The sequence below is a fragment of the Pseudomonas sp. S3(2024) genome (assembly GCF_036861315.1).
GTDB classification, from domain to species: domain Bacteria; phylum Pseudomonadota; class Gammaproteobacteria; order Pseudomonadales; family Pseudomonadaceae; genus Aquipseudomonas; species Aquipseudomonas putida_A.
Map to the genome: position 1 here is coordinate 1 of NZ_JAZAQQ010000016.1, position 57,671 is coordinate 57,671.

48 protein-coding genes (1 of these 48 running past the window's edge) are annotated in these 57,671 nt (G+C 61.3%); 22 read left to right on the forward strand and 26 right to left on the reverse strand.

Features of this window, described 5'->3' with window-relative positions; genetic code table 11:
• Positions 1-286 precede the first annotated feature (286 nt).
• The 4 genes from VLA07_RS25645 (at position 287) to VLA07_RS25660 (ending at position 4,923) form a co-directional block, all read left to right on the forward strand.
• Positions 287-2,725, forward strand: a complete 2,439-nt coding sequence (locus tag VLA07_RS25645; RefSeq protein ID WP_333992339.1) for a TonB-dependent siderophore receptor — start codon at positions 287-289, stop codon at positions 2,723-2,725.
• Positions 2,726-2,799: 74 nt separating this feature from the next.
• Positions 2,800-3,924 (forward strand): PepSY-associated TM helix domain-containing protein, encoded by a 1,125-nt coding sequence (locus VLA07_RS25650; protein ID WP_333992341.1) that lies wholly within the window; start codon positions 2,800-2,802, stop codon positions 3,922-3,924.
• On the forward strand, positions 3,921-4,100 hold the full coding sequence (locus tag VLA07_RS25655) for a hypothetical protein (protein WP_096797575.1): 180 nt from the start codon (positions 3,921-3,923) through the stop codon (positions 4,098-4,100). Before VLA07_RS25650 ends, VLA07_RS25655 begins: the two co-directional genes overlap by 4 nt.
• A 193-nt stretch (positions 4,101-4,293) precedes the next feature.
• Positions 4,294-4,923 (forward strand): glutathione S-transferase, encoded by a 630-nt coding sequence (locus VLA07_RS25660; protein WP_333992343.1) that lies wholly within the window; start codon positions 4,294-4,296, stop codon positions 4,921-4,923.
• A 172-nt stretch (positions 4,924-5,095) separates the two neighbouring features.
• Here VLA07_RS25660 and creD read toward each other — a convergent pair whose 3' ends face one another.
• The 4 genes from creD to rloA2 form a co-directional block, all read right to left on the reverse strand.
• Positions 5,096-6,466, reverse strand: a complete 1,371-nt coding sequence (gene creD / locus VLA07_RS25665) for a cell envelope integrity protein CreD (RefSeq protein WP_097089078.1) — start codon at positions 6,464-6,466, stop codon at positions 5,096-5,098.
• Positions 6,467-6,640: 174 nt separating this feature from the next.
• Positions 6,641-8,059: a two-component system sensor histidine kinase CreC gene (gene creC / locus VLA07_RS25670; RefSeq protein WP_333992346.1), complete on the reverse strand. Its 1,419-nt coding sequence runs from the start codon at positions 8,057-8,059 to the stop codon at positions 6,641-6,643.
• Positions 8,059-8,739, reverse strand: coding sequence for a two-component system response regulator CreB (creB, locus tag VLA07_RS25675; protein WP_027610670.1), 681 nt, complete (start codon positions 8,737-8,739; stop codon positions 8,059-8,061). The genes creC and creB overlap by 1 nt, the downstream gene beginning before the upstream one ends.
• Positions 8,740-8,807: 68 nt before the next feature.
• Entirely contained in the window at positions 8,808-9,311 is a 504-nt protein-coding gene (gene rloA2 / locus VLA07_RS25680; RefSeq protein ID WP_007962587.1) for a retropepsin-like aspartic peptidase RloA2, read from the reverse strand.
• Between the two features lie 309 nt (positions 9,312-9,620).
• Between rloA2 and VLA07_RS25685 the strand changes: the two genes are divergently transcribed.
• Entirely contained in the window at positions 9,621-10,508 is an 888-nt protein-coding gene (locus VLA07_RS25685) for an acyltransferase (protein ID WP_333992350.1), read from the forward strand.
• 1 nt (position 10,509) lies between these two features.
• Here VLA07_RS25685 and VLA07_RS25690 read toward each other — a convergent pair whose 3' ends face one another.
• A complete protein-coding gene (locus tag VLA07_RS25690) occupies positions 10,510-11,067 on the reverse strand; it encodes a DUF2780 domain-containing protein (RefSeq protein ID WP_103368849.1) in 558 nt (185 codons plus the stop codon).
• A gap of 148 nt (positions 11,068-11,215) precedes the next feature.
• On the opposite strand from VLA07_RS25690, the gene VLA07_RS25695 reads away from it, so the two are divergent.
• Together VLA07_RS25695 and VLA07_RS25700 are read left to right on the forward strand one after the other, a co-directional pair.
• Positions 11,216-11,851 (forward strand): RNA polymerase sigma factor, encoded by a 636-nt coding sequence (locus tag VLA07_RS25695; RefSeq protein ID WP_115988745.1) that lies wholly within the window; start codon positions 11,216-11,218, stop codon positions 11,849-11,851.
• The gene (locus VLA07_RS25700) at positions 11,848-12,522 is read left to right on the forward strand and encodes an anti-sigma factor (RefSeq protein ID WP_333992353.1); all 675 of its coding nucleotides are present in this window, start codon (positions 11,848-11,850) and stop codon (positions 12,520-12,522) included. The genes VLA07_RS25695 and VLA07_RS25700 overlap by 4 nt, the downstream gene beginning before the upstream one ends.
• 216 nt (positions 12,523-12,738) lie before the next feature.
• Here the strand turns inward: VLA07_RS25700 and fdhA are convergent, their stop codons facing one another.
• The 8 genes from fdhA to VLA07_RS25740 all read right to left on the reverse strand — a co-directional run bounded on the left by fdhA (position 12,739) and on the right by VLA07_RS25740 (position 22,882).
• Positions 12,739-13,938 (reverse strand): formaldehyde dehydrogenase, glutathione-independent, encoded by a 1,200-nt coding sequence (fdhA, locus tag VLA07_RS25705; RefSeq protein ID WP_027610665.1) that lies wholly within the window; start codon positions 13,936-13,938, stop codon positions 12,739-12,741.
• 203 nt (positions 13,939-14,141) lie between these two features.
• Positions 14,142-14,999, reverse strand: a complete 858-nt coding sequence (gene purU, locus VLA07_RS25710; protein ID WP_027610664.1) for a formyltetrahydrofolate deformylase — start codon at positions 14,997-14,999, stop codon at positions 14,142-14,144.
• Between the two features lie 216 nt (positions 15,000-15,215).
• The gene (locus VLA07_RS25715; RefSeq protein WP_333992355.1) at positions 15,216-15,848 is read right to left on the reverse strand and encodes a sarcosine oxidase subunit gamma; all 633 of its coding nucleotides are present in this window, start codon (positions 15,846-15,848) and stop codon (positions 15,216-15,218) included.
• A gap of 155 nt (positions 15,849-16,003) precedes the next feature.
• Entirely contained in the window at positions 16,004-19,021 is a 3,018-nt protein-coding gene (locus tag VLA07_RS25720) for a sarcosine oxidase subunit alpha (protein WP_027610663.1), read from the reverse strand.
• Positions 19,018-19,347: a sarcosine oxidase subunit delta gene (locus tag VLA07_RS25725; protein WP_003228964.1), complete on the reverse strand. Its 330-nt coding sequence runs from the start codon at positions 19,345-19,347 to the stop codon at positions 19,018-19,020. The genes VLA07_RS25720 and VLA07_RS25725 overlap by 4 nt, the downstream gene beginning before the upstream one ends.
• Before the next feature lie 14 nt (positions 19,348-19,361).
• Positions 19,362-20,612, reverse strand: coding sequence for a sarcosine oxidase subunit beta (locus VLA07_RS25730; protein WP_003206307.1), 1,251 nt, complete (start codon positions 20,610-20,612; stop codon positions 19,362-19,364).
• Between the two features lie 20 nt (positions 20,613-20,632).
• Entirely contained in the window at positions 20,633-21,886 is a 1,254-nt protein-coding gene (gene glyA, locus VLA07_RS25735) for a serine hydroxymethyltransferase (protein ID WP_027610662.1), read from the reverse strand.
• 285 nt (positions 21,887-22,171) lie between these two features.
• On the reverse strand, positions 22,172-22,882 hold the full coding sequence (locus VLA07_RS25740) for a TraX family protein (RefSeq protein WP_333992359.1): 711 nt from the start codon (positions 22,880-22,882) through the stop codon (positions 22,172-22,174).
• Between the two features lie 126 nt (positions 22,883-23,008).
• Between VLA07_RS25740 and VLA07_RS25745 the strand changes: the two genes are divergently transcribed.
• Positions 23,009-24,049 (forward strand): threonine aldolase family protein, encoded by a 1,041-nt coding sequence (locus VLA07_RS25745; RefSeq protein WP_016772826.1) that lies wholly within the window; start codon positions 23,009-23,011, stop codon positions 24,047-24,049.
• Between the two features lie 161 nt (positions 24,050-24,210).
• Positions 24,211-25,035: an SDR family oxidoreductase gene (locus tag VLA07_RS25750; RefSeq protein ID WP_333992363.1), complete on the forward strand. Its 825-nt coding sequence runs from the start codon at positions 24,211-24,213 to the stop codon at positions 25,033-25,035.
• A gap of 121 nt (positions 25,036-25,156) precedes the next feature.
• Here VLA07_RS25750 and gbcB read toward each other — a convergent pair whose 3' ends face one another.
• The gene (gene gbcB / locus VLA07_RS25760) at positions 25,157-26,257 is read right to left on the reverse strand and encodes a glycine-betaine demethylase subunit GbcB (protein ID WP_123532446.1); all 1,101 of its coding nucleotides are present in this window, start codon (positions 26,255-26,257) and stop codon (positions 25,157-25,159) included.
• Between the two features lie 281 nt (positions 26,258-26,538).
• Here gbcB and gbcA point away from each other — a divergent pair, with 281 nt between their 5' ends.
• Positions 26,539-27,834, forward strand: a complete 1,296-nt coding sequence (gene gbcA / locus VLA07_RS25765) for a glycine-betaine demethylase subunit GbcA (RefSeq protein ID WP_333992365.1) — start codon at positions 26,539-26,541, stop codon at positions 27,832-27,834.
• A 102-nt stretch (positions 27,835-27,936) separates the two neighbouring features.
• On the opposite strand, the gene VLA07_RS25770 is transcribed toward gbcA, so the two are convergent.
• From VLA07_RS25770 to VLA07_RS25810, 9 genes are all read right to left on the reverse strand, one after another.
• Positions 27,937-29,181: a metallophosphoesterase family protein gene (locus VLA07_RS25770; RefSeq protein WP_333992367.1), complete on the reverse strand. Its 1,245-nt coding sequence runs from the start codon at positions 29,179-29,181 to the stop codon at positions 27,937-27,939.
• 25 nt (positions 29,182-29,206) lie between these two features.
• Positions 29,207-31,075, reverse strand: coding sequence for a hypothetical protein (locus VLA07_RS25775; protein ID WP_333992368.1), 1,869 nt, complete (start codon positions 31,073-31,075; stop codon positions 29,207-29,209).
• Between the two features lie 198 nt (positions 31,076-31,273).
• Positions 31,274-34,726 carry a GMC oxidoreductase gene (locus VLA07_RS25780; protein ID WP_333992369.1) on the reverse strand — a complete coding sequence of 1,151 codons (3,453 nt, stop codon included), beginning with the start codon at positions 34,724-34,726 and terminating at the stop codon, positions 31,274-31,276.
• Between the two features lie 1,071 nt (positions 34,727-35,797).
• Positions 35,798-36,568: an electron transfer flavoprotein subunit beta gene (gene etfB, locus VLA07_RS25785; protein WP_134787509.1), complete on the reverse strand. Its 771-nt coding sequence runs from the start codon at positions 36,566-36,568 to the stop codon at positions 35,798-35,800.
• Positions 36,569-36,578: 10 nt separating this feature from the next.
• Positions 36,579-37,799: an electron transfer flavoprotein subunit alpha gene (gene etfA, locus VLA07_RS25790; RefSeq protein ID WP_333992372.1), complete on the reverse strand. Its 1,221-nt coding sequence runs from the start codon at positions 37,797-37,799 to the stop codon at positions 36,579-36,581.
• The gene (gene dgcB / locus VLA07_RS25795; RefSeq protein ID WP_096795709.1) at positions 37,799-39,748 is read right to left on the reverse strand and encodes a dimethylglycine demethylation protein DgcB; all 1,950 of its coding nucleotides are present in this window, start codon (positions 39,746-39,748) and stop codon (positions 37,799-37,801) included. Before dgcB ends, etfA begins: the two co-directional genes overlap by 1 nt.
• 154 nt (positions 39,749-39,902) lie before the next feature.
• Positions 39,903-41,963 carry a dimethylglycine demethylation protein DgcA gene (gene dgcA / locus VLA07_RS25800; RefSeq protein WP_047596497.1) on the reverse strand — a complete coding sequence of 687 codons (2,061 nt, stop codon included), beginning with the start codon at positions 41,961-41,963 and terminating at the stop codon, positions 39,903-39,905.
• Between the two features lie 15 nt (positions 41,964-41,978).
• Positions 41,979-42,509, reverse strand: coding sequence for a DUF5943 domain-containing protein (locus tag VLA07_RS25805; protein ID WP_003228980.1), 531 nt, complete (start codon positions 42,507-42,509; stop codon positions 41,979-41,981).
• 214 nt (positions 42,510-42,723) lie between these two features.
• Positions 42,724-43,701, reverse strand: coding sequence for a dipeptidase (locus tag VLA07_RS25810; protein WP_007962626.1), 978 nt, complete (start codon positions 43,699-43,701; stop codon positions 42,724-42,726).
• Between the two features lie 234 nt (positions 43,702-43,935).
• Between VLA07_RS25810 and VLA07_RS25815 the strand changes: the two genes are divergently transcribed.
• From VLA07_RS25815 to VLA07_RS25825, 3 genes are all read left to right on the forward strand, one after another.
• Complete coding sequence (locus tag VLA07_RS25815) at positions 43,936-44,337, forward strand: lysozyme inhibitor LprI family protein (protein WP_097089169.1); 402 nt, start codon at positions 43,936-43,938, stop codon at positions 44,335-44,337.
• Between the two features lie 103 nt (positions 44,338-44,440).
• Positions 44,441-44,764 carry a helix-turn-helix domain-containing protein gene (locus VLA07_RS25820; RefSeq protein WP_047596501.1) on the forward strand — a complete coding sequence of 108 codons (324 nt, stop codon included), beginning with the start codon at positions 44,441-44,443 and terminating at the stop codon, positions 44,762-44,764.
• A 28-nt stretch (positions 44,765-44,792) separates the two neighbouring features.
• Positions 44,793-45,209: a DUF3010 family protein gene (locus VLA07_RS25825; protein WP_064589572.1), complete on the forward strand. Its 417-nt coding sequence runs from the start codon at positions 44,793-44,795 to the stop codon at positions 45,207-45,209.
• A 139-nt stretch (positions 45,210-45,348) separates the two neighbouring features.
• Here VLA07_RS25825 and VLA07_RS25830 read toward each other — a convergent pair whose 3' ends face one another.
• Positions 45,349-46,293: a GlxA family transcriptional regulator gene (locus tag VLA07_RS25830; protein ID WP_123454170.1), complete on the reverse strand. Its 945-nt coding sequence runs from the start codon at positions 46,291-46,293 to the stop codon at positions 45,349-45,351.
• A gap of 192 nt (positions 46,294-46,485) precedes the next feature.
• Here VLA07_RS25830 and VLA07_RS25835 point away from each other — a divergent pair, with 192 nt between their 5' ends.
• The 6 genes from VLA07_RS25835 to VLA07_RS25860 all read left to right on the forward strand — a co-directional run bounded on the left by VLA07_RS25835 (position 46,486) and on the right by VLA07_RS25860 (position 51,924).
• Positions 46,486-47,430 (forward strand): choline ABC transporter substrate-binding protein, encoded by a 945-nt coding sequence (locus VLA07_RS25835; protein WP_247267328.1) that lies wholly within the window; start codon positions 46,486-46,488, stop codon positions 47,428-47,430.
• Positions 47,431-47,506: 76 nt separating this feature from the next.
• A complete protein-coding gene (locus tag VLA07_RS25840; protein ID WP_086793588.1) occupies positions 47,507-48,394 on the forward strand; it encodes a 3-keto-5-aminohexanoate cleavage protein in 888 nt (295 codons plus the stop codon).
• A 140-nt stretch (positions 48,395-48,534) separates the two neighbouring features.
• Positions 48,535-49,500, forward strand: coding sequence for an L-carnitine dehydrogenase (locus tag VLA07_RS25845; RefSeq protein ID WP_027610644.1), 966 nt, complete (start codon positions 48,535-48,537; stop codon positions 49,498-49,500).
• A 127-nt stretch (positions 49,501-49,627) separates the two neighbouring features.
• The gene (locus VLA07_RS25850) at positions 49,628-50,104 is read left to right on the forward strand and encodes a thioesterase family protein (protein WP_103368835.1); all 477 of its coding nucleotides are present in this window, start codon (positions 49,628-49,630) and stop codon (positions 50,102-50,104) included.
• A gap of 23 nt (positions 50,105-50,127) precedes the next feature.
• Positions 50,128-51,291 (forward strand): gamma-butyrobetaine dioxygenase, encoded by a 1,164-nt coding sequence (locus VLA07_RS25855; RefSeq protein ID WP_285373000.1) that lies wholly within the window; start codon positions 50,128-50,130, stop codon positions 51,289-51,291.
• Between the two features lie 369 nt (positions 51,292-51,660).
• Positions 51,661-51,924, forward strand: coding sequence for a hypothetical protein (locus tag VLA07_RS25860; protein ID WP_007962640.1), 264 nt, complete (start codon positions 51,661-51,663; stop codon positions 51,922-51,924).
• 87 nt (positions 51,925-52,011) lie between these two features.
• Here VLA07_RS25860 and VLA07_RS25865 read toward each other — a convergent pair whose 3' ends face one another.
• Both VLA07_RS25865 and VLA07_RS25870 read right to left on the reverse strand, forming a co-directional pair.
• Positions 52,012-53,115: a GlxA family transcriptional regulator gene (locus VLA07_RS25865; RefSeq protein ID WP_007949927.1), complete on the reverse strand. Its 1,104-nt coding sequence runs from the start codon at positions 53,113-53,115 to the stop codon at positions 52,012-52,014.
• A 515-nt stretch (positions 53,116-53,630) separates the two neighbouring features.
• Positions 53,631-55,007, reverse strand: coding sequence for an L-serine ammonia-lyase (locus VLA07_RS25870; protein ID WP_333992384.1), 1,377 nt, complete (start codon positions 55,005-55,007; stop codon positions 53,631-53,633).
• A 436-nt stretch (positions 55,008-55,443) separates the two neighbouring features.
• Here VLA07_RS25870 and VLA07_RS25875 point away from each other — a divergent pair, with 436 nt between their 5' ends.
• The 3 genes from VLA07_RS25875 to choV form a co-directional block, all read left to right on the forward strand.
• Entirely contained in the window at positions 55,444-56,391 is a 948-nt protein-coding gene (locus VLA07_RS25875; protein WP_027610641.1) for a choline ABC transporter substrate-binding protein, read from the forward strand.
• A 66-nt stretch (positions 56,392-56,457) separates the two neighbouring features.
• Complete coding sequence (gene choW, locus VLA07_RS25880) at positions 56,458-57,303, forward strand: choline ABC transporter permease subunit (protein WP_007962645.1); 846 nt, start codon at positions 56,458-56,460, stop codon at positions 57,301-57,303.
• On the forward strand, positions 57,300-57,671 hold the start of the coding sequence (gene choV / locus VLA07_RS25885; protein ID WP_007962646.1) for a choline ABC transporter ATP-binding protein. Its footprint extends 807 nt past the window's final position; only the first 372 of its 1,179 coding nucleotides appear in the window; its start codon is at positions 57,300-57,302; its stop codon lies off the right edge, out of view. Before choW ends, choV begins: the two co-directional genes overlap by 4 nt.

A 57,671-nucleotide genomic window follows, 5' to 3' on the forward strand; every position in this document is an offset into this window, starting at 1 on the left:
TTCCTCTGACGTGACAACCCGATATCCCATGATGCTTCCTTAAATCGCCGCTCCTACATCATGGTCTAAAAAAATTCGACCACAACAGGCTCACTCCTACAGTAGGAATGCGTTCCCCCTGTAGGAGTGAGCCTGCTCGCGATAGGGCCATCCGCCACACTCGAAAATCCCGAAGCGGCCGCCCCCTTCCAAGTTAATCGACATTATTTTCATCCAGCCCTATCACTTTTCAATTCTCGTCCGGCACTCAGGCAATTGAGAAATATTTCCATTCAGGAGCCTTCGCATGTCCCGTTCGCTAGACACCTTGTTGCGCCCCAGTCTGTTGGCCATCGCCATTGCCCTCAGCGCGCCGCTGCTCAGCAGCCCGTTGCTCGCTGCTGAACAGGCCTCCAGCGTGCGTGCCTACAACCTGCCAGCGGCGCCGCTGTCGACCACGCTGAACCAGATCGCCAGCCAGGGCGGCCTCGCGTTGTCGCTGAATCCGTCGCTGGCCGCCGGCAAGACCTCTGCGCCGGTCAGCGGTCAGTACGACGCCGCCGGTGCTCTGCGCGCGGCGCTGCAAGGCACCGGTCTGCAACTGGAACAAAGCAGTACCGGCACCTACACCCTGGTTGCCGTGCCGGAAGGGACATTGGCGCTGCCGGAAACCGCAGTGATCGGCGTGGAAAATCTGGAAACCGCCTGGGGCCCGGTCGAAGGCTACACCGCCACCCGCACCGCCGCCGGCACCAAGACCGACACCGCGCTGGTCGAAGCACCGCGCTCGATCTCCGTCGCCACGCGTCAGCAAATGGACGATCGCAGCGTGCACAGTCTCGATGACGCCGTGCGCTATATGCCGGGCATCACCGCCAGCAGCTACGGCAGCGACACCCGTATCGACTGGCTGCGGGTGCGCGGTTTCGAGCCGACTCAGTTCCTCGACGGCCTGCCGCTGCCCAAGGGCGTATACGCCAACCCAAAGCCTGAAACCTGGAACCTCGACCGCCTCGCGCTGCTGCGCGGCCCGGCCTCTTCCGTCTACGGCCAGACGCCGCCGGGCGGTCTGCTGGACATGGTCAGCCGGCGCCCGAGCGCGGAAGCCAGCAGCGAAATCCAGTTGCAGTACGGCAGCGACAACCATCGTCAGATCAACTTCGCCAGCACCGGCAAGATCGACGACGCCGGGCAGTTTCTCTACGGCATCAGCGGTGTAGTGCGCGACAGCGACACGCAGATCGATCACATCGAGAACAAGCGCTACAACATCGCGCCGAGCCTGACCTGGAACATCGATGACGACACCAAATTCACCCTGCTGACCCAATTCACCCGCGACGATACCGGTGTCACCAGCCAGTTCTACCCGATTCAGGGCACCAAGATCGACATGCCGTTCGGCAAGATTTCCCATCACAAGAACCTCGGTGATCCGGACTACGACTTCTACGACCGCACCTACTACGCGCTCGGTTATGCCTTCGAGCATCGCCTCAACGATGTGTGGCAGTTCAAGCAGAACCTGCGCTACACCAAGTCGGATCTGTCGTTCCAGACCGTGACCGTCAACAGCTACAACCCATCGTTCGCCGGCTTCACCGTGGATGATCAGGGCAATGTCGGTCGCGGCACCACCAACGTCGATGAAGACATCAGCCAGTTCGCCGTGGACAACAACTTCCAGGCCGACTTCGCCACTGGCGACATCCGCCATACGCTGTTGCTCGGTCTGGATCACCAGCGCAGCAACACCAACTACACGTCGATCTTCGGCACCGCGCCGGACATTAACGTCAACAACCCGATCTACGGTCAGCCGATCACCCGTCCAGCACGTTCTTCGGCGTTCTATGACTATGACCAGAAGACCTACCAGACCGGCCTGTACGTACAGGACCAGATGGCCCTCGACCAGTGGCGCCTGACCCTCGGCGGGCGTGAAGACTGGGTGCACACCGGCACGCAGTTCATCAACAAGGGCGACGCCACCAACACCCAGCGCGACAAGGCGTTCAGTGGCAACGCGGCGCTCAGCTACGTGTTCGACTCGGGCTTCGTGCCGTACCTGTCGTACGCCGAATCCTTCCAGCCAACCAGCGGCGCCGATGCCACCTCCACCGGTTCGCTCAAGCCGACCGAAGGCAAGCAATGGGAACTGGGCATCAAGTACCAGCCGCCGGGCAGCAAGACTCTGCTGAGCGCTGCGGTGTATGACCTGACCCAGAAGAACGTCGCGGTCAACAGCATCGTCAACAACGTGACCATCACCAGCCAGACCGGTGAAGTGAAGGTCAAAGGCCTGGAGCTGGAAGCGGTTTCCGACGTCACCGATAACCTGAAAGTCATCGCCGCCTACACCCTGGCCAAGTCCGAAGTGCAGAAAGGCGTGGACAAGGGCAATCGCCTGCAACTGATGCCTAACCAGCAAGCTTCGCTGTGGACCGACTACACCTGGCACAGCGGCGTACTCGACGGTTTCGGCATCGGCGGTGGCGTGCGTTACACCGGCAACACTTACGGCGACAAGGCCAACACCTGGCTGGGCAAAGCGGACGCCTACACCGTGTTCGACGCCTCGGTGCATTACGACCTCGGCCGCCTGGACAACAGCCTCAAAGGTGCGTCGCTGGCAGTTAACGCCACCAACCTGTTCGACAGGGACTACATCTCCACCTGCGACGGCTACTACTGCTACTACGGTGACCAGCGCAGCGTCATCGCCAGCGCCACTTACAAGTGGTAAGCGCGTGAGCTGAACCAGGTTCTGTCACCAGGCCGTCCCCCGTGGACGGCTTCGGTGTTTTTGAAGGTCATGAAATGAAAAGTAAAACAATTCGCCGCTGGTCGTTCATCCACACCTGGACCAGCCTGATCTGCACCGTGTTTCTGCTGCTGTTGGCATTGACCGGTCTGCCGCTGATCTTTCATCACGAAATCGAGCACCTGCTCGGCGATGCCCCGCAAGTGCGCGAAATGCCCGCCGACACGCCGCGCCTGAACCTGGCGCAACTGGTCGAGGCCGCAGAAAAACATCGCCCAGGTGAAGTGGTGCAGTACTTCGGTTTCGAAGACGACGAACCGAACGCCGTGCTGACGATCATGGCGAAAACCGCCGGCACCGAACCGAACTCGTCGCACACCTTCATGCTCGATGCGCGCACCGGTGAAGCGTTGGAAACCCCGTCGGCCAATGGCGGGCTGATGCTGTTCATCTTGCGCCTGCACGTCGACATGTTTGCCGGACTGCCGGGCAAGTTGCTGCTGGCGTTCATGGGTCTGCTGTTCGTGGTCGCGATCATCTCGGGTACGGTGCTCTACCTGCCGTTCATGCGCCGCTTGCAGTTCGGCACCGTGCGTCAGGACAAGTCCACCCGCCTGCGCTGGCTCGACCTGCACAACCTGATCGGCGTCGTCACCCTGACCTGGGCCTTGGTGGTCGGCGTCACCGGAGTGATCAGCGCCTGCGCCGACCTGCTCATCGCCGCGTGGCGCAATGACACGCTGACCGCCATGGTCGCACCCTATCGCGATGCCCCGCCGCTCACTCAACTAGCCCCGGCCACCCGCCTGCTCGACATCGCCCGCGAGGTGGCGCCGGGCATGAACCCGGATTTCATCGCTTTCCCCGGCACGCGGTTTTCCAGCGAGCATCATTATTCAGTCTTCATGAAGGGCGGCACGCACCTGACCTCGCACCTGCTGACGCCGGTGCTGATCGACGCCAGCACCCTGCAAGTCACCGCTGTGGCCGAGCGCCCGTGGTACATGGACGCCATGGGCATGTCGCAGCCGCTGCACTTCGGCGACTACGGCGGCATGCCGATGAAGATCCTCTGGGCGACCCTCGACTTGCTGACCATCATTGTCCTCGGCAGCGGCGTGTACCTGTGGGTGGTACGGCGTAAAGCGGCGAAACCACTGCCAGCGGAGGCTGTTGCATGAAGCCGCGTCAGACCAATTTCTGGAAGGTCTTCAGCACCCCGCTGGTGATTGCGCTGCTGAGTGCGGCGGGATTGTTTTCGGCGCTGTTGGGGGACGGGATCTGGGATGCGTTGAGCTGGGTCGGGTTGGGTGTTCCGGCATTTCTGGCGATCAAGGGATTGCTGCGACGCGGGTGATTTCCGTGTCGCCTGACAAGGCCTCTTCGCGAGCAAGCCCGCTCCCACGGGGGATTTGTGAACGAAACAGATCCAATGTGGGAGCGGGCTTGCTCGCGAAGGCGGCCTGATGAACACCAGCAAATCCCTCGCCAGCCGCTCTGTATCTGACTAGGCTAATCTCCTGCTCTTCGATGACCACCGAGGTTTGCCAATGTCCGCCCCCAGCATGACCCTGTTCCACAACACGCTTTCCCCGTTCGTGCGCAAAGTGATGGTGCTGTTGCACGAGACCGGTCAGCAGGATCGCGTCGCCCTGCAAGACTGCGTCCTCACGCCGGTCAGCCCGGACACCGCACTCAACGCCGACAACCCGCTGGGCAAGATCCCGGCGTTGCGTCTGGCGGACGGTAGCGTGATCCATGACAGCCGCGTGATCCTCGAATACCTCGACCAGCAACACGTCGGCAATCCGCTGATCCCCCGCGAAGGAGCGGCCCGTTGGCGGCGCCTGACCCTGGCCTCGCTGGCCGACGGGATCATGGATGCCTCGGTGATGGTGCGTTACGAACTGGTGTTGCGTGCCCCGGAAAAGCACTGGGACGAATGGCTCGACGCCCAGCGCGAGAAAATCCGGCGCGCCCTGGCCTATCTGGAAAGTGACGCCATCGCCGAGCTGACCAGCCACTTCGATGTGGCCGCAATCAGCGTCGCCTGTGCACTGGGTTACATCGATCTGCGCCATCCGGATCTGGACTGGCGCAGCGCCAATCCGCAACTGGCCAACTGGTATTTCGAGGTGAGCCAGCGACCGTCCATGGTCGCCACCATGCCCAAGTCTTAAGGCTGCGGCGCCTGAACCGGCCCCTTCGCGAGCAGGCTCACTCCTACAGTTGACCGCATTCCCCTGTAGGAGTGAGCCTGCTCGCGATGGCACCACCTGGGTTCCGGCGGCAGTGCTGCAACAATCAGCGTCAGCAAAACCTCGACCTGCCGCTGGTCCTCTCGCAACCCGCTCATTGCATCGCCCCCACATCAAACGCCAGCGGCTTGGCCGGTTTCTGCCCAATCCCGTACCAGTCGAGTTTGCGCGTCAGCACCATGAACACCCCGAGCAGGCCGAACAACAGCAGCGAACCCATCAGCAACGCGTAATCCTCGGCGCTCAGCAGGCCATACAGCAAGCCATACAACGCCGCCAATCCCGCAGAAAAACTCAGGCCGTGGCGCACGCTGTGCAGCACGTGGCAAACATAGAACCCGATCAACAGCACACAGCCACTGGCCGACAGCAGATACGCCAGGGCAAAGCCGATGTGCTCCGACAACGACAACAGCAACAGGTAGAAGAACGCCAGCGCCACCCCGACCAACGCGTATTGCACCGGGTGCACCGCCAGACTCTTGAGCACCTCGAACAGGAAGAAACCGGCGAACGTCAGGACGATGAACAACAGCGCATATTTGATCGCCCGATCACTCTTCAGGTACTGATCCACCGGATCGATGAAGCTCACTCCAAAGCTGCGCCCGTTGAACGCCTCGCAGTCATTGCCCATCACGCAACGGCTCATGGCTTCTTGCAGGTTGGTGGAGAAAAACGTGGTCTGCCAATCGGCGCTGAAACCCTGGTCGCTGATCTCGCGTTTGCCCGGCAGGAAGTTGCCAACAAAACTGGGGTGCGGCCAGTTGGCGGCAAGGCTGACGTGACTGCTTTTGCCCACCGGCAACACCTGCAGCGAACCGGTGCCTTGCAGGCGCAGGTCGAAACCGAAAGTCAGTTCCGTGGCGTTGCGAGTGTCCAGCGCCGGCAACGTCACCCGCACGCCTTCGCCGAGCCAGCCGACCTGGGTGCCGGGTACGAAGTCCAGGCGTTGACCGTCGAGTTCCAGTTTCAGGGCGTTTTCAATACCGCGGATGTCACTGATGCCCACCGCCAGAAACGGCGCATCGAACTGGTAATCGGCAAAGTCTTCCTTGATCCCCAATTGCGCCGGCAACGAGAAATGCCCATTGATGCGATTGTCGGCATGGAACAGTCGCGCTTCGTAGATACCGCGATTGCGCAGCTCGGTCTGCACCTGGCCGTCGAGTTCGAAACGTTCCGGCAGAAAGTACAGACGACCGCGCTCTTCACTTGGCTCGTCGTAGCGCTGGTTGGTTTTGTCGTTGAGCTTCCAGTTGTGAATCACTTTGCGATACGGCACTACCATCACCGGCCCGCTCAGTTGCTGGCTGTAGCTGGAGCTGCGGGCGATGTCTTCGAGCACGCCGTCGCGCAGTTGCTGGCGATCATCGATGATGCCGTCAATCATCAGCAGCGGTATCAGCAACAGCAGGATCAGCAGGGCAATCGCCCCGAGCTTTATGGTCAGATTCTTGTTCATGGGACTCTCCCTGTTTGGATGGGCAGAGTCTGGTTGGGCTGTGTGGGGGGAATAAGGAGGGAATATGGAGATTGTGTGGAGACTGTTATGGCCCCATCGCGAGCAGGCTCACTCCTACAATTGATCGCGTTCCCCTGTAGGAGTGAGCCTGCTCGCGAAGGCAGCGACTCGGTTTCAGGACAAGCGCAATGTCACTTCCACACCGCTCTCGACGTTGCGGATATGCATCGACCCACCATGCAACTTCACCACTTCCTCAACAAAGTTCAGCCCCAGTCCAGTGCTCTTGCGCCCACTGTCCGGGCGCGGCAATGAGTAAAACCGTTCACTCAAGCGCGGCAAGGCGTAATCGGGAATCGCCGCTGCTTCGTTGAACAAGCGCAACTCGACCTGTTCCCCGACACGCTCGGCACTGAAACGCAGCAACCCGGCGATCGGGGTGAAATCCAGCGCATTCTCCAGCAAATTGCCCAGGGCCTGACGCAACAGAAACGGCTCGCCGATCAGCAGCATATCTGGTGCAATCGTCTGCTCGACCGTGAGCCGCCGCCCCTCGATCCGCGCCGCCTGCGCCTGCAACAATTCGTCAACCAGTCCTGCCAGCGGCACCGCCACCCGTTCCTCAAGCCCCTGACGCTGCTCGACTTGCGCCAGATTCAACAGCCGCTCGATCAACTGCTGCATCCGTGCGCTTTCGCTGTCGATGTTGCCGACAAAGCGCAGGCGCTGAATCGCTGGCATCTCGTCCTGCAGCAATTCCGCAGCACCGCGAATCGCCGCCAGCGGACTCTTCAATTCATGGGTCAGGGTGTGCACGTAGCGTTCGACGTAAGCCTTGCCTTCGAGCTGGGTGCGCATCTGCTCCACCGCTGTGGCCAGTTGCTTCAGTTCGCCGCCACGGTAATGCGGTACTTCCACTCGCCGGCCTTCGCTCACCGCTTGGGCGTAGCCGGTCAAACGGTGCAGCGCGCGGCTCAGCCACCAAGACAGCAAAGCGCCGAACAGCAGACCGAGGCCGATCAGCCCGGCACCGTAAAACAGCAAGCGCCGCTCGGTGCGATCGACATAAGGCTGCAATGAGCTGTTGGGTTTGGCCACGGTAACCACGCCGATGATCCGGCCGTTGTCGCGGATCGGCGCACCGACGTGCATCACCGAGGAGTTCGCATCATTCGGATCGCTGCGGCTCGAACGAGCGCCGTACTCACCACGCAAAGTCAGGTACACGTCGTTCCAGCGCGAGTAATCCTGACCGACCGCCACGCCGCTGGAATCCAGCACCACGATGCCTTTGGCGTCGGTGACGTAGATGCGGTGGTTGACCTGGTTTTTCGGCAAACCCCAAATCGTCGCCTGTGGTTGGCGCTCGCCGTAGGCCCGCAACAATTCGGGCCAGCGGTTCTCGCTGAGCGTGCCGGCCTTGAAATCATCACGGAGAATTTCCGCCATCAGGTTGGCGGTGTCGACCAGGGTTTCTTCGGTGGACTGGCGCACGCCGGGGCGGATTTCTTCCATCACCGTGTTGAGCACGAAGTAACCGGTCAGGCCGATAAACAGCACATACACCAGAAAAATCCGCAGCCCCAACGACATCAGCTGTGCCCCGGGCTGTAGCTGTAACCGAGGCCGCGATGGGTCTGGATCGGCTCGGCGTCGGCCCGCACCAGGCGCAGTTTGGCGCGCACGCTTTTGATGTGGCTGTCGATGCTGCGCTCGTAGCCGGCGTCGGCGGCCACCCCCAGCGCGTCGAGCAATTGCTCGCGGCTGAACACCCGCTGCGGTTGTTCGAGCAGGCATTGCAACAGGCGAAACTCATGACGGGTCAGGCTCAACGGCTGTCCCCGATAGACGATCTGCACACGCTCGGCATCGATGCGAAACAGCGTCGAGGACGCTTCAACCGCAGGACGCGGCGCCATGCGCTTGAGAATCGCCCGTACCCGCGCGGCGACTTCCCGTGGGCTGAACGGCTTGACCACGTAATCGTCGGCGCCGATCTCCAGCCCCACCACCCGGTCGATCTCGGCATCCCGGGCGCTGAGGAACAGCACCGGCACTTCACTGAAGCGCCGCAGCTGTTTGCAGGTTTCGAAACCGCTGATGTCCGGCAGGCCGATATCGAGAATGATCAAGTCAGCCGGGGTCTGCCGTTGAAACTCCAGCGCCGCCGCGCCGAGGCTCAGCCACGTGGTCGCGAACCCCTCGCCCTGCAGGGCAAAAATCAGCGTATCGGCAATCGCCGCTTCGTCTTCGACAATCAGGATATGAGGCATGGCGTCCGAGCCCATGGGTTAAGTGCGCGAACGGTGCCCCAAGCCTGACGTTACGTCAATGAGACCACTTAGCAGTCTGGCTTGTCGGCGGTGAAACGCCGCGCCGGGTTCACCGCTGCGCCAAACTCGCGCAAGGCCTTGGCACCGATCAGCAGCGGGTAGTTGAAGTTGCTGCGGTCGGTCAGGTTGACCTCAACGGTACGCTTGACGTTGCCCAGGCACAGTTCCAGATCAACCACCGGGCGCTTGGCGACTTCGGTGCTGTCGCCCTCGTCCTCTTCATCCGAGCGGCTCTTGATCTTGCTGATCCGCGCGACCTTGTGTTCGTAGACCTTGTTGCTGGCATCCTTGGTGCCGAGGCGGAAACGCACCCAGTTCTCGCCGTCGCGGGTGAAAGTCTCGATGTCCTTGGCCGACAGCGAGGCGGTCAGCGCGCCGGTGTCCATCTTGGCCTTGAGCACCTCACCACCGATTTCCGGCAGCGCGATGTATTCGTAACGCCCGTACAGGGTCGGCTCGGCGGCCATGACCGGCAGGGCGACGAGGGCAAACAGTGCAAGGAGGGATTTCACGTAGAGGGTTTCCTTGGAAAATGGGGGCGTCTGACGCGAGATTTTAGACAGCGGACGGGCAATTGGTTCGCTGGAGTCCGCCTTCGCGAGCAAGCCCGCTCCCACAGGGGATCCGGGATCTGTTGGAGATGGCATGCACACTGAAGATCCACTGTGGGAGCGGGCTTGCTCGCGAAGAGGCCAGCCCTGCCAACACGGTAATCAGCTCCAGCATAGCCAGCCAAAAGTGAAACATTCGTCACCATCGATTTGGCCTGTCACCCGAAGCCACTTATCATGGCGCGCCCATCCGCCTTCATAGAGTTGCTTATGCGCCGCCTGCTCACCGGCTGTTTCGTCACCCTGCTGCTGTTGCTCAACACCCTGATCCTGATCGGGCCGTTGCTGGTCTTTGCCCTGCTCAAGCTGATCGCGCCGGGGCGCTGGCGCGATTACGCCTCGTGGGCGGTGATGTGGATTGCCGAGACCTGGGCCGAAATCGACAAGCTGATCTTTCGCCTGTGCATCCCCACCCAATGGGATATTCGCGGCGGCGCAGACCTGCGTGGTGACACCTCGTACCTGGTGGTCAGCAACCACCAGTCGTGGGTCGACATTCCGGCGCTGATCCAGACCCTCAACCGGCGCACGCCGTTCTTCAAGTTCTTCCTCAAGAAAGAGCTGATCTGGGTACCGTTTCTGGGGCTGGCGTGGTGGGCGCTGGATTACCCGTTCATGAAGCGCTACAGCAAGGCGTTCCTGGCCAAACATCCGGAGTTGGCGGGCAAGGACCTGGAAATCACCAAACAGGCCTGCGAGCTGTTCAAACGCCAGCCGGTGACGGTGGTGAATTATCTGGAAGGCACCCGCTACACCGCGGCGAAAAGTGCGCAGCAGCAGTCACCGTTCAGACACCTGCTCAAACCCAAGGCCGGTGGCGTGGCGTTTGTGCTGGCGGCGATGGGGGAGCAGCTGGATGCATTGCTCGACGTGACCGTGGTTTATCCACAGGAGAACATTCCGGGGTTCTGGGACCTGATCAGCGGCAGCGTGCCGCGGGTGATTGTCGACATCCAGACCCGCGAACTCGACCCGGCACTGTCGCAGGGCGATTACGAGAACGATCCGCAGTTTCGCCAGCAGGTCCAGAACTGGGTCAACCAGCTCTGGACCGAGAAGGATCAGCGCATCAGCGAACTGCGCGGCGAGCGCGGCTGAATCAGCTACCGGTGCCGGCGCCCCAGATGCTGCCGAGACTCTGCAGAATCGGGCCGCCGACGCCTTGGTCACCCAGGTACTTGAGCAGCACCGGGGCAAATTGGCCGACCATGCCGCTGTCCATGCCCAAGGCCCCGAAGGCGTTGTTCAGGTCGTTGGTGTCCTTGACGTTGCCCAGCGCGTTTTCCAGCCCGGCCGACTTGCCCGACGAACCCAGCAAACCACTCAACGCCGCCAGGTTGCCGCTGCCGCCCGACAGTTTGTCGATGCCCGGCACTTCTTTGGCCAACTGCGAATAATCGGTGCTGCTCAACTGATTCTTGGCCAGGCCGAGCATGGCGCTGGTGCCACCGACGGCTTGCTGAGGCGTAACACCGAGACCGGTAACGGCTTGCAGCAAACCGGCGGTTTCCGAGGTCGGCGCGGCGGCGGTGGCAGCGTTGCCACCCTGCATGCTTGCAGCCGCTTTTGTCACATCGTCCAGACTGAAGCCGGCAAACACCGGGCTCGCTGCAAGGGTCATCAGTGAAGCCAAGGCAATACCGCGTAAAATCTTCATTCAGACATCCTCTTGCGCTGTGGTAACCGCCCGTCTATGAGCGGCAAAACTGCCGGTTTGACCGGGTTTCAGCCAGCATGTTCCTCGCCGACGCATCCATTTTCAGCATAGCCACGTATATAAAACGTGAAACCGCGGATAACCCGAGATGAATGGCACAAGCGCCGTCGCTGAACTAGCCTGTGAACAGCCCGAGCAGCGCCCTCGTCGCCCGCCCATTGCCTGGAGAGCCGTCATTTCCATCGCCGACCACGATCAGTTGCGCCAGCTGTTGGCCCAGTGCTCACTGGGCGACCGCGGTGCATTCGAAACGCTCTATCGCAGCGTTGGCCCGCGCCTGCACGGCGTGGCCCTGCGCTTCATGGGCCGGGCGGATCTGGCCGAGGAAGTGCTGCAGGAAAGCTTCGTGCGCATCTGGAACAACGCCTCGCGCTACGAAGCCCATTTGTCGGCGCCGCTGACCTGGATGATCAACATCACCCGCCATCAGGCCATCGACCAACTGCGCAAACAGCGCGAACGGCCGATGACCGACTTCGAACAGGACACCCTGCCGGACGAAGGCCCTTCGGCCCACGACCTGTTGAACAGCAGCCGCGAAGCCAGCGCGCTGCACCGTTGCCTCGACACCCTCGACGGCATGCAGCGCCAGTCGATCAGCGTCGCCTACTTCCAGGGCCTTTCCTGCTCGGAACTGGCCGAACACCTGGCGGCACCGCTGGGCTCGGTGAAGTCGTGGATTCGTCGCGGCATGGAGCGTCTGCGCAGGTGCCTTGAATCATGAACTACCAGACCCCCGCCCTGCGCCGCGCCCTCGCTGCCGATTACGCCATTGGCCTGATGTCGGCGGCGGCGCGTCGACGTTTTGAACAATTGCTGCTGGATGACGCAGCACTGCGAACCGAGTTGGCGCAGTGGCAGGAGAGCCTCGCCAGTCTTACCGAAACGCTGCCGGAGCACCCGGTGCCGGATCGGGTGTGGCAAGGCATCACCGCACGGATCGAACCGCAAGTGCTGCACGTCCCGGAAAAACGTCCGTTCTGGAACTGGCTGCGCGTCAGCGTCGCTGCCTGTTCGATCGTGGTGCTGGTGTTCCTCGGCTCCCTGTACAACCGCGACGACGCCCGCTACCACGCCACCCTGCTGAGCGCCGACGCGCAACCGGCACTGAAAGTCGAGGCGCATGCGGATTATCTGCAGGTCGAACCGCTGACATTGGCAGCAATAGGGCCAGATCGCAGTCTGGAATTGTGGGCGATACCGGCGGACGGCAAGCCGATTTCACTGGGGGTGATTCCTGCAGGCGGCAAAGGCAAGGTTGAACTGAGCGCGGCGCAGAAAGTCTTGATCGGCCAGCCGATTGCGCTGGCGGTGAGTCTGGAACCCAAGGGTGGCTCGCCGACCGGGCAGCCGACCGGGCCGGTGCTGTACCAAGGCGCGTTAGCGGCTCTCTGACTCTGGCACCACAAACCTTTTGTGGCGAGGGAGCTTGCTCCCGCTGGGCTGCGAAGCGGCCCAAATCTTGTGTGGGTAATTTTCCTGAGACGCCGCATGTGTGGATTTTACGACGGCTTCGCCGCAGAGCGGGAGCAAGCTCCCTCGCCACAGGTTTCGTGCTCATCCCCATAAAAAACGGCGACCTTGAGGTCGCCGTTTTGCATTGCCTGAAACTTACGCCGCACTGAACAACCGATGCGGATCGATCACAAACTTCTTCGGTACGCCGGCATCGAACTCGCCGTAACCTTCCGGCGCCTGGTCGAGGCTGATGACCTGCACGCCGACCACTTCGGCGATGTTGATGCGGTCCCACATGATCGCCTGCATCAGTTGGCGGTTGTACTTCATCACCGGGGTCTGGCCGGTGTGGAAGCTGTGGGATTTGGCCCAGCCCAGACCGAAGCGGATGCTCAGGCTGCCCATTTTCGCGGCGGCATCGACCGCGCCCGGATCTTCGGTCACGTACAGGCCCGGAATACCGATCTTGCCGGCCACACGCACCACGCCCATCAGCGAGTTGAGCACAGTGGCCGGTGCTTCGGCTTTCACCCCGTCATGCCCGTGGCCGCGTGCTTCGAAGCCCACGCAATCCACCGCGCAATCGACTTCCGGCTCGCCCAGCAGTGCGGCGATCTGTTCGTGCAGCGGCGTGTCCTTGGACAGGTCGACCACTTCAAAACCCTGAGCCTTGGCGTGCGCCAGGCGGATGGTGTTGACGTCGCCGATGATCACCACCGCCGCCCCCAGCAGACGCGCCGAAGCTGCAGCGGCCAGACCGACCGGGCCGGCGCCGGCGATGTAAACGGTGCTGCCCGGGCCAACGCCCGCCGTCACCGCACCGTGATAACCGGTCGGGAGGATATCGGAGAGGCAGGTCAGGTCGCGGATTTTCTCCATGGCCTTGTCGCGATCCGGCAGCTTCAGCAGGTTGAAATCGGCGTACGGCACCAGCACGTATTCGGCCTGGCCGCCGGTCCAGTCGCCCATGTCGACATAACCGTAGGCACCGCCGGCACGGGCCGGGTTGACGGTCAGGCAGACACCGGTGTGCTGCTCCTTGCAGGAACGGCAGCGCCCGCAAGCCACGTTGAACGGTACGGAAACCAGGTCACCGATCTTCAGGTTCTCGACGTCGGAACCTTTTTCGATCACTTCGCCGGTGATTTCATGGCCCAGCACCAGACCGGTCTGCGCCGTGGTCCGGCCGCGCACCATGTGCTGGTCGGAGCCACAAATGTTGGTGGACACCACACGCAGAATCACCCCGTGCTCGATCTTCCTGCCACGCGGATCCTGCATTTTCGGATAGTCGATTTTCTGTACTTCGACCTTGCCAGCGCCGAGATACACCACACCACGATTGCCAGACATGCTTTCACCTCGCTGTTGTTTTTATGGAACCGCGTTGCCCAGGCAGGCAGCGCGTTAAGTGCTCGGGTACAGATGCTGATTGTTGTGTTGCCTGTTATGGCCTCTTCGCGAGCAGGCTCGCTCCCACAGTTGATCTTTGGTGTGACAGAGACCTGTGTTTCGACACAAATCCCTGTGGGAGCGAGCCTGCTCGCGAAAGCGATCTAGAGAACGACCGTGCGATTGGCGTTGAGAAACACCCTGCGCTCAATGTGATAACCCACGGCCCGGGCCAACGTCAGGCCCTCGATATCCCGCCCCTTGGCAATCAGATCCTCCGGGTAATGACTGTGATCCACCGCCTCTACCCCCTGAGCAATGATCGGCCCTTCATCGAGGTCGTTGTTGATGTAATGCGCCGTCGCGCCGACCAGCTTCACGCCCTTGTTGTAGGCCTGGTGATACGGCTTGGCACCCTTGAACCCCGGCAGCAGCGAGTGGTGAATGTTGATCGCCTTGCCATCGAGCTTGCGGCACAGCTCCGGTGACAGCACCTGCATGTAGCGGGCGAGGATCACCAGTTCGGCGCCGGACTCTTCGATCACCTGCCACACCTGACGCTCCTGCGCCGGTTTGTCGTTGGGGTCGAGGGGGAAATGGTAGTAGGGAATCTGGTGCCAGTCGGCCAGCGGCTTGAGGTCCGGATGGTTGGACACCACCGCCGCCACGTCCATCGACAACTGGCCGATGCGCTGGCGGTAGAGCAAATCGTTGAGGCAGTGATCGGCCTTGGAGACCATGATCACCACTTTTGGCCGGTAGTTCGGCGCGGTCAGCTCGAAGACCATGCCGAATGCCTCTCCGCGCTCGGCGAGGCCGGCGCGGAAGGACTGCTCGTCGAAACCGTCGGGCTGACGGAATTCCACGCGAATGAAGAAACGGCCCGAGAGCCGGTCATCGAACGAATGGTGCTCGGTGACGTAGCAACCCTGCTCGAACAGAAAACGCGTCACCGCGTCCACCGTGCCGAGCACGCTGGGGCAGTCGGCGGTCAGAATCCATGTGTCTGGGGCGCGGCTCATGGTGCGGTGACTCCTGTTCTTTTGTGCGCGGTGTCTGGGGGATTTTTGCCCCTCACCCTAGCCCTCTCCCGGAGGTAGAGGGGACTGACCGAGGTGTTCTTTCGAGCTACGCCGACCTGAAATATCGCGGCGAACTCAGGCTCGAAAACTACACAAATCTGCTCCCTTTCCCCCTCTCCCCCCTGGGGGAGAGGGCTGGGGTGAGGGGGTAAGCTTTTAGGCTTGTACGCTCAACCCGTATTCAGCCGAAGCATCCTGCAACCACAACCACCAGTAGTCCGAGAAGCTGCGGCGGATCAGCAGTTCCCAGGTGTCTTCGGCGGTATGGCGAATCATCAGCTGCGACTTGGCGAACACCGTGCCCACCGCTTTGCCGACCGGAAAATTGTTCGGGTGCACGTCGTAGCTGGTGGATTTCATCAGCACCTGACGCACGTTCGGCCCGCTCAGTTCGAGCACTTGCTGGCCGCCGCTGACGTTGACGATCGCAATGTGCAGGTCGCCCAGCGCTTCGCGCAGTTTCTGCTCGGCAGCGAATTCTTCACCGCTTGGCACGATCAGCAGCCACTCGTCCGGGCCCATCCATTGCAGGCTGGTTTCGCCTTTGACGATGACGCTCAGGGCGCCCGGCAACTCAATGCCGAGGGCCTTGTGCACGCCAGCGGCGAAGGCTACATCGTGGCCATCGCCACGAATGGTCAGATGACCGAGGAGTTTCTTTTCACGCACGATCACGCCGGCGTTCTTGCGACCCTTGCCGACCAGGCTGGCGAGGTCGGCATGGTGCAGCGACGACTCGGCCTTGGCCCCGGTGGTCGGGCGTTGTTGGTAAACATTGGCTGTGGTCATAAAGCACCTTCCTGAATTCTGACTTGAACCCTTTGCAAGCAGGTCTACCGCTATCGCGAGCAGACTCCTACAAGGGGTACGCGATCACCTGTAGGAGTGAGCCTGCTCGCGATGAAGTCAACGCGGTGCGACTGCACTCCACAGGAGCCGAACCATCAAATGTTCTGCCGATCCCCCTTCGGATCGAAGAACACCGAAGACACAATCTCCGCCTCGATCACGCTGCCATCGGCCAGCGGCGCGAACACCCGCTCGCCCATGCGCTTCAGACCGCCCTTGACCACGCCCATGGCAAACGAATAGCCGAGGGAGTTGTGCGCGTAGCTGGAGGTCACGTGGCCGACCATGGTCATCGGGATCGCCTGCTTGGTGTTGAACACCAGTTGCGCACCTTCCGGCAGCCAGACGTTCGGGTCGATCGGCTTCAGGCCCACCAGTTGTTTACGCTGATCCTTCACGCAGTCTTCTCGGTTCATGCCGCGCTGGCCGATCCACGAGAACGGTTTGGTGCGACCGACGCACCAGCCCATGTTCAGGTCGTCCGGGGTCATCGAGCCGTCAGTGTCCTGACCGACGATGATGAAACCTTTCTCGGCCCGCAGGACGTGCATGGTTTCAGTGCCGTACGGCGTCAGGTTGTACTGCTTGCCAGCCTCGACGATTTTCTCCAGCACGCCCATCGCGTAGTCGGCCTGCACGTTGACTTCGTACGACAGCTCACCGGTGAACGAGATACGGAACACCCGCGCCGGCACACCGCCGACCAGACCTTCTTTCCAGGTCATGAACGGGAAGGCTTCGTTACTCAGATCAATGTCGGTCACGGCGCTGAGCAGCTTGCGGCTGTTCGGCCCGGACAGGGTCATCGTCGCCCAGTGGTCGGTGACCGAGGTGAAGTAGACCTTCATCTCTGGCCATTCGGTCTGGTGGTACAGCTCCAGCCATTGCAGCACGCGAGCCGCGCCGCCCGTGGTGGTGGTCATGACGAAATGGTTGTCGGCCAGACACGCCGTCACCCCGTCGTCGAAAACCATGCCGTCTTCTTTGCACATCAGGCCGTAACGCGCCTTGCCCACATCGAGCTTGGTCCAGGCGTTGGTGTACACGCGGTTGAGGAACTCGCGGGCATCCGGGCCTTGAATGTCGATCTTGCCCAGGGTCGAGGCGTCGAGCAGGCCGACGCTGTCGCGCACGGCTTTGCATTCGCGCTTCACCGCCGCATGCATGTCTTCACCGTTTTTCGGGAAGTACCATGGACGTTTCCACTGGCCGACGTCTTCAAACTCGGCGCCGTTTTTCAGGTGCCATTGATGCAACGCGGTGTAGCGTACCGGTTCGAAGATGTGCCCACAGTGACGGCCGGCCACGGCGCCGAACGTTACCGGCGTGTAGTTGGGGCGGAACATCGTGGTGCCCATCTGCGGGATGGTCACGTTCAGCGAACGCGCGGCGATGGCCAGGCCGTTGACGTTGCCGAGCTTGCCCTGATCGGTGCCGAAGCCCAGCGCGGTATAGCGTTTGACGTGTTCGACCGACTCGAAACCTTCGCGGGTCGCCAGTTCGATGGCGGCGGCGGTGACATCGTTCTGCAGGTCGACGAATTGTTTCGGCGCACGCGAGGTGCCCTTCTCGTGCGGCACCTGGAACAGCGCCAGGGTCGCTTCTTCGAGACGGCTCAGCGCTTTTGGCAGCGTGCCTTCGACCACCGCAAAACCGGCTTCACTGGCAGCGCGTGCGCCACCTTCGAAACCATCGGCCAGCGAATCTCCGAGGCCGTAAACGCCGTTGATGCCGCCGACGCACACACGCTTCTGCGGTGCTTCGCCCGGTACGAAACCGAGGATGTCTTCACGCCAGATCGGCTTGCCACCGAGGTGCGAAGCCAGGTGCACGACAGGGCTGTAACCGCCGGAACTGGCGATCACGTCGCAGTCGAGCCATTCGCCCGGGCTGGTCACGGTGTGCGCTTTGACGTCAATCGCGGCAATGCGGGCAGCGGTGACGCGCTTGCTGCCACGGGCCTCGATCACGGCGCTGCCGGTGAGGATGCGAATGCCTTTGGCGCGGGCTTCTTCCACCAGCGCACCACGCGGATTGCTCCGTGCATCGGCGATGGCCACCACTTGCAGGCTGGCGTCGAGCCAATCCAGCGCCACGCGATAGGCGTGATCGTTGTTGGTGGTCAGCACCAGCTTCTTGCCCGGTGCCACACCGTAACGGCGCACGTAAGTCGAGACCGCACCGGCGAGCATGTTGCCCGGCACGTCGTTGTTGCCGTAGACCAGCGGACGCTCGTGGGCGCCGGTCGCCAGCACGACACGCTTGGCGCGGACACGGTGGATGCGCTGACGCACCTGACCAATTGGCGCACGGTCACCGAGGTGATCGGTGAGGCGTTCGTGAATGGTCAGGAAGTTGTGGTCGTGGTAGCCATTGACCGTGGCGCGCGGCAACAGCAGCACGTCCGGAGTGTTCTTCAGTTCAGCGATGACGCTGGCCACCCACTCGATCGCCGGTTTGCCATCGAGGCTTTCGCGCGAATCAAGCAGACTGCCGCCGAACTCTTCCTGCTCATCGGCGAGGATCACCCGCGCACCGCTGCGCGCAGCCGCCAGGGCCGCCGCAAGACCGGCAGGGCCGGCGCCGACGATCAGCACGTCGCAGTGCTGGTTCATGTAGTCGTAGGTGTCCGGATCGACTTCGGTCGGCGAACGGCCAAGCCCTGCAGCCTTGCGAATGTACTTCTCGTAGGTCATCCAGAACGATTGCGGGTACATGAAGGTTTTGTAGTAGAAACCCGGCGGCATCAGCTTGCCGCCGACCTTGCCGAGAATCCCCATCATGTCGTTGTTGACGCTCGGCCAGCCGTTGGTGCTGGTGGCGACCAGGCCTTGGTACAGCGCCTGTTGCGTGGCGCGCACGTTGGGAATCTGCGTGGCTTCGGTAGCACCGATCTGCAGCACGGCGTTCGGCTCTTCGGCACCGGCGGCGAAGATCCCGCGTGGACGCGAATACTTGAAGCTGCGACCGATGATGTCGACGCCGTTGGCGATCAGTGCCGAGGCCAGCGAGTCGCCCTCGAAGCCTTTGTAGCTCTGACCGTTGAAGGTAAAGCTCAGCACTTTGTTGCGGTCGATCCGTCCACCGTTGGACAGGCGATTGGTCTGGCTCATACCTTCTCTCCCAGCGCCGTCGTGGCTGTTTTCGCCGTATCAGCCTTGTCGGTGAATTGCGGCTTGGTGCCGATCTTGTAGGTTTCGAGAATCTCGTAGGTCACGGTGTCGCGGGTGACGTTGAAGTACTGGCGGCAACCGGCGACGTGATCCCACAGCTCGTGGTGCAGACCACGCGGGTTGTCGCGGAAGAACATGTAGTCGCCCCACTCTTCATCGGTGCAGGCGTTCGGATCCAGCGGACGCGGGATGTGCGCCTGACCGGATGCATGGAATTCCTCTTCGGAGCGCAGTTCGCCGCAGTGAGGACAGAAGATATGCAACATGGGGATTTCTCCTGTTAGTGGGCAACCGCAGCAGCGCCGTGTTCATCGATCAACGCACCGTTGTGGAAACGGTCGATGGAGAAAGGTGCAGCCAATGGGTGCATTTCACCCTTGGCCAGACTCGCGGCAAACACGTTGCCCGAGCCAGGAGTCGCCTTGAAGCCACCAGTGCCCCAACCGCAGTTGAAGAACATGTTCGGTACCGGGGTTTTCGAAATGATCGGGCAGGCGTCCGGGGTGGTGTCGACGATGCCGCCCCACTGGCGGTTCATGCGTACGCGCGACAGCACCGGGAACATCTCGACGATGGCCTGGATGGTGTGCTCGATCACCGGGTACGAACCACGCTGGCCGTAACCGTTGTAGCCGTCGATACCGGCGCCGATCACCAGGTCGCCCTTGTCGGACTGGCTGATGTAACCGTGCACGGCGTTGGACATGATCACGCTGTCGATAATCGGTTTGATCGGCTCGGACACCAGCGCTTGCAGCGGGTGAGATTCGATCGGCAGACGGAAACCGGCGAGCTTGGCCATGTGCCCGGAGTTACCGGCGGTGACCACACCGACACGCTTGGCGCCGATGAAACCCTTGTTGGTTTCAACGCCGATGCACACGCCGTTTTCCTTGCGGAAACCGATCACTTCGGTCTGCTGGATCAGATCCACGCCCAAGGCGTCGGCGGCACGGGCAAAGCCCCAGGCCACGGCGTCGTGACGGGCGACGCCACCACGACGCTGAACGGTCGCGCCCATCACCGGGTAGCGGGTGTTTTTCGAGCAGTCGAGGTACGGAATCTCGTCGGCCACTTGCTTGGCGTTGAGCAGTTCGCCATCAACGCCGTTGAGGCGGTTGGCACTGACCCGACGCTCGGAATCTCGGATGTCCTGCAGGGTGTGGCACAGGTTGTAGACACCGCGCTGGGAGAACATCACGTTGTAGTTCAGATCCTGCGACAGGCCTTCCCACAGTTTCATCGCGTGTTCGTACAGGTGCGCCGACTCGTCCCACAGGTAGTTGGAGCGCACGATGGTGGTGTTGCGCGCGGTGTTACCGCCGCCCAGCCAGCCCTTCTCGACCACGGCGACGTTGGTGATGCCGTGCTCTTTCGCCAGGTAGTAGGCGGTCGCCAGACCGTGCCCGCCGCCGCCGACGATGACCACGTCGTAGACCTTCTTCGGCGTCGGCGTGCGCCACATGCGCTGCCAGTTCTCGTGGTGGCTGAGGGAGTGTTTGAAGAGGCCGAAGCCCGAATAGCGTTGCATAGTCATTTACTCCAAACCGCTCAGCGATAAACCGGGTAGTCGGCGCACAGTGCCGCGACGTTCTTGGCCACATTCGCTTCAACGTCGGCGTCACCGAGGTTGTCGAGGATGTCGCAGATCCAGCCGGCCAGCACTTCGCACTGGGCGACCTTGAAGCCACGCGTGGTGACGGCCGGGGTGCCAATGCGCAGGCCCGAGGTCACGAACGGCGACTGCGGGTCGTTCGGCACGGCGTTCTTGTTGACGGTGATGTGCGCACGGCCAAGGGCAGCGTCAGCATCTTTGCCGGTCAGGCCCTGACGGATCAGGCTGACCAGGAACAGGTGGTTGTCGGTGCCGCCGGACACTACATCGTAGCCACGTTTGATAAACACGCTGGCCATCGCCTTGGCGTTGTCGATCACTTGCTGCTGATAGGCCTTGAAGCCTGGCTCCAGCGCTTCCTTGAAGCACACCGCTTTACCGGCGATGACGTGCATCAACGGGCCGCCCTGGGCACCGGGGAATACCGCGGCGTTGAGCTTCTTCTCGATCTCTTCGTTGGACTTGGCGAGGATCAGCCCACCACGCGGACCGCGCAGGGTCTTGTGGGTGGTGGTGGTGACCACGTCGGCGTACGGCAGCGGGTTCGGGTACAGGCCAGCAGCGACCAGACCGGCGACGTGGGCCATGTCGACGAACAGCAACGCGCCAACCTTGTCGGCGATCTGGCGGAAGCGCGGGAAGTCCAGGGTCTTGGAGTAGGCGGAGAACCCGGCAACGATCATCTTCGGCTTGCACTCGACGGCCAGACGCTCGACTTCGTCGTAATCGATCAGCCCGGTGTCGGTGTTGATCCCGTACTGCACCGCGTTGTACAGCTTGCCCGAGGACGACACTTTCGCACCGTGGGTCAGGTGACCGCCGTGGGCCAGGCTCATGCCGAGAATGGTGTCGCCCGGCTGGATCAGCGCCAGGTACACCGCGCTGTTGGCCGAGGAACCGGAGTGCGGCTGGACGTTGGCGTAATCGGCGCCGAACAATTGCTTGGCGCGTTCGATGGCCAGTGCTTCGACTTTATCCACATGCTCGCAGCCACCGTAGTAGCGCTTGCCCGGATAACCTTCGGCGTATTTGTTGGTCAGGCCGCTGCCCTGCGCTTGCATCACGCGTTTGCTGGTGTAGTTCTCCGACGCGATCAGCTCGATGTGATCTTCCTGACGTTGCTCCTCGGCATTCATTGCCGCCAGCAGTGCATCGTCGTAACCCTGGATCTGGTCTTGCTTGCTGAACATCGCGTCTCTCCCAGCGGCATCTGTGCGCCATTCGTCTCGGTAAGGCACTGGCAATCAAGGCAGTGCCCTTTGATGCGATGGTATGACCGGCGCAGACAGCTCAAATGCCTACGGACGCCACGCAAAGGTGCGTTTACGACATGGCCGGAAAAGGCTGGTCGGACACATCATCCAAAACTGCGGAGATCCCCTGTGGGAGCGGGCTTGCTCGCGAAGAGGCCGTGTCAGTCGACATCAATACCGCCTGACACACCGCTTTCGCGAGCAAGCCCGCTCCCACAGGGGTCAGGTGTATGCCGCGCGGATGGCGAGCAGCAGGAGGAAATGTGTGGGATAGAGGGCGTAAGCCCAGCGCCGCATCGGCGGTGGCTGGAGATGTCGCGCATGTCGCAACAGGAACATCCCCAGTATTGGCGCAATCAGGCATGCCGCGATGCCGAACACCGCCACGTAATTGCCGAACTCTGCCGCCTCATACAACACCTGCCACTGATTGCCCGCCAGACACACCAGCCCCGGCAGGAGGCCGAAATACCAGGGACGACGGATCACCCACAGCAGCGCCAGCGGCAACAGCACGCCAAATATGCCGAACATCAGCCACTGCGAAAACAACGCCGCCAGCAGCAAGGCGCCCACGCCCAAAAGCCGCGACAACAACGTGCGAACCTGCCAGCCCCGCGCCACCAGCAACCCCAGCGCCAGCGTAGGCATCACGTTCAAGGTGTCGGGATCAGGGATGTACAAACGGTACGGAATCTCACTGACCGCACTGAACAGCAGCAGCCAGCCCAGATAGCGCCACTCGGTCTTCTGCGCGCCGGCGCGGGAAAGATTCGCCGCCATCGCCAGACAGAACCACGGGAACGCCAGACGCCCCGGCACATACAGCCAATCGGCGCTGATCCCGACATATCGCAGGTGATCGAGCAGCATGCTCAGCAGCGCCAGCCACTTGAGCAGATCCAGCGCGCCGTCGCGTTTAGTCACGTGCATAATCGGGTAACAAACTGGTAATTTTCTGACAGCGACATCCCGTGTGCTCCCCGGAAGATCTTCGGTAAAGTGCGCACCCTCATTGACCACGAGCCTTCACAAGAGTCTCGACCACGGAAGCCGGCCATGACCGACAAGAGCCAACAATTCGCCAGCGACAACTACTCCGGTATCTGCCCTGAAGCCTGGGCCGCCATGGAACAGGCCAACCACGGCCACCAGCGCGCTTATGGCGACGATGAATGGACCGCACGTGCGGCCGACCATTTCCGCAAGCTGTTCGAAACCGACTGCGAGGTGTTCTTCGCCTTCAACGGCACCGCCGCCAACTCGCTGGCGCTGTCGTCGCTGTGCCAGAGTTACCACAGCGTGATCTGCTCGGAAACCGCCCACGTCGAAACCGATGAATGCGGCGCCCCGGAATTCTTCTCCAACGGCTCGAAACTGCTGATCGCCGGCACCGAAAACGGCAAGATCACCCCGCAGTCGATCCGCGAGGTCGCGCTCAAGCGCCAGGACATCCACTACCCGAAACCGCGCGTGGTGACCCTGACCCAGGCCACTGAGGTCGGCAGCGTCTACACCCCGGAAGAAGTCCGCGCCATCAGCGCCACCTGCAAAGAGCTGGGCCTGCACCTGCACATGGACGGCGCGCGTTTCTCCAACGCCTGCGCATTCCTCGGCTGCTCGCCGGCCGACCTGACCTGGAAGGCCGGCGTCGATGTGCTGTGCTTCGGCGGCACCAAGAACGGTATGGCGGTGGGTGAAGCGATCCTGTTCTTCAACCACAAACTGGCCGAAGACTTCGATTACCGCTGCAAGCAGGCCGGGCAACTGGCGTCGAAAATGCGCTTCCTCTCGGCACCGTGGGTCGGCATCCTCGAAAACGACGCCTGGCTCAAATACGCCCGCCACGCCAACCACTGCGCGCAACTGCTGGCCGAGCTGGTCAGCGACATTCCGGGCGTGGAACTGATGTTCCCGGTGCAGGCCAACGGCGTGTTCCTGCAACTCTCGGAACCGGCCATCGCCGCGCTGACCGCGAAAAACTGGCGCTTCTACACCTTCATCGGCAAGGGCGGCGCACGTTTCATGTGCTCGTGGGACACCGAAGAAGAACGCGTACGCGAATTGGCCCGTGACATCCGCGAAGTCATGTCCGCCTGATTCCCCCTCTGTAGGAGCTGCCGCAGGCTGCGATCTTTTGATCTTAAAAACAAAATCAAAAGATCGCAGCCTGCGGCAGCTCCTACAGGGATGGCGATGACTCTTGGTCTACATTGTCTGTCGAGCCCTCCGCTCACATAACAATAAGCAGGAGCATCGGCATGTCGCTACAAGGCAAAACCCTGTTCATCACCGGCGCCAGCCGTGGCATCGGGCGTGAGATTGCGCTGCGTGCCGCGAAAGACGGGGCCAATATCGTGATTGCGGCCAAAAGCGCCGAAGCCCACCCCAAACTGCCTGGCACCATCCACAGCGTAGCCAAGGAAGTCGAAGCCGCTGGCGGCAAGGCATTGGCCCTGCAAGTCGATGTGCGTGATGAAGACGCGGTGCGCAATGCGCTGGCCCAGGCCAACGAGCATTTCGGCGGCATCGATGCGCTGGTCAATAACGCCGGGGCGATCAAGTTGACTGGCGTGCAGCACATCGAACTCAAGCGTTTCGACCTGATGCACCAGATCAACACCCGCGCGGTACTGCTGTGCAGCCAGGCCGCCCTGCCCTATCTGAAGAAATCCGCCGGACACATCCTCAACTTGTCGCCACCGCTGAACATGGCGAACAAGTGGTTTGCCCAGTTCAGCCCCTACACCGTGACCAAATACGGCATGAGCATGCTGACGATCGGGATGAGCGAGGAGTTCGCCAGTTACGGCATCAGCGTCAATTCACTGTGGCCGCAGACGATGATTGCCACCGCCGCCATCGAATTCCAGTTGGGCAACCGTGAGTCGTTCAAGCATGCGCGCCTGCCTTCGATCATGGCGGATGCGGCGCACGTGATCCTGGGAAGCAGCGCACGACAGATCACTGGACGACTGCTTATCGACGAAGAAATTTTGCGAGAGCACGGCGTGACTGAGTTCGATCATTACCGGTTCGAGCCGGACAGCGACGCCGCACTGATGCCCGACCTGTTTATCGACTGAAATACATTCCCCCTGTGGGAGCGGGCTTGCTCGCGAAAGCGGTGTGTCATTCAACACGTATGCCGACTGATCCGACGCCTTCGCGAGCAAGCCCGCTCCCACAGGGGATTTGCATCGATCCTTAGAATTCGATGCGCACGTCGCCCTTCGGCACGCTGCAGCACGACAAGATAAACCCTTCCGCCTCGTCGTCCTCGGTAATCCCACCGTTGTGCTCCATCTCCACTTCACCGCCGAGCTTGAGCACCTTGCACGTGCCGCAGATCCCCATGCCACAAGCTTTCGGGATCATCAGGCCAAGCTTGGCCGCTGCTGCGTGCACGGTTTCGCCCGGGGCCACGCGAATGCTCTTGCCGGAGGCGGTGAACTCGACCTGATGCAGATCCGCCGCATCGATTTCCGGCGCATCGGCGGCCTGCTCGGCTTGCTCCACCGCATCGGCACGAGCTTCCGGTGGCGTGGCGCCGAAGGATTCCTCGTGATAACGCGACATGTCGTAACCGGCCACTTCCAGCAGGCGCTTGACCGCGTTCATGTACGGCGTCGGGCCGCAGCAGAACACTTCGCGCTCGAGGAAGTCCGGCACCATCAGTTCGAGCATCTTGTGATTCAGATAGCCGCGATAACCGGCCCACGGCTCGCCGAGCCCGTGTTTCTCGCAGATCAGGTGCAGGCTGAAGTTATCGATCCGCGACGCCATGTGTTCCAGCTCGCGGTGGTAAATGATGTCTTTCGGTGAGCGGGCGCTGTGAATAAAGGTCATGTCGACATTGGCGTTAGTGTCGTAGAACCAGCGCGCCATCGACATGCACGGGGTGATCCCCACGCCGCCGCTGAGATACAGCACTTTCGGGCTCGGGAAATCGATGGCATTGAACAGCCCGACCGGGCCGTGCACCGCCAGCTCCTGGCCTTCATGCAGGGTGTCGTGCAGCCAGTTGGAGACCTTGCCGCCCGGCACCCGTTTGATCGTCACCGAGAAGCTGTACGGCACCGACGGCGAACTGGAAATGGTGTACGAACGCATGATCGGCTGGCCGTCGATTTCCAGCTCCAGGGTCACGAACTGCCCGGGCTTGAAGAAGAACAGGATCGGCTGGTCGGCCATGAAACAGAAGGTGCGCACGTCCCAGGTTTCCTGGATGACTTTGACGCAACGGACGATGTGTCGGCCATTGGCCCAGGTCTGGGTGGTGACCGGATTCAGGAAGCTATTGGACATGCTGTTCTCCACGGCCGACTGTCGGCCTTCATGTGGCGATTCTGCGTATAGCGTGAACCGTCCGTTTACCTATCCGCGACATCGGCATACTTATCGCGACCAGCCCCCAACCGCCGGGGGTTGCGCGTCGGGAACAGATTGCACCATGTCGCCCATGGATAAGGTTCCGGCCAGCGCCGGCCCCACACTCGCCCCACACCAAGACGAATTTTTTACACCTTGCGTAGCAACCCTGATCAGCCACTTTCGCGGCCACGCAGATGGCCTTGAGGAATACATCGATGGACGTCACCGCAAAAATCAGCCTGGGCGATCCGCTGGAACCCGCACGCAAGGCCACCGCACAAATGCTGCAGGAACGCGAGCGCACCTTTTCGCTGCCGCAGCCGTTCTACAGCGACGAACGCCTGTTCGATATCGACATGCAGGAGATCTTCCAGAAAGAGTGGTTGATCGCCGGCATGACCTGCGAGATCCCGGCCAAGGGCAACTACCTGACCCTGCAGGTCGGCAAGAACCCGATCATCGTCATTCGTGGCGCCGACGGCGTGGTGCATGCGTTCCACAACGTCTGCCGCCACCGTGGCTCGCGCCTGTGCACCAGTGAAAAGGGCAAGGTTGCCAAGCTGGTCTGCCACTACCACCAGTGGACCTACGAACTGGACGGGCGCCTGCTGTTCGCCGGCACCGAGATGGGCGCCGACTTCGACATGAAGCAGTACGGCCTCAAACCGGTGAACGTGAAGACTGCCGGCGGCTACATTTTCATCAGCCTGGCGGAGAATCCGCCGGCCATCGATGACTTCCTGTCGACGCTGAACCACTACATGGAACCGTACGACATGGAGAACACCAAGGTGGCGATCACCACCACCTTGATGGAAAAGGCCAACTGGAAACTGGTGCTGGAAAACAACCGCGAGTGCTACCACTGCAACGCGTCGCACCCGGAACTGCTGAAAACCCTGCTGGAATGGGACGACGTCACCGACCCGCGCGCCGATCAGGCGTTCAAGGATCACGTCGCCGCCTCCGCCGCTGCCTGGGAAGCCGAGAAGATCCCTTACGCCCACGCCAGTTTCGGCCTGCGCAACCGCATCGTGCGCATGCCGCTGCTCAAGGGCACTGTGTCGATGACAATGGACGGCAAACAGGGCTGCGCCAAACTGATGGGCCGGATCAAGAACCCGGATCTCGGTTCGATGCGCATCCTGCACCTGCCGCACTCGTGGAACCACTGCATGGGCGACCACATCATCGTCTTCACCGTGTGGCCGATCAGCGCCCAGGAAACCATGGTCACCACCAAATGGCTGGTGCACAAGGACGCGGTCGAAGGCGTGGATTACGACGTCGACCGCATGCGCCAGGTGTGGGACGCGACCAACGATCAAGACCGGCGTCTGGCCGAAGAGAACCAGCGCGGGATCAACTCCACCGCTTATCAGCCGGGGCCGTACTCCAAGACCTATGAGTTTGGCGTGGTCAACTTCGTGGATTGGTACAGCGAGCGGATGCTGAACAACCTTGGGGCCGAGCCTGCGCCGTACCTCAAAGGCGTCCCGGTCCAGGGCTAAAATCAAAGGCAAAAGCTTCGCGAGCAGGCTCACTCCTACAGGGGAACGCATTCCAACTGTAGGAGTGAGCCTGCTCGCGATGGCGTCAGAACAGCCACCTCATTACTTGGATGACCACCTCACCGATCCATCCTCCCCAATAAACTCCTCAAAAATATCCTCCCCCACCAACCGCACCTTCGCATACCCGTTCAACACCCGCAGCGGATACGCCGGATCCTTGGCATCCTGCGTCTCCGACCACAACACCCGCGAATGCCCGTTCAGCTCGCTGGCATTGCCATAGGGAATCGCCCCATGCCCGGCGCAGCGCGCGTGCAAACCGCCCTGCTGTGCGTAAACGATGCCGTTGTGCAGATGCCCCCAGTACCAATAATCCGGCTCGCGCCCCAAAGCATCGCACACCGGTTGATACAGCGCGGTCTGGTGGTGTCCGGAAATATCGAAGCCCTGGTGATGACTGAGCACCATGATCTTTTTGCGTTTCGGCAGGGCTTTCATCCAAGTGATCTGCGGCTCGTTGAGTGTGCCGTCCATGTACAGGTTCATCGCGTCCGAGGCATACGCCGAATCCAGCCCGACCACTAGCCAGTCGTCGTTGATCAAGGCGAAATAACTGGTGCCCTGCTGCCCCGGAAAGCGCTTGGCCAGTTCCTTGAAATAGCCGTGGGCGCCGCTGTACATCTCGTGGTTGGAGTTGAGGGTGAACGAGCCGTGGCTGCCCATCGGCCAACCGGCCATGTCGACGTCTTCCTGCGAATGGCTGCCCGCGTAGTAGACGTCGCCCAGATGGATGGTGAAATCGGCCTGCGCCAGTTGCATCTGGTTGGCGACTGAAACCGCCGGCGCATGGCTGTCGAAGGGGCCGGTGCCCCAGTCGCCGGCAATCGCCAAAGTCACGTCGCGCTCCATCTGCACCACCGCCGGGTCAGTGCCGAAGGTCGCGTGATGGCGCAGGTTTTCAATCCACTTGAGCAGCGCTTCGCTCCACAGCAGGTCGAGCAATTCCCACTTGCGACAGCCGAGCAGGCTGCCGTCCTGCAACACCCGGGTCGCAAGTTGATCCGGCGATTGCGGCAGCGGCGTGGCATTGCCGATACGCAGGATCGACAACCCGTGGGACAACTCCCATGGCACCGCCGGTTCATCGCCCGGCAACTCACCGTTTTTCAGCACGTACTGCGCCTGATCGTGACCGCGCTGCAGCAGCTTGATGATCGCCTGAAACTCCTGCGGTTCCAGCTCGCTGATGAGCTTCATCCAGGCCATTTCCATGCGCGTGAACAAGCCGTGAATGCGCAGTTTGACCTTGTCGTACTCGTGTTCCCAATGACTGACCAGTGACATGGCGTAATCCTCTATCCGTAAGGGCTCACAGGGTTTTCATGAATTCGATCAACGCACGTTTGTCGTCGTCCGACAGCGTGGTGCCATACAGGTGACCGCTGTTGTGGTTGCCCTCCAGTCGGGTGTCGTATTTGAAATCCGCCGAGGCTTTGGCCTGAGCGCCCGTGGTGACAAAACCGACGTTGACCGGGTCGTAGACGTCGGAGCCGGTGATGAACACCACCGGACGTTTTTCCGGCGGTTGCAGCAGGTCCCCCAGGGTCGGCACCGAACCGTTGTGCAGGTACGGCGCGCGCAGCCAGATACCGTCAGTCGGCGTGTTGCTGTAGCTCTGGGTCTTGCGATACGCGCCGAAGTCGAATGGCGGTTTCTTGAAGGTGTGGAACGCGGTCACCAGACCGGTGGTGAACGAGTCCAGCCGATGTGGATCGGTGCCGAGTTGATCGATATTGGTGGTGACTTGCCCGGTGTCGGCGCGACCGAAGTCGTGGCACGCGGCGCAATTGGCATCCCAGATCGGCTTGCCTTGCGCGACTTTCGCCTGATCCAGCGCCCATGGCCACGCCGGCGCCTTGTGCCCGAGCAGCCAGTTGGTCACTCGGTTGAAGCTCGGCGGCAGCACCGATTCCGGGGTCGCGCCCACGGCCATCGCGGCGGCGTAGTTGCGTTCGTGGATCTTGTTGTTATTGCCGTCCCAGTGCAGGTACATCGATTCCCGCGGCTTCTGGTTCCACACTTGCGGCAGATCGACGGTGCCGATGGTCGAGTCATCCGGGAAGCCGAACACCACCATTTTCGTCGGGTTGAAGGTGTCGGTGCGGCCCGGGCCCTGTTGCGGACGCAGCTTCTGCCAGGCGTAGGCCTGCTTCTGCTTGAGCAAGGCGCTTTTCGCCATCGGGATGATCAGATAGCGGTTGTAGAGCTTCTCGAAAAAGCCCAGCTGGAATTTGCCGTTGATCGCCGCCATCACCGCGTCGGTGGTGAATTTCGGGTCGCTGGCGCAATCGTAGGCGAACCACTGGAAGGCCTGCAGTTGCAGGGTGTTGGCCGGCGCGCTCGGCACGTTGACCGCAATGTCGCTGGCATTGGCCCGGTAGGAGCCGGTGTGACACAGCGCGCAGTTCGGTTCCACGGTCGGGTAACCGATCTGCCGCTTGGCCATGCCGATCGGCAGGTCCTTGCCGTTCTCATAAAGAAAGCCGAACACTTCCCAGCCGCCGGGTTTGGGCAGTTTTTCCGGGCACATCTGCGGCAGCACGGCGAACAGGTAATACGGGATCCGCGCTTCGATGCCCAGACCGATGGCGGCGTATTTGTAGTGATCTTCGTCGGAGGCGTACTCCTGCTCCGGCACCACCCGCAGCATCTGGTACCAGGTCTGGTAACCGATGAAACCGAGCAGCGCCAGTACGACCAAGGTACCGACCTTGAAGGTATGGCTCTGCCATTGCCGCGCCCAGGCCGCGCGCAACTCGCGCCAGCCATCGCACAGCAGCGCCCATGGCCGGTTCGCGGGCGTGGTACCGAGGTACAGCAGAATGCCGAGGATCAGGAAGAAGCTCAGATCGCCCATCAGCATCGGCACGAACACCGAGCCTTGAATGCTCGTATTGATCAGGTAAATCCAGAACACCACGGCGATCAGCCGCGTCAGTACGCACAGCCAGGAATGCACCACATAGCGCGGCGCATTGAAGCCCGACGGCATGTAAAACACGCTGATGCCCACCAGCAGCATCCCGGCGTTTTCCAGCCACGGGTCGGAGAGTTGCGGCGGCAGACCGACCACCGATGTCAGCAATCCCGGCGCGAACAGCGCCGGGATCGCGAACACCATGTTCATCGCAATGCCGATCCAGATGAAGCGTTGAAACCAGCGGATGTAGCTGTCCATATCATCCATTTCCTTGTGCAGACCTTAGGAGAGTCCCTCTGTGTGATGAGCTTTTGTGGCGAGGGAGCTTGCTCCCGCTCGGCGGCGAAGCCGTCGTAAACCCGGCAGATGCGGTGGTTCAGGAAAACCGCACTCTCAGGTTTTGGGGCCGCTTCGCAGCCCAGCGGGAGCAAGCTCCCTCGCCACAGGAAAACCTCATCAGCCGAGGGCCGTTTTCTCCAGGTGCTCAAGGATGATCGGATACACATCCACCACCGCGTTCTTGCCGAACATGCAGTCGATGTGGCCGTAACCCGGCACTACGTGCCGGCTGTAGCGCTCCGGCCCGTGGACTTCGCAGACTCGCTGGTAGGTCTTGAGCGTGCTTTCCGGCAGGTAACACTGGTTCTCCGCGCCGCTGATAAAGCAGATCGGCATTGTCAGCCGCTCGAAGTGCGGCATGTACACATCGTTGCCTTTGAAATCCACCAGATGCCCTTTGCGCACGATCAGCGCCAGGTGCTCGAAGGTCTCGATGTTCGACTCGCCGAACAGCTCGTGCAGGTTGTCGTGCAGGGTTTCATTGAGCGTGTCGTGGCGATACAGCGAGGCGTACATAAAGGTGATGCGGTGGCACACCGGGTTGGTGCAATAACCCTGCGCCTCGATCCGCGCGTAGCCGTTGAGGGCCTTGTCGTAGAGGCGGTTGAACCAGTTCTCCTTGCTGTCGGCGTAAGCCGTCATCGATTTGATACCGATGGCATCGAGCATGCCCGGCAAGTGCAGACCAGCCTTCAACCCGGTAGCCGTGGCAACCACAGTGTCAGCGGCAATCTGCGAGCAGACCACCGAGCGCACACCCTGCAGCCCTGCCAGCAACGACATGAAGAATGTCGTCGCGCCGTAGCAATGCACCACGCACTGCACGTCTTTGGCCTGCGTCTCCTGCTGAATTTGCGCAATGGCAGCCTTGAAGTCGTACTGGGCGATCTGGTCGCCATTCCACTCTTTCTTGCTCGCCGGCAGCAGAATGCTCACCCGGAAATCCAGCAGCCACACGTCATAGTCGTGCTTGCACAGGTACTCCAGCAGGTTGGTCTGGATGGTGTCGGTGGAAAAGATATTCGAGCCGACGCCCAGGCCATGCACCAGCATCACCGGGCCTTTGCTACCGGCCTGATAACGGGTCAGGCGCAGCTCGACGCCGTCCTCGGTGGGGAAGAAATGCACCGCCGGGATCGGCGCATCCAGTGGCCGTTTCAGGCGTGGCGGCGCGTCGGGGTTGAAGTAGATATCGCCAGCGAAGACCCCGCCGTAACTCTCCCAGAGAATTCCGGCGAAGAACTTGCCGAAGCGCGCCAGGCCTTCGATGCGCTCGCGCTCGTTGCGCGCGTTGAGCACTTTCATGGTGGTCATCTGTTTGGCGAAATCGGTCGGATGAATGTGCATCACCCCGGAGCCGATCACCTCGCCCGACTTGTCCGGTCCGCGATACAGCGTTACGTACAGAGTGCTGGTGTCGTGCCAGATGTTGAGCACGCCGTTGTCTTCCGGCACGGTTTTGAAGGCGCTGAAGAAATAGTCGTTGCCGTCCTCGGCGGTCAGTTTCATGTCGTATTTCATGTGCCGTGTGTCGACCTGCTGCTCGAATTGTTCGAACAGATTGAACACGCCGTTGCTGGCGGTCAGCGGTTGCGGCGACAGCGCCGGGGCATTGACCGTACCGACAATGGTCGCGGCGTGCTCCGGTTCCTTGATCATCCGGTTGAGGTCGTTGGCGGTGATGGTCAGGGTAAAGTCGATCGGCGAATTATCTGCCTCGCCGCGTTTGGCCGCCGCCTCGTAGACTTTCAGATCGGTGCTTTGCGCGGCGGTGAAGGCGCGGGAGAAATAGCCTTTCATGGTTTCGGTGAACTGCACGCCGAGAGTCGGTGGTGCCACCTGTTTGCGCGGTGCCGACGGCAGCGTGTAGTCGATCTGCCAACCACGGTCAGCGGCGAGCAGGCCCATGTTGCGCTCGCTCACGGCGGAGATGGTCAGCAGCGGATTGACCGCCAGCGAGGTCGGGATCACCGCGCCGTCAGTCACGTAGAGGCTGGCGTAGACATCAGTGCCGTTGGCGCCGCTGAACACCTGGCCCTTGTGATTGACCACGCCTTGCGCGGCATCGTCGCCCATCACGCAACCGCCCAGCGGATGCACCGAGACGATGCTGTGCTTGAGCAGTTGGGTCCAGATCGGGTTCTCGACCCAGACCCCGCCCAGTGCCTTGGTGCTCTGGTACAAACGTTGGTTGCCGAGCTTGAAGTTTTCCTGCTCGCCGACACCCGGCCAGTCGATGCGCAACTGGTCCTTGTTGTCGAGAATCATCCGACCCTGGCCGCTGTCGTGGCTCATGATCAGGTAGGTCTGCATGTTGTGCAGCGCGCCGTAATACGGGCCACGCAGGAAGCTCTCGGCCTCGCGTTCCTTGTAGCCGAGCTTGCCGCTGAAACTGTCGTCGGTGGCCACGCCGATCATCTCGGCAAACCCGGCCATCGCCGGCACCATCGGCCGGCCGAGGGCGCCAGGGATCGAGCCTTCCTCGATGACCATGCGGCTGCGCCAGTCACCTTCGGTGCGCATGTCGATGACCGAGGTGATGCACGGGCCGACCGGGTGCAGTTCCTTGGCCGAGTGCGCGCCGAAGCCGATGCCGTTGATGGTCTGCTCGCAGTTGTGGCCGAAGCCGAGAATGTCACCGTTGCCGCTCATGTTCTCGCCGAGCTGACCGGACATCACCAGACCCTTGTCCCGCGAACGCAGCAGAATTTCGGTAGAGCCGAGGGTGCCGGCGGAGACCACGACGATATCGGCCTTCACGAACAGCGTCGGCGCGTCGAATTTCTCGCGCCCGCTGTCGAGGTACTGGAAGTGCACGATCCAGCCATCGCCGTCGCGCTCCAGATGGCGCACCTCGGCCTGGCAGAAAATCTCCGCGCCATGGTTCCAGGCATCCGGAAGATAGTTCATCAGCGTGGTGTTCTTGGCCTTGTTGTTACAGCCCGAGACGCAGTCGCCGCACTGGTTGCACGGCAGTTGCTCGACGCCGACGTGGTTGAGGTTGTTCGGCAGCTTGTCGAAGGTCACGTTGATCGGCGGCTTGTAAAAATGCGCGCCCTGCTTGAGGTAGTCCGCCGATTTTTTGTTGGCGTCGAGCTTGGGCAGGTTCGGCGCGCTGTTCGGATACGGATTGGGCTTGAGCATTTCCCGGGCACGGGCGTAACCGTCCTTGAGCAGCGTATCGCGATGATCGCGTACCGCCTGCGGCCAGCGTGGATCCTCGAACACCCCGGGTTCCGGCTCCAGGGCAACGTTGGCGTTGATCAGCGATGTACCGCCGAGGCCGCAGCCGACCACCACGTTCTGCTGGGCGTTCACATGCAGGTCGAACAATCCGGTGCGCGAGCCAATGTGGCCGTCCGGGTCATGCACCTGCAACTCTTCGGTCGCGGCGATCATGGTGTTGGGGTATTCACCGGGCTGCATTTCCCGCCCGCGTTCGAGCAGGCACACCTGCTTGCCGGCCCGGGACAGGCGCGACGCAGCAATGCCGCCGCCATAACCGGAGCCGATGACGATCACGTCGTAGTGTTCCTTGATCTCGCTGATGGGCGTTGCGATGCGTGTCATGAGGGTGTTCCTCTCTCAGGCAGATGGGGCAACTCTGCGGTTGCCTGCAATCAATGGGCGAACGGGCACCTGGCCTCCGGGGCGAGCCCGGCGACAGCACAGCGGTTAAAGCAGGAGGTCGCTACAGACGAGCGCGTTGATTGGCCGCACGACGTAACGTGCGCTTGCGTGGCGAGGGGGGATGGCGGTGTGGGCGGCTATCCATCATGCGTTCTCCCAGAACCTGATGTGGATAAGTGACGGCTGTCCTTGTGCCATTGCAGTGAAGACAGCGCAGGAATCGAAGTCAAGGCAACGGTTTAGAACTGTATGAAATCTGATCAATTGCTGTTTGGACTATGCCCGACGGGGCCTGCAGGGTTTGGCAAACAAGTTATCCACATAACCGCCCACAGCAATTGGGGGTAACTGTGGATGACTGGAAAAATAACTCGCTGATTTGTGAAGAAAAATCGTGACTTATCCAGAATGATGGTTTGCCAGACACATTGGCTATTTTTTGATCAAGCCTTTGTAAGCCACGTTTTTCATGGCTTGTAGAGGATGGCGAACACGTTATCCACAGAAGCACCAACAGAGTTCGGGGGTAACTTCGCGGCGGCTGTGGAAAAGCGCTGAGGGCTGTGTGAAATCGCGGTTTACACGGGGATTATCAGCTATAAAAGCTTAATCGATCAATTATTGATCAATCCTATACAGGCCACGTTTTATATGGCTTGCAGCGGACAGCGAACATCTTGTCCACAGAAGCGCCAACAGAGATTGGGGGCAACTCTTGAAGTTATTCAGGAGAAAAAGCCCGGTAAAACCGTGACTTAGGCTGGTTGTTTTTTGAGCTGGGGGCTGGAGGGCTTGATTGGCGTGGGGTACAGGGATGGGCGAACACATTATCCACAGATCCGCCAACAGGGATTGTGGGTAAACACACTGAGATCTCCTGCCCCCTTGACCAATGTGGGAGCGGGCTTGCTCGCGAAAGCGGTGGGCCATTCAACTTTGATGCAGCTGAAACGACGCTTTCGCGAGCAAGCCCGCTCCCACAGGGGGTGTTCAGTGTCTGGAGGATCGTGGTTAGCGAACGACGCCTTCTTCAATCAGGAGTTTGAGGATCGCTTCAGCGCCGGCCTGCGCGGTGACGCCTTTAAGCACTTGTCCACCGCCGCCACTGGCCTTGGCGGTGGCAGCTTTCATGCGGTCCGCACCGCTCTTGGCCTTGATCACCTTCAAACGTTTCGGCCGTGGCTTGGCCGGTTGCAGTGTGGAGACGGCCAGCAGTTCATCGTCGAGCACCTCAACGTCTTCGGCATTCAACACCCCGCGTCGCGCCGGACCGTAGGCACTCTGCCGAGGTTTGGGCGCGGCGTTATCCACAGTCGCCAGAAATGGCAGCTTCACCTTCAACCGCCGCCGCTGCCCACGGGGCAAGGCTTGCAGCACCAGCGCCGAACCATCATTGATCGACTCGACCTGCGCCAATCCCACCACCAGCGGCCAGCCCAGCCCTTCGGCCAGCAAAAACGGCAACATGCCCGAGCCTTCGCCGGTTTCCGCCTGACTGCCGGTCAGCACTACCTGGGCGCCGGCATCGCGCAGATACGCGGTCAGCGCCGGCAAGGCGTCGGCGCCAGCAGGTTGTTCCAGCACATGCAGCTGTTCCAGGCCCATGCCCAGATAGGCGCGCAGTGCCGGTTCCGCGACATCCCCGGCATGCAGCACTTGCAGGTTATCCCCAGCCAGTTGCAGGCCCAGTTCTACAGCGCGCGCGTCCTGTTCGGCGCGGCGTGGCCGGCCCGAGGTCGGATGGGCACCGATGGAAACCAGACTGATGATCTTTGTGCTCATAACCCGTTCCTTAAGCCGCATCGCGCTTGGCTTCGTTGCGGTAAGCCGCTACCGCCGCGATCAACGCCTGAAGAATTTCCGCGCTCTCGCCAATCACCGACAGGTCGGCGCGTTTGATCATGTCGCAACCGGGGTCGAGGTTGATCGCCACCACCTTGTCACAGGCACCGATGCCCTGCAGGTGCTGGATCGCCCCGGAGATACCCACAGCCACGTAAACCCGCGCGGTGACCCAAGTGCCGGACGCACCGACCTGCCGATCACGGGCCATGAAGCCATCGTCTACCGCGACCCGCGAGGCGCCTTCGGTGGCGCCGAGCGCCGCAGCGGTCTGGTGGAACAGCGCCCAGTCCTTGACCCCGTTGCCGCCGGAGAAAAGGAACTCGGCTTCGGCCATCGGAATCGCCGCCGGGTCCACCGCGACCGCGCCAAGATCCTCGATCCGCGACAGGCTGCGCGCCACCGTTGTGGATAACTCCACCGGCAGTGCCTCATGACGGGTTTCGCTGACCGGTTCTGCGCATTCGGCTGCGGCCAGAATCAAGCGTGCGACCGGTCGCGCCAGGTCTTGCAGGCCCGCGCCAGCGCGACCGATGCATTCCTGATCCTTGACTTGCCAGACCCGCGTTGCCGGGCGTTCGCCCAGTGCCGCGGCAAAACGCCGACCGAGTTCACCGCCACCGCTGCGGCTGTCCGGCAGCAGCCAGTGACGCGGGTTGAACTGGTTATCCACAGCCCGCAAGCCCTGCACCCGTTGCTCCGGTGCATAACCGCTGAATTGGTCACCCTCCAGTACCAGCAAGCGATCGACGCCGGCCGTGGCGAAGGCGCTCTCTTTGTGATCGCCAAACACCACCGCCAGCACCGCACCGTCGTTGCCGGCCAGTTGATGAGCCAGGCCCAACAGGTCACGGTCGTGGCTGCTCAGGCGACCGCCAACCATGTCCGGCACCACGCTGATGTAAAACGCCGGGGCCGGTACCTGATGCAGCGGCAACTGCACTTCAACCGTGGCCGAGCGCTTGACCGCCCCGCCCTGTTGCGCGCCACTGCGGTCGATCCGTTTGATGCCGTTGGGGCCGATGAAGCCGATGCCGTGCAGATTCTTGCGGATGACACCATTGGGGCCCATCCAGCTGTGTTGCGCCGGTTGCATCGCCGCGTGCAACGGGTGCAGGCGGTTACGCGCAATCCATTCGGCGCGCGGGTCGCGGCGGATAATGTCGCTCATCAGTGGGCCTCCGCAGGTTCACGTTTGGCCGGTGCAGTCGGCTTGTTCGGCGCGGCGTCTTCGAGCAGCGCGTCGGCCACTAGTTCGGCGATGTCCTTGATCAGCGGACGCGGTTCGACCACGCCCTCGAGCATCGCCGTGCACTGTGGACAACCTACTGCTACCAGCTCGGCGCCGGTCTCGCGGATGTCATCCATGCGCATGTCGGGGATCCGCTGCTTGCCGGGAATGTCGGTGATCGGCGCACCGCCACCGCCGCCGCAGCAGCGCGAACGGAAGCCGGAACGTTGCATCTCTTTGACCTCGATGCCGAGGGCGCGCAGCACCTCACGCGGCGCCTCGTATTCGCCGTTGTAGCGACCGAGGTAGCACGGATCGTGGTAGGTCACGCTGTTGCCTTTGTGCTGACCGAGGTTCAGCGCACCGGCCTGAATGATTTCCGCCATGTAGGTGCTGTGGTGCTGCACCAGGTAGTTGCCGTCGAACGCGCCGTACTCGTTTTTCAACACATGAAAACTGTGCGGATCGCAGGTGACGATGCGGTTGAAGCTGTATTTGGCCAGGGTCTGGATATTGCGTTTGGCGAGCAACTGGAAGGTCGCTTCGTCACCGAGACGCCGTGCTACGTCGCCGCTGTCACGCTCTTCGAGACCGAGTACGGCGAAGTCGATTTTCGCCGCTTTCAGCACTTTGACAAACGCGCGCAGGGTGCGCTGGTTGCGCATGTCGAAGGCGCCGTCGCCGACCCAGAACAGCACGTCGGTGGATTTCTTTTCGCTAAGCAGATTGAGGTTCAGATCCGCCGCCCAGTTCATCCGCCCGCCCGGAGCGAAACCGCCGGGGTTGTCAGTGGCGATCAGGTTTTCCAGGACTTCGGCGCCCTTGTTCGGGGTCGCGCCTTTTTCCAGCGTCAGGTGGCGGCGCATGTCGACGATGGCGTCGACGTGCTCGATCATCATCGGGCACTCCTCGACGCAGGCGCGGCAGGTGGTGCACGACCACAGGGTTTCGGCATCGACCAGACCATTGACGATAGGTTGATGCGGATTGCCGCTGTGCTCACCGATTGGCTTGCCCGGATAAGGGCTACCGGCAAACTTCGCGTCAGTGCCGCCAGCGAGGCCGACGACCATGTCCTGAATCAGCTTTTTCGGGTTCAGCGGCTGGCCGGCAGCGAAGGCCGGGCACGCCGCTTCGCACTTGCCGCACTGCACGCAGGCGTCAAAACCGAGCAACTGGTTCCAGGTGAAATCCTTGGGTTTTTCCACGCCGAGCGGCGCGCTTGGATCATTCAGATCCAGCGGTTTCAAACCGGTGGAACGACCGCCGCCAAAGCGCTCGGCGCGGCGGTGCCAGGCCAGGTGCAGGGCGCCGGCGAAGGCGTGCTTCATCGGCCCGCCCCAGGTCATGCCGAAGAACAATTCCGACACGCCCCACAAAACGCCGAGCCCGAGAATCGCCGCCAGCAGCCAGCCGCCGAAGTTCTCCGGGAGAATTCCGGCCACCGGCAGGGTCACCAGGAAGAACGAGGCGGAGAAAGCCAGCAGGCTTTTCGGCAGGCGCATCCACGGGCCTTTCGACAACCGTGCCGGCGGATTGAGCCGGCGCCGATAAACGAAGAGCGCACCGACGAACATCACCGCCGTCATCAACAGCAGCGCATAGCCGAGGATGCGGTTATGCAGGCCGAAACCGTGCACCAGAATCGCCAGCACGATCGACGCTACCGCACCACCGGCCGTGGCGACGTGGGTGTTGGCGATGTATTTGTCCCGCGCCACCACGTGGTGCAAGTCGACCATGTAACGCTTGGGCATGGCCAACAGGCCGCCGAGCAGATCGACCTTCGAGGCCCGGCCCCGACGCCACATGGCCACCCGCCGCAACGCACCCAGCACCGCAAGGGCCAGGGCTGCGAACAACAGGATTGGAAGAAGGGTGTTCAACATGGTGAAGCTCCCACCAGTACAGCCTGGAGAAACACGGTCTGCATTACTGTGGGAGCGGGCTTGCTCGCGAAAGCGCTGGATCAGTCAGCTCATGCACAACTGACAGAATGCATTCGCGAGCAAGCCCGCTCCCACAGGGGTCATGTGCAAGTCCTTAGAAGTCTTTGCACAACCGCAACGCGTCATAAATGGCAGCATGGGTATTACGCTGCGCCACGCAGTCGCCGATGCGGAACAGCAAGTAGCCGTCACCGGTGCTGCTCAACGATGGTTGCGGCTGGATCGCGAACAGCGCTTCCACGTCGATCTGGCCCTTGTTGCGCGAGCCTTCCTTGAGCGCGTAGTAGATTTCCTCATCCGGACGCACGCCGTTCTCCACCACCACCTGATCGACCACCCGCTCCTCTTTGGCGCCGGTGTATTCGTTCTCCAGCACCGCCACCAGCTTGTCGCCTTCGCGGTAGACCTTTTCCAGCATCATGTCGCCGGTCATGATCACTTCTTTCGGGTACATGCTGCGGTAGTAGGTCGGGAACGACGTACCGCCGATGGCCACGCCCGGTTTGATGTCGTCGGTGACGATCTCGACCTGGCTGCCCTTGTCAGCGAGGAAGTCGGCGACCGACATCCCGGTGAACTCGCAAATGGTGTCGTAGACCAGCACGTTCTTACCCGGCGCCACCTTGCCGTCGAGCACGTCCCAGCTGCTGACCACCAACCCTTCGGCGGCGCCCCAGTGTTCGTTCTGCTCAAGGAATGGATGCCCACCGACTGCCAGCACCACCACGTCCGGACGCAGATCCATAATGGTTGCCGCATCGGCCGCAGTGCCCAGACGCAGGTCGACTTTCAGCCGCGCCAGCTCCAGCTGGAACCAGCGGGTGATGCCGGCGATCTGGTCACGTTGCGGTGCTTTCGACGCGGTAGTGATCTGCCCGCCGATGAATTCTTTCTTCTCGAACAGGGTCACGTCGTGGCCACGCTCGGCAGAGACGCGTGCTGCTTCCATCCCGGCCGGGCCGGCACCAACGATCACCACTTTGCGTTTGACGCCTGTGGACTTTTCGATGATGTGCGGCACGCCCATGTATTCACGGGACGTCGCGGCGTTCTGGATGCACAGCACGTCCAGACCTTGATACTGACGATCGATGCAGTAGTTGGCGCCGACGCACTGTTTGATCTGGTCGATCTGGCCCATCTTGATCTTGGCGATCAGGTGCGGGTCGGCGATGTGCGCGCGGGTCATGCCGACCATGTCGACGTAACCGCCTTCAAGGATGCGCGTGGCCTGGTTCGGGTCTTTGATGTTCTGTGCGTGCAGCACCGGCACCTTGACCACTTCCTTGATTCCGGCCGCCAGGTGCAGGAACGGCTCCGGCGGATAACTCATGTTCGGAATCACGTTGGCCAGGGTGTTGTGGGTGTCGCAACCCGAGCCGACGACGCCGATGAAATCGAGCATGCCGGTGTCGTCGTAATACTTGGCGATCTGCTTCATGTCCTCGTGGGAGAGACCGTCCGGGTGGAACTCGTCACCGCAGATACGCATGCCCACGCAGAAATCGTCACCGACCTCGGCGCGCACGGCTTTCAGCACTTCCAGGCCGAATTTCATCCGGCCTTCGAAGCTGCCACCCCATTCGTCGGTACGCTTGTTGACGCGCGGGCTCCAGAACTGGTCGATCATGTGCTGGTGCACGGCGGACAGCTCGACGCCGTCCAGACCACCGGCCTTGGCACGGCGCGCCGCCTGGGCGTAGTTGCCGATCACCCGCCAGATCTCTTCCGGCTCGATGGTCTTGCAGGTCGCACGGTGCACCGGTTCACGGATACCCGACGGCGACATCAGGGTCGGCCAGTGGAAACCATCCCAACGCGAGCGTCGGCCCATGTGGGTAATCTGGATCATGATCTTGGCGCCATGCTTGTGCATGGCGTCGGCCAGGTTCTGGAAGTGCGGGATGATCCGGTCGGTGGACAGGTTGACCGAACTCCACCATTGCTGCGGACTGTCGATGGCGACCACCGACGAACCGCCGCAGATCGCCAGGCCAATGCCGCCCTTGGCTTTCTCTTCGTAGTATTTGACGTAGCGCTCGGTGGTCATGCCACCGTCGGTCGCGTAGACCTCGGCGTGCGCGGTGCTGAGCACGCGGTTGCGGATGGTCAGTTTGCCGATCTGGATCGGCTGGAACATTGCTTCGAAAGCCATGGCGGGTTCCTCGACTTACAACGGCTTGACGGTGAACAGGCCGTCGTCGTGGCCTTCTTCGGAGCCACCGTAGACTTGCTCGGCAACCGTACGAATCTTGCTGCCGCGAGCGGCGAGGATCTGGTCCATGGCGCCGGCAAACCAGCCGGTGAACATGTAGTCAACCTTGCGCCCAACCTTGCCGTAGACGTAGACGAACGCGGAGTGTTCGAGCTTGACGCTGGCGGTGCCTTTGTCGAGATCGATGTCCTGAATCTTGAACAGGCCCCAGCCGCGTTGCGACAGACGCTTCATGTAGTGCTCGAACACCGCGACGCCTTCCAGGCCGTGGCACTCGGCTTCTTTTTCGCACCAGTGCCAGGCGGACTTGTAGCCGGCCTTGTAGAGGATTTCGGCATAGGCTTCAGCGCCCAGCACTTCCTCGATGCCCATGTGGTTGTTGACGAAGAAGTGACGCGGCACGTAGAGCATCGGCAGGGCGTCGGAGGTCCAGACACCGGTCTCGCTGTCGACTTCGATTGGCAATTGCGGGGCGATCTTGGCCATGGAAACTTAACTCCAGAAAAATTCGTGGTTGGTGCCGAGCGAAGCTTTTGCTTTGCTCTTATAAACAAGCCGTATGAATGACTTTGGAGCCGTAGCGAGCACGTCGAGAGCAAGGAAGGACCGGAGCGACAAGCGAGACAGTACGGGACGTACGGCGAGTTTGGCGCGAGGACCTGACGCAGCTATCGGCGAGCGGAGTAGGCTCCAGAGTTATTCATTCGCCCCAGACGTCTTTGAGGACGTTCACCCAGTTCTCGCCCATGATCTTGCGCACCACACGCTCGGAGTGGCCGCGCTTGAGCAGGGTTTCGGTCAGGTTCGGGAACTCGCCGACAGTGCGGATGCCCAGCGGGTTGATGATCTTGCCGAAGCTGGTCAGACGACGGGCGTAGCCCTTGTCGTGGGTCAGGTATTCGAAGAAGTCCTGGCCGTGCCCCTGGGTGAAGTCGGTGCCGATGCCGATGGCGTCTTCGCCGACGATGTTCATGGTGTATTCGATGGCTTCGGCGTAATCGTCGATGGTCGAATCGATGCCCTTGGCGAGGAATGGTGCAAACATGGTCACGCCGACAAAACCGCCGTGGTCAGCAATGAACTTCAGTTCAGCATCGGACTTGTTGCGTGGGTGCTCTTTCAGACCCGACGGCAGGCAGTGGGAATAGCAGACCGGTTTTTTCGATTCGAGGATGACTTCTTCGGACGTCTTGGAGCCGACGTGGGACAGGTCGCACATGACGCCGACGCGGTTCATCTCGGCGACGATTTCGCGGCCGAAGCCCGACAGGCCGCCGTCACGCTCGTAGCAACCGGTGCCGACCAGGTTCTGGGTGTTGTAGCACATCTGCACGATGCCGACGCCGAGCTGCTTGAACACCTCGACATAGCCGATCTGGTCTTCAAACGCGTGGGCATTCTGGAAGCCGAAAAGGATGCCGGTCTTGCCCTGCTCCTTGGCGCGACGGATGTCGGCGGTGGTGCGCACCGGCATCACCAGGTCACTGTTTTCGCGGATCAGCTTCTGGCTGGCGGCAATATTGTTCACGGTCGCCTGAAAGCCTTCCCACACCGACACAGTGCAGTTGGCCGCCGTCAGACCGCCCTTGCGCATGTCTTCGAACAGCTCGCGGTTCCATTTGGCAATGATCAGACCGTCGATAACGATGCTGTCGGCGTGTAATTCGGCTGGGCTCATCAGGCGTCCCCTTATTGGCGATTCATGCGCCGAATCGTCTGCCGGCGCTTTGGGGCCAGCATATGCCTCGGTGCCGGGGCGACCGGGTGCAAAAACGACAGGGGAATTGCCGAAAGCGTCAATCCGCGACAAAGGGTCGCCAGGCGTCCCGATCAGCTACCTGTTCAAGCCCGCCAGCTTGAGCCAGAATCTGGCGCATCTTGGATACACCACTGGATTAGAGCGGCGACAACCATGAAATCGATCTTCCTGGCTTTGGCACTGATGGCGACCGGCGTACACGCCGCCGAAGAGACCGACAACAACCCGTGCGACGCGGTGGAAAACGACGTCCAGACCCTGGAGTGCTCGACCTACAGCCGCAGCACCGCCGAAGACCTGCTCAAGGACAACTACGCCAGCCTCAACGAGCGCATGCAGACCACCTATGGCAAAAACGCCGCGCAACTGGCCGACATCACCGCCAAACTGAAGACGGCTCAGCAGCAGTGGCTGAAGACGCGGGATGCGGATTGCGCGGTGGAAGCATTCCCGGCCACCGAAGGCAGCAAGGCGTTCAAGATTGCGCAGAATGACTGCGTGGCACGGATGAGTGACGAACGGTCGGAGTTTTTGGAGTCGATCGGGCAGGAGTGATCCTGGAATTTCGGCAACATGCCGACAAACGTTGTTGATTGGCCGACTGGAAAATATAAGTAAAGATTCGAAAATCTTATAAAAGACTTATATTTCCAGTGCCATGACTCAATCTGTCGACATCCAAATCATCAACGATGCCGAAGGCAACCCGGCCTTCGTAGTCATTCCCTACGCTCAATACGTTGCGCAGAAATTGCAGCCCGATCTGATCCCGCATGAGGTGGTCAGTCGCATGGTCGACGGGGCGACACCGATCCGTGCCTGGCGCGAACACCTGAACCTGACTCAGGAAGAAGTGGCGAAACGTCTGGGAATTTCCCAGCCGGCGTTCGCTCAACAGGAAACAGTAGCGAAGCCACGCAAGGCAACCCGCGAGAAAATTGCAGCGGCGTTCGGCATCACGGCCAATCAGCTTGAGTTGTAGGCTGCCCTCTTCATTCAAAGGAATTCCCATGAACATCTGCGGCATCGAAATCAAAGGCAGCGAAGCGATCATCGCCGTGGCCTCCCTTGACGGGGCAACGCTAAGCCATGTGGCGCTCAACACCAAGAAAATCGCCCTCGACGATGATGACGAGGCGGCTAACGTCAAACGCTTCGCGGCGCAGGTTGCTTCGTTTGTGCGCGAGCATTCGATTGACCGGATTGCGATCAAGAAGCGCAGCAAGAAGGGTGAGTTTGCCGGTGGTCCGACCACGTTCAAGATCGAGGGTGTGTTTCAGTTGCTGGACGGGTGTGAGGTGACGTTGTTGTCGCCGCAGACGATCAATGCCCAGGCCAAGAAGCACAATTTCGAGCTGCCGGGGACGCTGAACAAGTATCAGCATGAGGCTTATAAAGCGGCGTGTTCGGCGTTGGTGAAGAAGTAACCTTTTCTTCAGACACTGAAGATCAAAAATGTGGGAGCGGGCTTGCTCGCGAATGCGGTGGATCAGTCAACTCAAGTTTCGACTGACACTCCGCTTTCGCGAGCAAGCCCGCTCCCACATTGGTTTTGTGTGCATCCATTCAGGCTTGGGCGGTACGCCGGTCTTCACGGGGACAGCGGGCGAACTTCGCGCGGTAGCTACGGGTGAAGTACGAGGGCGATTCAAAGCCGCAGGCGATGCTGACTTCGAGCACGCTCATATCAGTCTGGCGCAATAACTGTCGGGCCTTTTCCAGGCGCAACCGCAGATAGAAATTGCTCGGTGTGTCGTTCAGATGCAGCCGAAACAGGCGCTCCAGTTGCCGCCGTGTCACCTTGATCGATTCCGCCAGTTGCAGCGTGGTCAGCGGTGGTTCGCTGTGTTGTTCCATCTCGCCAATCACTTGCACCAACTTCTTGTTGTTGATGCCGTAGCGCGTGGCGACTTCCATGCGCTGGTGGTCCTTGCGCGGACGAATCCGCCCCAGCACAAACTGCTCGCTGACCTGAATCGCCAGTTGCGGGCCATGGGCCTGGGCGATCAGATCAAGCATCAGATCGATAGACGCCGTGCCGCCCGCCGAGGTGATGCGCCGGCGGTCGATCTCGAACAGTTCCTGGGTGACGCTGAGCTGTGGATAAGATTCCTTGAACGCATCGATGGCCTCCCAGTGCAAGGTCAGGCGATGGCCGTCGAGCAGGCCGGCTTCGGCGAGGACGAAACTGCCGGTGTCGATGGCACCGAGGGTCACGCCTTCGTTGTCCAGGCGGCGCAGCCAGTGCTCAAGGGTTGGCGTGGCGAACTTCAGCGGTTCGAATCCGGCCACCACTAACAGCGTCGCACCTTTCTTCAGCGGCTCCAGCGCCGCGTCGGCGTTGACCGACATGCCGTTGCTCGCCAGCACCGCCCCGCCATCGGCGCTGAGCACGTGCCAGCGGTACAGCTCGCCACGAAAACGGTTGGCTACCCGCAGCGGTTCGATCGCGGAGATAAAGCCGATGGCGGAAAACCCCGGCATCAGCAGAAAGTAGAAATCCTGGGACATGTGCGCACTCGGTTAGCGGGTAGCGTGGATCGTTGATACGCCGATTGTCGTCAGCGTTCAAGCGCACAGGTCGCTACAGTGCAAATGCCAGTCGCCGCAGTGCGCTTTCACGGGGCCGTTGCTGCGTAACTTGGCATCACCGGCACGCCAGATGCCGGAACTCACAATAAACGACCTGCCGAGGAACCCGACATGAAACGACTGATCAGCAGCTGTGTTCTTGCACTCAGCGGTACCGCTTTCTTGAGCGCCAGCGTCATGGCAGCCGAACCCGCCTCGTGCCAGAACGTGCGCATGGGCGTCGTCAACTGGACCGACGTGATCGCCACCAGTGCCATGACCCAGGTCCTGCTCGACGGCCTCGGCTACAGCACCAAACAAACCAGCGCGTCCCAGCAAATCATCTTCGCCGGGATCCGCGATCAGCGTCTGGACCTGTTCCTCGGTTACTGGAACCCGCTGATGACCCAGACCATCACCCCGTTCGTCGACGCCAACCAGGTCAAAGTCCTGGAAGCACCGAACCTGAAGGATGCCCGCGCGACCCTCGCCGTGCCGACCTATCTGGCCGACAAGGGTCTGAAGACTTTTGCCGACATTGCCAAGTTCGAAAAGGAACTGGGCGGCAAGATCTACGGGATCGAACCGGGTTCGGGCGCCAACACGCAGATCAAGGCGATGATCGCCAAGAACCAGTTCGGCCTCGGCAAATTCCAGCTGGTCGAGTCCAGCGAAGCCGGGATGCTCGCCGCCGTCGACCGCGCCGTGCGCCGCAAAGAGGCCGTGGTGTTCTTCGGCTGGGCGCCGCACCCGATGAACGTCAACGTCAAGATGACTTACCTCACTGGCAGCGAGGACGCCCTCGGCCCGAACGAAGGCATGGCCACGGTGTGGACTGTCACCGCGCCGAAATACGCCGAACAGTGCCCGAACATCGGTCGCCTGCTGAGCAACCTGACGTTCACCGCCGAAGACGAGAGCCGGATGATGCAGCCACTGCTCGATCACAAGGACGCCTTCGAATCGGCCAAGCAATGGCTCAAGGATCACCCCGAAGACAAACAGCGCTGGCTGGAAGGTGTAACCACCTTCGACGGCAAACCGGCCGCTGAAAACCTGCAACTGACCAGCAAATAACCCAAGCCCGAACACACGCTTCGCAGCCCGAGAAAAGGCTGCGAACAGACCCATCACGCCTGAAGGAAACCGCACCATGAACCACGACGTCATCATCACCTGCGCACTTACCGGTGCTGGCGACACGACCGCCAAGAGCCCCCACGTGCCGGTCACCCCGAAACAGATCGCCGCGGCTGCGGTGGAAGCGGCCAAGGCCGGCGCCACCGTCGTCCATTGCCATGTGCGCGACCCGCAGACCGGCAAGTTCAGCCGTGACGTGGCGCTGTATCGCGAAGTGATGGAGCGCATCCGTGAGGCCGACGTCGACATCATCGTCAACCTCACCGCCGGCATGGGCGGCGACCTCGAAATCGGCGCTGGCGAGCACCCGATGGAGTTCGGCCCGAACACCGACCTGGTCGGCCCGCTGACCCGTCTGGCCCACGTTGAAGAGTTGCTGCCGGAAATCTGCACCCTCGATTGCGGCACGCTGAACTTCGGCGACGGCGACACCATTTATGTCTCGACCCCGGCGCAACTGCGCGCCGGCGCCAAGCGCATCACCGAGCTGGGGGTGAAGGCCGAACTGGAGATTTTCGACACCGGCCACCTGTGGTTTGCCAAGCAGATGATCAAGGAAGGTTTGCTCGACAACCCGCTGTTCCAGCTGTGCCTGGGCATCCCGTGGGGCGCGCCGGCCGACACCACCACCATGAAAGCCATGGTCGACAACCTGCCTGCCGATGCGGTGTGGGCAGGGTTCGGCATCGGCCGCATGCAGATGCCAATGGCCGCGCAAGCGGTGCTGCTCGGCGGCAACGTGCGGGTCGGCCTGGAAGACAACCTGTGGCTGGACAAGGGGGTGCTGGCAACCAACGGTCAACTGGTCGAACGCGCCAGCGAGATCCTCAGCCGCCTCGGCGCTCGCGTACTGACCCCGGCTGAGGGCCGCAAGAAGATGGGCCTGACCCAGCGCGGCTGACCCAGCACTCATTTCCCCCTGTGGGAGCGGGCTTGCTCGCGAAGGCGCTGGCTCTGCCCATAAAGATGCGTCGGATGTACCGGCCTCTTCGCGAGCAAGCCCGCTCCCACAGTTTTTTGTGCCAAATTCAGGAAATCACCATGAGCTTTATCACCGACATCAAAACCTTCGCCGCCCTCGGCAGCGGTGTCATCGGCAGCGGCTGGGTCGCGCGTGCCCTCGCCCATGGCCTCGACGTGGTGGCCTGGGACCCGGCGCCCGGCGCTGAAGCTGCGCTGCGCAAACGCGTGGCGAATGCCTGGGGTGCGCTGGAGAAAAACGGTCTGGCGCCCGGTGCTTCGCAGGATCGTCTGCGTTTTGTCGCGACCATCGAAGAATGCGTGCGCGATGCCGATTTCATTCAGGAAAGTGCCCCGGAACGCATCGAGCTGAAACTCGATCTGCACAGCAAAATCAGCGCAGCGGCCAAGCCTGATGCCTTGATCGGATCGAGCACTTCCGGCCTGTTGCCGAGCGAGTTCTACGAGAGCTCGACCCACCCTGAACGCTGCGTGGTCGGGCACCCGTTCAACCCGGTTTACCTGCTGCCGCTGGTGGAAGTGGTCGGCGGCAAGAACACCGCGCCCGAGGCCGTGCAAGCGGCGATGAAAGTCTACGAATCCCTCGGCATGCGCCCGCTGCATGTGCGCAAGGAAGTGCCGGGATTCATCGCTGACCGTCTGCTCGAAGCGCTGTGGCGCGAGGCGCTGCACCTGGTCAACGACGGGGTGGCGACCACTGGCGAGATCGACGACGCGATCCGTTTTGGCGCCGGGCTGCGCTGGTCGTTCATGGGCACGTTCCTGACCTATACGCTGGCCGGCGGTGACGCGGGGATGCGTCACTTCATGTCGCAGTTCGGCCCCGCGTTGCAGTTGCCGTGGACTTATCTGCCGGCACCGGAACTGACCGACAAGCTGATCGACGATGTGGTCGATGGCACCAGCGACCAGCTCGGCCGCCACAGCATTTCGGCGCTGGAGCGCTATCGTGATGACTGCCTGCTGGCGGTGCTGGAGGCGGTGAAGACCACCAAGGAAAAGCACGGGATGAGTTTCAGCGAGTAATCCTTGCTCAGCAGTTCCGGCCCCTTCGCGAGCAAGCCTGCTCCCACAGGTGACCGCATTCCAATGTGGGAGCGGGCTTGCTCGCGAAGACGGCAGCCCAGTCACTATTAATGTTGGATCTGAAACCATGCCCACTCTCACCACCTACCAAACCACCATCATCCCCGACTGGGTCGACTACAACGGCCACCTACGCGACGCCTTCTACCTGCTGATCTTCAGCTACGCCACCGACGCGCTGATGGACCGTCTCGGCATGGACAGCAACAACCGCGAAGCCAGCGGCCACTCGCTGTTCACCCTGGAACTGCACCTGAATTACCTGCACGAAGTGAAGCTCGACGCCGAGGTCGAGGTGCGCACGCAGATCATCGGTCACGACAGCAAACGCCTGCACCTCTATCACAGCCTGCACCTGGCCGGCGACGACAAGGAACTGGCCGGTAACGAGCAGATGCTGTTGCACGTCGATCTCGCCGGCCCACGTTCCGCGCCGTTCACCCCGGACACCTTGAGCCGCCTGCAAGCCATTGCCGCCGAGCAAGTCGATCTGCCCGCCCCGGCTTACATCGGCCGTGTCATCGCTCTGCCACCCGCCCGTTAATCCCTCCCACGCAAGGAGCCGCCATGCACACCGCTGCCGCTGTTGCCGATTTCCGTACTTATCCGTTGATCAGCGCGCTGAGCGGCGTGCAGAACCTGGCGGATCGCGTGTCGATTGCCTGGGCCGACGGCCGCGTCAGCCCGTTCCATCACGTCTGGTTGCGAGATAACTGCCCGTGCGAGCAGTGCGTCTACACCGTCACCCGTGAGCAGGTATTCGAGATCGTCGATGCCGCGCCGGATCTCGTCCCCGCCAACGCGCACATCGACAGCGACGGCTGTCTGCAGATCGACTGGCAGGACGGCCATCGCAGTCGCTTCGATCCGGGCTGGCTGCGTGCGCACGCCTATGACGACGAGTCCCGCGCCGAACGTCTGGCCGCCAAACCCAAGGCTTACCTGTGGCGCAGCGATTTGCAGCTACCGGTATTCGAATATTCAGCGCTGATAAACGACAACGGCGCGCTGCTGCAATGGCTGATCGCGGTACGCGACATCGGCCTGACTCAGGTGCGCGGCGTGCCCACCGAGCCGGGTTCGCTGAAGCTGATCGCGCAGCGCATTTCGTTCATCCGCGAGAGCAACTTCGGCGTGCTGTTCAACGTGCAGTCCAAGGCCGATGCCGACAGCAACGCCTACACCGCTTTCAACCTGCCGTTGCACACCGACTTGCCGACTCGCGAACTGCAACCGGGTCTGCAATTTCTGCATTGCCTGGTGAATGATGCCGAGGGTGGCGAGAGTATTTTCGTCGATGGTTTTGCGATTGCCGACGCGTTGCGTCAGGAAGCACCGGAGCTGTTCCAGGCGCTGTGCGAAATCCCCGTGGAGTTTCGCAACAAGGACCGCCACAGCGACTATCGTTGCCTGGCGCCGATCATTGCGCTGGATGCGCTGGGCCGAGTTGCGGAGATTCGCATGGCGAACTTTTTGCGCGGCGCATTCGATACATCGGTGGAGCAGATGCCGCTGCTGTACCGGGCCTATCGGCGCTTGATTGCGATGACCCGCGAGCCACGATTTCGGCTGATGCAGCGACTCAATCCGGGGGAGCTGTGGTGCTTCGATAACCGCCGCACGCTGCATGCGCGCAATGCGTTTGATCCAGCGACCGGGGCGCGGCATTTCCAGGGTTGCTACATCGATCGGGATGAGTTGTTGTCGCGGATTCTGGTGTTGCAACGGTAAACCGCGTCATCGTTCTTCGCGAGCAGGCTCGCTCCCACACTGGAATGCATTTCAAATGTGGGAGCGAGCCTGCTCGCGAAGGCGTCAGAGCCAACCACACACCGCTCCCGGATTCACGGGCAAAAAAAGCCCCGATACAAGCCGTGACAGGATCGGGGCAGAGGGTACTGTTGAGGAGCTGCCAGTCGAGGGTGACCAAACCGTCTGTAGCGAGCTGAGGTCAGTGTGCCGACTCCCCTTGGCACTGAGTTAGCCGAAAACGACCTGTTCATAGCCGTCGCGGCCACTGCGACAAATCGCCCTTGCCGTGCCTCCACATGCCCACCAGAATCGAGTCACGACCTCCGTTGCCGAAGAAGGAAGCGCGCCATGATGTATGCCGATTTGATCGATCAGGAAGACTTGTTGGGCCAGCTCAAGGCATTGGGTTTTCAAGTGCCGAGCGGTTCGACCGCCGAGCAGGCCTGTGAGTGTGCGGTGCGTGGTCTGGACAATGTTCGCGCGTTTGAATTGCGCAAGATGGTCAAGGACATGTACACCAGCGGCGCCAGTATCCAGCCTGCGGTGCGCCAGGCGATCGACAAACAGTTGTTGCCGGCGTTGGCGGATTACCAGCAAAGCCATAGCGCCTGATAAATCCATTCGCGAGCAGGCTCGCTCCCACATTTGAAATGCATTCCAGGTGGGAGCGAGCCTGCTCGCGAAGAACGATGACTCGGTCTACAGCCTTACGCTGGCAAACGTCGACTCATTACGCGCCTGACTCAACGCCGACATCGGTCCCGACAGCGGCGACATCACGATCGCCTGCGGCAGCGGCAGCATCGCCACTTGCTGGGTGGTGTTGGAGCCTACGCGTTCGTCACGCGGCGGAATGCCGAAGTATTCGCGGTAGCACTTGGAGAAGTGCGGCGTCGAGACGAAACCACACACCGACGCCACTTCGATGATCGACATCGGCGTTTGCTTGAGCAACTGCCGCGCGCGGATCAGGCGCAGCTTCAAGTAGTAGCGCGACGGCGAGCAGTGCAGGTATTTCTGGAACAGCCGCTCCAGCTGTCGACGCGACACGGCGACGTACACCGCCAGTTCGTCGAGGTCGATCGGCTCTTCCAGATTGGCTTCCATCAGCGCAACGATTTCCTGCAGTTTCGGCTGGTTGGTGCCGAGCATGTGCTTGAGCGGCACGCGCTGATGATCCTGCTCGTTGCGGATGCGTTCGTAGACGAACATTTCCGAGATCGCGGCGGACAGCTCACGCCCATGATCGCGGCTGATCAGGTGCAGCATCATGTCCAATGGCGCGGTGCCGCCGGAGCTGGTGAAACGGTTACGGTCGAGGGTGAACAGGCGAGTGCTCATCGCCACACGCGGGAAAGCTTCCTGCATCGCCGCCAGACATTCCCAGTGCACGCTGCAATCGAAGCCGTCGAGCAGACCGGCGCAAGCCAAAGCCCAGCTGCCGGTGCACACCGCGCCCAGACGCTTGGACTGACGCGCCTGGCTCTGCAGCCATGACACGTGTTCACGGGTCACGGTGCGTTGAATGCCGATCCCGCCGCAGACGATCACGGTGTCCAGGGGCGGGGCTTTGTGCATGGAGGCATCAGGGGTGATTTGCAGACCGTCACTGGCCCACACCTGACCGCCATCGACGGTCAGGGTGCTCCAGCGATACAGCTCACGACCGGACAATTGGTTGGCCATTCGCAGGGGCTCGACTGCGGAGGCCAGAGAAATCAGCGTGAAATTGTCCAGCAGCAGAAAGCCGATGGATTGAGGCGCACGGTTCTGGGGTTGGGCCCCGGAGTTGAACGACGTCATCGCGGTATCTCCTCACACAAAGCGGGTGATGGCCTCAGGCGGAGGCTCTTGTTATTGCCGGCGTTCTCGCGTGGGAGACGGGCTTTGTTATGACAGAGCAATTGCCATGCCTAAAATTGAATGGCTGTTCAATAACTCCTGAAAACGACGTCGCGACGTGTCTATTCAAGACGTCGGACGCACGGTGTTTCGAAGTGCCATCAGCGGCGCCGAGGGCCCTGCCCCGCTGCCTGTGAGCAGATCGGTAGCACTTGTGGGAACGGGCTTGCGCGCAGTTGTTTCAGAGTGTCACCGCAAGCACGGGTGACGGACGGCAGGGAGTGCGAATGGCGCACTGCGAGTGGGAAAAGCTCTTATCTGATTGCGACGCGCTAAAAGGTGGCGTGATTGTTTTGTTGTGTTCACTTAGCGCGCAGTTTTGACTGGTCTGGCGCTATCGCGAGCAGGCTCACTCCTACAGGGGAACGCATTCCAAGTGTAGGAGTGAGCCTGCTCGCGATGGGAGCGACACGGTCTCAGCACTCAACCGCGCTGACCGCCAAACCACCCCGCGAGGTCTCTTTATATTTGTCATGCATATCGGCGCCGGTATCACGCATGGTGCGGATCACCCGGTCCAGCGAGATGAAGTGCTGACCATCGCCACGCAGGGCCATCTGCGCTGCGTTGATCGCCTTCACAGCGGCAATTGCGTTGCGCTCGATGCACGGCACCTGCACCAGGCCGCCGACCGGATCGCAGGTCAGGCCAAGGTTATGTTCAAGACCGATTTCCGCCGCGTTGCACAATTGCTCCGGAGTGGCACCGAGGATCTCCGACAGTCCCGCCGCCGCCATCGCGCAGGCCGAACCAACCTCGCCCTGGCAGCCGACTTCGGCACCGGAGATCGAGGCGTTCTTCTTGCACAGAATCCCCACCGCCGCCGCGCCCAGGAAGTAATCGACCACATTGGCGTCGGTGACCGCTTCGCTGAACTTCATAAAGTAGTGCAACACCGCCGGGATGATCCCCGCCGCGCCATTGGTCGGCGCCGTGACCATGCGCCCGCCGGCAGCGTTTTCTTCATTGACCGCGAGGGCAAACAGGTTGACCCACTCCATGGCACTGAGGGTCGAGCCGATCACGTTGGGCTTGTTCAACTCCTGCAGGCTGCGATGCAACTTGGCCGCGCGCCGGCGCACATTGAGACCGCCGGGAAGGATGCCTTCGTGCTTGAGGCCCTGCTCGACGCAATCCTGCATCGCCCGCCACAGCTTCATCAGCCCGGCACGGATTTCCTCTTCGCTGCGCCAGACCTTTTCGTTGGCCATCATCAGTTCGGCGACACGCAGGTTGTTCTTTTGGCACAGCTGCAGCAGTTCCACCGCGCTGGAAAAGTCGTAAGGCAATTTGGTGCGATCCAGGTCGACCACACCGCTGGATGCCTGCGCCTGATCCACGACAAAACCGCCACCGACCGAATAGTAGGTGTCGCGATGAATCTCGCCGTGATCGCCTTCGGCAACCAGAGTCATGGCGTTGGGATGGAACGGCAGGTTTTCGTCGATCAGGCGCATGTCGCGGGCCCAGACAAACGGCACCGACAGACGACCATCCAATAACAGCGTGTGAGTTTCGCGCAGCGCCTGAATGCGCGGGCCGATCTGCGACGGGTCGATTGCGTCCGGCCATTCGCCCATCAGGCCCATGATCACTGCGTTGTCGCTGCCGTGGCCGATACCGGTAGCCGACAGTGAGCCGAACAGTTGCACTTCTATACGCCGTACCTGCTCCAGCAGGTGCCGGTCGCGCAGCGCTTCGACAAACAGGGCGGCGGCGCGCATCGGGCCGACGGTGTGGGAACTGGACGGGCCGATGCCGATTTTGAACAGGTCGAAAACGCTGATAGCCATTGCTGCAGAGCTCCTGAGGATGCCGTTCCCGGGCGTTAAGCGCCCGCTGGCGGAGCTGCTACGCTCAAGCTGCGATCCGCCGGAATGCCCGCATCATCAGGCTTTTGTCAGGTCGCTCGGCGTCTGACACCGACGCACTCATGCCCACCAACGCCGTGCCGGTTTCCTCCCGTGTTTTCGCCGTTTTTATGCAGTTCAGATGGCCAAACGGGGCGGAAAAAAGCTGTAAACGACGTCACTGACACTGGATGCGACCATCCCTGTACTGGATACGACCCACCCTGTAGGCGTCAGATTTTCACTGGTACATGATCGTTATGACTCGATTGCAAGGCGCCGTGGTAGAGCTGTCTCCAGAACGCCATCCAACCGCAACCTATAAGTGCGGTGGTCCACAGTCGGAACACTGCCAAAAAAAACACCAAGGAGTCCATCCATGAAAGGTTCCCCGTCGTTGTTGTTGGCCGCCATGCTGAGTCTGCCGTTACTGGCGCAAGCTGCAGAACCGGCGCAGTGCAGTACCGTTAACTTCTCCGATGTCGGCTGGACCGACATCACCGCCACCACCGCCACCACGTCGGTGGTGCTCGACGCCCTCGGCTACAAGACCAAGACCACCATGATCTCCGTGCCCGTGACCTACAAGTCGCTGGCCGACGGCAAGAACATGGACGTGTTCCTCGGTAACTGGATGCCGACCATGGAAAACGACATCAAGGCCTACCGCGATGCCGGCACCGTCGAAGTGGTGCGCACCAACCTCAAGGGTGCCAAGTACACCCTCGCCGTACCGCAAGCCCTGTACGACAAGGGCCTGCATGACTTCGCCGACATCGCCAAATTCAAGAAAGAGCTCGATGGCAAGATTTACGGCATCGAGCCTGGTAACGACGGCAACCGCCTGATCCAGAGCATGATCGACAAGGACGCTTTCGGTTTGAAAACCGCCGGCTTCAAGGTCGTCGAATCGTCCGAAGCGGGCATGCTCTCGCAGGTCGACCGCGCGCAGAAACGCGACACTGCCGTGGTCTTCCTCGGCTGGGCGCCGCACCCGATGAACAAGCGCTTCAAGATTCAATACCTGACCGGCGGCGATGACTTCTTCGGCCCCGATTTCGGTGCTGCCACCGTGGCGACCAACACCCGCAAGGGCTACACCACCGAATGCAGCAACGTCGGTCAGTTGCTGAAGAACCTGGAGTTCACCGTCGACATGGAAAGTACCCTGATGGGCAACATCCTCGACGACAAGATGAAGCCTGAAGCGGCCGCCAAGGCCTGGCTGAAAAAGAACCCTCAGGTGCTCGATACCTGGCTCGCTGGCGTGACCACCATTGACGGTAAACCAGGCCTGGAGGCCGTGAAAGCCAAGCTCGCACAGTAATTGCCTTACGCCGGGCGAGTTCGCTCGCCCGGGCTGTTTATTCCTTGCATGCGGACGTTCACTACCATGCTGATTGATCAGAAAATCCCTTTAGGCCAGTACATCGCGGGCTTCGTTGAATGGTTGACGCAACACGGCGCCAGCACCTTCGACGCAATCGCCGTGACACTGGAAACGATGATCCACGGCGTGACGTTTGCGCTGACCTGGTTCAATCCCTTCGTCTTGATCGGCCTCATCGCCCTGCTCGCGCATTTCATCCAGCGCAAATGGGGGCTGACTGTTTTTGTGATTGCCTCGTTCCTGCTGATCCTCAACCTGGGGTACTGGCAGGAAACCATGGAAACCCTCGCCCAGGTCATGTTCGCGACCCTGGTCTGCGTGGTCATCGGCGTACCGCTGGGCATCGTCGCTGCGCATAAGCCGATGTTCTACACTTTAATGCGTCCGGTACTCGATCTGATGCAGACCGTACCGACCTTCGTTTACCTCATTCCTACCCTGACCCTCTTCGGGCTGGGTGTGGTGCCGGGCCTGATCTCCACGGTGGTATTCGCCATCGCTGCACCGATCCGCCTGACCTACCTGGGCATCCGCGATGTCCCGCAAGAACTGATGGACGCCGGCAAGGCCTTCGGCTGCTCGCGTCGCCAATTGCTCTCACGGATCGAACTGCCTCACGCCATGCCGAGCATCGCTGCCGGCATCACCCAGTGCATCATGCTGTCGCTGTCGATGGTGGTGATCGCGGCACTGGTAGGCGCCGACGGACTCGGCAAACCGGTGGTCAACGCACTGAACACTGCTGATATCGCCCTGGGCTTCGAAGCGGGCCTGGCGATCGTACTGCTGGCGATCATGCTCGACCGTATCTGCAAACAACCCGACGCCAAAGTAGGGGGTGACGCATGAGCATAATTCGCTTCGATAACGTTGACGTGATCTTCACCAAGGATCCGCGCGAAGCACTGAAACTTCTCGATCAAGGCTTGACCCGCAGCGAGATCCTGAAAAAGACCGGGCAGATCGTCGGCGTGGAAAAGGCCAGTCTGGACATCAACAAGGGCGAGATCTGCGTACTGATGGGCCTGTCCGGCTCCGGCAAGTCGAGCCTGCTGCGCTGCATCAACGGCCTCAACACCGTGAGTCGCGGCAAGCTGTTCGTCGAGCACGAAGGCAAGCAGATCGACATCGCTTCCTGCACCCCGGCCGAACTGAAAATGATGCGCACCAAACGCATCGCCATGGTGTTCCAGAAGTTCGCCCTGATGCCGTGGCTG

Excerpts from the sequence above, each read along its gene's own strand:
- VLA07_RS25645 (WP_333992339.1), top strand. The coding sequence starts at position 287 with ATGTCCCGTTCGCTAGACACCTTGTTGCGCCCCAGTCTGTTGGCCATC.
- VLA07_RS25650 (WP_333992341.1), top strand. The coding sequence starts at position 2,800 with ATGAAAAGTAAAACAATTCGCCGCTGGTCGTTCATCCACACCTGGACC.
- VLA07_RS25655 (WP_096797575.1), top strand. The coding sequence starts at position 3,921 with ATGAAGCCGCGTCAGACCAATTTCTGGAAGGTCTTCAGCACCCCGCTG.
- VLA07_RS25660 (WP_333992343.1), top strand. The coding sequence starts at position 4,294 with ATGTCCGCCCCCAGCATGACCCTGTTCCACAACACGCTTTCCCCGTTC.
- creD (WP_097089078.1), bottom strand. The coding sequence starts at position 6,466 with ATGAACAAGAATCTGACCATAAAGCTCGGGGCGATTGCCCTGCTGATC.
- creC (WP_333992346.1), bottom strand. The coding sequence starts at position 8,059 with ATGTCGTTGGGGCTGCGGATTTTTCTGGTGTATGTGCTGTTTATCGGC.
- creB (WP_027610670.1), bottom strand. The coding sequence starts at position 8,739 with ATGCCTCATATCCTGATTGTCGAAGACGAAGCGGCGATTGCCGATACG.
- VLA07_RS25685 (WP_333992350.1), top strand. The coding sequence starts at position 9,621 with ATGCGCCGCCTGCTCACCGGCTGTTTCGTCACCCTGCTGCTGTTGCTC.
- VLA07_RS25690 (WP_103368849.1), bottom strand. The coding sequence starts at position 11,067 with ATGAAGATTTTACGCGGTATTGCCTTGGCTTCACTGATGACCCTTGCA.
- VLA07_RS25695 (WP_115988745.1), top strand. The coding sequence starts at position 11,216 with ATGAATGGCACAAGCGCCGTCGCTGAACTAGCCTGTGAACAGCCCGAG.
- VLA07_RS25700 (WP_333992353.1), top strand. The coding sequence starts at position 11,848 with ATGAACTACCAGACCCCCGCCCTGCGCCGCGCCCTCGCTGCCGATTAC.
- fdhA (WP_027610665.1), bottom strand. The coding sequence starts at position 13,938 with ATGTCTGGCAATCGTGGTGTGGTGTATCTCGGCGCTGGCAAGGTCGAA.
- purU (WP_027610664.1), bottom strand. The coding sequence starts at position 14,999 with ATGAGCCGCGCCCCAGACACATGGATTCTGACCGCCGACTGCCCCAGC.
- VLA07_RS25715 (WP_333992355.1), bottom strand. The coding sequence starts at position 15,848 with ATGACCACAGCCAATGTTTACCAACAACGCCCGACCACCGGGGCCAAG.
- VLA07_RS25720 (WP_027610663.1), bottom strand. The coding sequence starts at position 19,021 with ATGAGCCAGACCAATCGCCTGTCCAACGGTGGACGGATCGACCGCAAC.
- VLA07_RS25725 (WP_003228964.1), bottom strand. The coding sequence starts at position 19,347 with ATGTTGCATATCTTCTGTCCTCACTGCGGCGAACTGCGCTCCGAAGAG.
- VLA07_RS25730 (WP_003206307.1), bottom strand. The coding sequence starts at position 20,612 with ATGCAACGCTATTCGGGCTTCGGCCTCTTCAAACACTCCCTCAGCCAC.
- glyA (WP_027610662.1), bottom strand. The coding sequence starts at position 21,886 with ATGTTCAGCAAGCAAGACCAGATCCAGGGTTACGACGATGCACTGCTG.
- VLA07_RS25740 (WP_333992359.1), bottom strand. The coding sequence starts at position 22,882 with ATGCACGTGACTAAACGCGACGGCGCGCTGGATCTGCTCAAGTGGCTG.
- VLA07_RS25745 (WP_016772826.1), top strand. The coding sequence starts at position 23,009 with ATGACCGACAAGAGCCAACAATTCGCCAGCGACAACTACTCCGGTATC.
- VLA07_RS25750 (WP_333992363.1), top strand. The coding sequence starts at position 24,211 with ATGTCGCTACAAGGCAAAACCCTGTTCATCACCGGCGCCAGCCGTGGC.
- gbcB (WP_123532446.1), bottom strand. The coding sequence starts at position 26,257 with ATGTCCAATAGCTTCCTGAATCCGGTCACCACCCAGACCTGGGCCAAT.
- gbcA (WP_333992365.1), top strand. The coding sequence starts at position 26,539 with ATGGACGTCACCGCAAAAATCAGCCTGGGCGATCCGCTGGAACCCGCA.
- VLA07_RS25770 (WP_333992367.1), bottom strand. The coding sequence starts at position 29,181 with ATGTCACTGGTCAGTCATTGGGAACACGAGTACGACAAGGTCAAACTG.
- VLA07_RS25775 (WP_333992368.1), bottom strand. The coding sequence starts at position 31,075 with ATGGACAGCTACATCCGCTGGTTTCAACGCTTCATCTGGATCGGCATT.
- VLA07_RS25780 (WP_333992369.1), bottom strand. The coding sequence starts at position 34,726 with ATGACACGCATCGCAACGCCCATCAGCGAGATCAAGGAACACTACGAC.
- etfB (WP_134787509.1), bottom strand. The coding sequence starts at position 36,568 with ATGAGCACAAAGATCATCAGTCTGGTTTCCATCGGTGCCCATCCGACC.
- etfA (WP_333992372.1), bottom strand. The coding sequence starts at position 37,799 with ATGAGCGACATTATCCGCCGCGACCCGCGCGCCGAATGGATTGCGCGT.
- dgcB (WP_096795709.1), bottom strand. The coding sequence starts at position 39,748 with ATGTTGAACACCCTTCTTCCAATCCTGTTGTTCGCAGCCCTGGCCCTT.
- dgcA (WP_047596497.1), bottom strand. The coding sequence starts at position 41,963 with ATGGCTTTCGAAGCAATGTTCCAGCCGATCCAGATCGGCAAACTGACC.
- VLA07_RS25805 (WP_003228980.1), bottom strand. The coding sequence starts at position 42,509 with ATGGCCAAGATCGCCCCGCAATTGCCAATCGAAGTCGACAGCGAGACC.
- VLA07_RS25810 (WP_007962626.1), bottom strand. The coding sequence starts at position 43,701 with ATGAGCCCAGCCGAATTACACGCCGACAGCATCGTTATCGACGGTCTG.
- VLA07_RS25815 (WP_097089169.1), top strand. The coding sequence starts at position 43,936 with ATGAAATCGATCTTCCTGGCTTTGGCACTGATGGCGACCGGCGTACAC.
- VLA07_RS25820 (WP_047596501.1), top strand. The coding sequence starts at position 44,441 with ATGACTCAATCTGTCGACATCCAAATCATCAACGATGCCGAAGGCAAC.
- VLA07_RS25825 (WP_064589572.1), top strand. The coding sequence starts at position 44,793 with ATGAACATCTGCGGCATCGAAATCAAAGGCAGCGAAGCGATCATCGCC.
- VLA07_RS25830 (WP_123454170.1), bottom strand. The coding sequence starts at position 46,293 with ATGTCCCAGGATTTCTACTTTCTGCTGATGCCGGGGTTTTCCGCCATC.
- VLA07_RS25835 (WP_247267328.1), top strand. The coding sequence starts at position 46,486 with ATGAAACGACTGATCAGCAGCTGTGTTCTTGCACTCAGCGGTACCGCT.
- VLA07_RS25840 (WP_086793588.1), top strand. The coding sequence starts at position 47,507 with ATGAACCACGACGTCATCATCACCTGCGCACTTACCGGTGCTGGCGAC.
- VLA07_RS25845 (WP_027610644.1), top strand. The coding sequence starts at position 48,535 with ATGAGCTTTATCACCGACATCAAAACCTTCGCCGCCCTCGGCAGCGGT.
- VLA07_RS25850 (WP_103368835.1), top strand. The coding sequence starts at position 49,628 with ATGCCCACTCTCACCACCTACCAAACCACCATCATCCCCGACTGGGTC.
- VLA07_RS25855 (WP_285373000.1), top strand. The coding sequence starts at position 50,128 with ATGCACACCGCTGCCGCTGTTGCCGATTTCCGTACTTATCCGTTGATC.
- VLA07_RS25860 (WP_007962640.1), top strand. The coding sequence starts at position 51,661 with ATGATGTATGCCGATTTGATCGATCAGGAAGACTTGTTGGGCCAGCTC.
- VLA07_RS25865 (WP_007949927.1), bottom strand. The coding sequence starts at position 53,115 with ATGACGTCGTTCAACTCCGGGGCCCAACCCCAGAACCGTGCGCCTCAA.
- VLA07_RS25870 (WP_333992384.1), bottom strand. The coding sequence starts at position 55,007 with ATGGCTATCAGCGTTTTCGACCTGTTCAAAATCGGCATCGGCCCGTCC.
- VLA07_RS25875 (WP_027610641.1), top strand. The coding sequence starts at position 55,444 with ATGAAAGGTTCCCCGTCGTTGTTGTTGGCCGCCATGCTGAGTCTGCCG.
- choW (WP_007962645.1), top strand. The coding sequence starts at position 56,458 with ATGCTGATTGATCAGAAAATCCCTTTAGGCCAGTACATCGCGGGCTTC.